Source organism: Actinoplanes sp. NPDC048988 (assembly GCF_043197815.1).
GTDB lineage: Bacteria > Actinomycetota > Actinomycetes > Mycobacteriales > Micromonosporaceae > Actinoplanes.
The window spans coordinates 116781-173036 of sequence record NZ_JBICTW010000013.1 but is presented as its reverse complement, the minus strand read 5'-3'; the positions used below and the strand labels follow the sequence as shown (position 1 = coordinate 173036).

Below are 56256 nucleotides of genomic sequence, written 5' to 3'. Positions count from 1 at the left end.
AGCACGAGCCGCACGTCGGAGTACTCCCACGTCGCGTACCCCAGGCCGTGCCCGAGCCAGAACGCCGGCGCGGCCGCCTTGCCCGCGTAGTAGCCGCGGTAGCCGATGAACGTGCCCTCGTCGTAGCGGAGCTCGCCGTCGACCGGCGTCACCGACCAGGCCGGCGACGCCCCGTCGGCCGCCGGGAACGAGGTGACCAGCCGGCCCGCCGGCTCGATGTCGCCCAGCAGCGCCGCCGCGATCGCGTGGCCGCCCTCCTGGCCCGGCAGCCCGGCCCACAGCACCGCGTCGACCCGGGGCAGCCACGGCATGAGCACCGGGGTGGCCGCGTTGACCACCACGACCGTGCGGCGGGCCGCGCCCGCGACCGCCTCGATCAGCGCGTCCTGCGCGCCGGGCAGGGCCAGGGTGGTCTTGTCGACCGACTCGGTCTCCTGCTCCTCGGTCAGCCCCACGACCACTACCGCGACGTCGGCCGCGGCCGCCGCCCGCACCGCGTCGTCGATCACGTCCACGGTTTCACGTGAAGCCATATTCCCGACAAGTCCGTACAGGCCCATGTCCTCGAAGGCGACAGTCGCCTCGAACAGCAGCGAACCGGGCGACTCCACCACGAACGTCCGCGCCGGGGGAGTGAGCACCTCCTCGCCGATCCCGCCACCGGAGACGCGCAGCGCGAACGGCTCCGCGACCGGCGTCGACCAGTCGCCGACGCCGAGCACGCCCAGCTCCACCGGCCCGGTCGCGGCGACCACGCCGGACAGGCGGGCCGAGGCGGCCGGCGCGGCGAAGTCGTCGTCCATCCCGATCATCGTCTTGGCCAGGGCGCAGTACCGGGTCTCGAGCTCGTTCCCGGTGGCGTCGTAGATCGTCACGTCGATGCCGGGCTGCCCGTTCGACGGCGCGGTCAGGAAGCCGTTGCGCGCCGGCACCGGCCGCGTCCGCACCTCCACCCCGTCGGTCACGCTCACCCGGTCACCGAGCAGTTCGCGCAGCCCTTCCCGCACGCTGACCTGGTGGGGCGGGTTCACCTGGGCCGAGCCGCCGCCCATGTCGATCGTCTCGACCGCGTGCCGGCCGATCAGCGCCACGCTCGACGACCGCTCCAGCGGCAGCGTGCCTCCGTCGTTCTTCAGCACCGTCATACCGGCCGCCGCGAGCCGGGTCAGCTGCTCCCGGCGCACGGCCGACGAGGGCGACGGAAGCGACGAGGGCCAGTCCCGCTGGTCGCCGAGCGCGCCCACGCGCGAGGCGAGCAGCAGCAGCCGGCCCAGATGATCGTCGATCACCGCCTCCTTGACCTCGCCCGCCTCGACCGCCGCCACCAGCGCGTCGCCCCACGGGCCGTCCGGGCCCGGCATGACCAGGTCGAGACCGCCGTTGGCGGCCGCCGCGGCCGTCTTGGTGGCGAACCAGTCCGACATGATCAGGCCCGGGTAGCCCCACTCGCCCTTCACGATCTCGTTGTTGACGTGCTGCTGCTCGGTGGCGGCCTGGCCGTTCACGTCGTTGTAGGCGCCCATGATCGACCAGGCGCCGCCGTCGGAGACCGCGATCTCGAACGGCAGCAGATACAGCTCGCGCAGCGTCGCCTCGTCGACCACGCTGTTTACCGTGTTGCGATCGGTCTCCGACTCGTTGGCCACCAGATGCTTGAGGCAGGCGGCGATCCCGCTGTCCTGCATGCCGCGCACGTACGCCGCGGCCAGCTTGCCGGTCAGGAGCGGATCTTCCGAGTACGCCTCGAACAGCCGCCCGCCGAGCGGACTGCGATGCAGGTTGATCGTCGGGCCGAGCACCACGTGGATCTGCTGGGCCATCGCCTCCTCGGCCAGGAGCTTTCCCACCTCGTAGGCCGAAGCCTCGTCCCACGCCGAGGCCAGCAGCGTCGCGTTGGGAAACAGGGAAACGACCCGCCCGCCCACGAACTTCAGGCCGCGGACGCCGGTCGGGCCGTCGGAGAAGCGCATCTCGCCGAGACCGATCGACGGCTCCGGCGCGAGCGAGAAAGCGGAGGCGCCGGTGAGCAGGCGAACCTTGGCCGGCAGATCGAGCGACGTGATGAGGGCGGCGAAGTCGAGCGTCATGGGCATATGGTTACACGTGTAAGTTAGATTGTCAGCATGACGGAATCGGCGACCCGACGGGTGACCAGCGCCGACGTCGCGCGCCTGGCCGGGGTCTCCCGGGCCACGGTCAGCTACGTCCTCAACGACACCCCCCGGCAGACCATCTCGGCCACTACCCGCGGCCGGGTCCTCGAGGCGGCCGCCCAGCTCGGCTACGCGCCCTCGGCCGCCGCCCGCACGCTGCGCACCGGCCGCTCCGACGTGGTGCTCTGCCTGCTGCCCGACTGGCCCATCGGCCCCGAAGTGGGCTCCCTGCTCGGCAACCTGTCGACCGCGCTGGCCCGCCACGGGCTCACCTTCGTCGTGCACCCCGGCAACCACAACGACCGCCCGATGGCCGACCTGTGGAAGGCGCTCACCCCCGCCGCGGTGATCGCCTTCACCGACTTCTCCGACACCGAACTGGCCGCCATGCGCTCGGCCGGGGTCGCGCCGATCGTCGCGCTCGCCCGCAGCCGCGCCCAGGGCCGCGCCGTCGCCGTGCCGCAGGAACTGGTGGGGCGCCGGCAGGCCGAACACCTGATCGCCGCCGGCCACACCCGCCTCGGCTACGCCTACCCCGACGACCAGCGGGTGCGCTTCTTCGCCGAACCACGGCTGGCCGGCGTCCGGGCGGCGGCCACCGCGCGCGGCCTGCCGGTGCCGACGGCGGCCACGGTCGCGCTGGACATCGGCAAAGCCGCCGAGGCCGTACGGGGCTGGCAGGCGACCGGAGTCACCGGCGTGTGCGCGTACAACGACGAGGTCGCGCTGGCCGTGCTCGCCGGCGTACGCCACCTGGGCCTGACCGCACCGGCCGACCTGGCGGTGATCGGCGTCGACGACATCCCGCCGGCCCGCCTGGCCGAACCGCCGTTGACCACGGTGATGACCGATCAGGTGGCGGTCGCCGCCCACCTGGCCGCGACGGTGGTGGCCGCGGTCAACGGGCGCGAAGGCCCCGCCCTGCCCGTGACCAGCATCGTGACAGTGGTCTCCCGGGAGTCCGCGTGACACAACCAACGCACAGCTGAGCCACATGGGTGGCTCAGCCGGCGAGCGAAGAGTGAGAGGTGCCCGACCACCTCCCGAAGGGGATGAGCCCCATGCTCGTTCAGCTGAACCGCCAGAGCGGACCCCGCGACTTCACCGCCACCGCGATCGACCTGCCGATCAACCCGGCCGGCCTCCCCGCGACCAGGGGCACGCTGCCGGTGGTGGCCGTGTTCGGGCCGGCCGGCCGCGTCGCCGGCCTCGCCGGCCACCTGCCGTCCGGCTGGTCCATCCGGCGCCCGGCCGACATCGACGACCTGGCCCCGGAGGAACTGGTGGTGTTCGCCGCGGCCACGGTCCGCGAGGTGGCCACGGCCCGCCGCGTCCTGCCGTCACGGACGACGATCGTCGCGCTGGTCGATCAGGACGCACCGGCCGAACTGGTCGCGGCGGTGCTGACGGCGGGCGCCGACGCCTGCGTACGGGGCGGGCAGCCGGCCATCCTGGCCAGCCACCTGGTGGCCTGCCGGCGCCGGCAGACGGCCGACCGCTGGGCCCGGCTGAACGTGCGGGAACGCCATTGAGCCGCTGGGCCGTCACCGCGTTCCGGCGGGCTGGGTCAGGCCGTGGGGGGTGGCTGACGGTGTCGCGGCTGGGGCGAGCACCTTGCACGTCTCCATGGCCTTCTTGACCGTGGCGTTGCTCGGGTCGAGGGTTGCCGGGTCGGCGACGCCGTTGTCCTTCAGGCAGTTCTGGTAAGCGGCGTTCCGGCCGTTGCTTCCCTGGTTGTTGTTTCCCTGGCCGTTGTTTCCCTGGCCGCCGCCGGGGCGGCCGGTCGGGCGGACCGAGGCGCACGCCTCCTGCGCCTTCTGCCACGTCGCGTCGTCGACGCCGTCGGGCTTCTGATTGAAGCCGCCGCCGCGGAAACCGCCGGCGCCCGCGCTGCCGGAAGGCCGGGGGAAGCCACTGCCGTCCGGGCGGGGGAAGCCGGAAGCGCCCTCGCGCGGGCCGCCCGAGGGCATCGCGATGGTCACGCCGTTCTTCGACATGCATTCGATGTACGCGGTGAACGCCGTGTTCCCGCCCCGCGCGTTCTGCCCGTTCGCCGACGCGTCGCCGGAGTCTCCGCCACCGCAGGCCGCGGTGAGGGCCACCGCCGCCGAAGCCACGACCAGCGCCGCCGCGCGGCGGGTCGCCTTCGAACCGAATGTCGGCACGATTCCTCTTTTCCTCGGCCATAAGGTCGCCAACACCCAAGCCGGTCCACCTCGCCGAAACGTCGATCCCAGCTCGGAGTTGCCTCGGAGGACCTGTCATTCACCTGTGCGCCGCCGGACGGTTCCGAGGCAACTCCGAGGTGGGACCGAGCGATCGGCGAGGACCGTTCGGAACACTTCCGGGCCATGGGTGAAGCACTGGCCGGTCGTCGGCGCTGGATCGGGGTCGCCGCGGCTGTCGTCGTGCTCGCGCTGACCGGGTACGGAGTCGTCCGGGCGCTGAGCGCCGACGCCGAACAGACGCCGAAGGCGGCCGCCACGGTGGCGGCCGATCGCGGCGCGGTGACCACCGAGGTCGCGACCACCGGGACGGTGCAGCCGGCACAGACACGAAGTCTCTCGTTCGCGGTGTCGGGCACTGTGGAAAGCGTGCCGGTGCGCGCCGGCACCACGGTCACCGCCGGGCAGGTTCTGGCGAAGGTCGACGACACCGACGCGGCCGAGGCCGTCTCCGACGCGAGGGACGCGCTCGACGACGCCGCGAACCAGCTGACGAAGGCCCGGGAGAGCGCGGCCGCGGCGACAAGCACGCGGGGCACGACGACTTGCGGCACGGACGTCGCCGCCGCGTACCGCACCGGAACCGCGACCCCGGCGCCCACCGCGACCACCCCCTCGCCGACGGCGACCGCGACCGGCTCGCCGAGCGCGACCCCGACCCGTACGGCCAGTCCCCAGCCGACCGCCTCCCGGACCACCGCGCCCACCACCGCGCCCACCAGGACGGCATCCCCCGGGCGAACCGGCGGCGCGCCGGCCGACGGCGGGAACGGCGGGGGCAACCCGGGCGGCGGGAACGGCGGCGGCAACACGGGCGGCGGGAACGGCGGCGGCAACACGGGCGGCGGAAACGGCGGCGGCACCACGAGCGGCACAAACTGCAGCAATTCGGGCGGCGGCGACACGGGTCAGCAGGGCGGGAGCCAGGGTGGAGCCCCGGTCGGCCAGCAGGGAGGCGGCTCCGACGCCATCCTCAGCGCCCAGCAACGCGTCACCCAGGCGACCACCACGCTCGAGAACGCCGAGGACGCCCTCGAAGGCGCGACCATCACCGCCCCCATCGCCGGCCGGATCATCAGCGTCGGCGGCAAGGTCGGCAGCCAGGTCAGCTCCGGAACCACCTTCGTCACCCTGGCCGACGTCTACGACATGCAGATCAGCGCCGGCTTCCCCGAGGCCGACGCCGACCGGCTCGCGGTCAAGCAGAAGGCCGTGATCACCCTGGCCGACCGGCCGGGCAAGGAGTTCAAGGCCACCGTCGTGCAGGCCGATCCGGTCGGCACCAGCGACGGCACGATGGTCCGGTACGGCGTCGTGCTCGCCTTCGACGACTCCCCGGAGGATCTGCTCGTCGGCCAGAGCGCCTCCGTCAAGGTCACCACCGGCGCCGAGGACGAGGTGCTGCGCGTTCCGAGCACCGCCGTTCACGACGTCGAGGGCACCCAGGGCACCGTGCTCAAGGGCGGCACCCGGGTCAAGGTGACCGTCGGCCTTCGCGGCGACCAGTACACCGAGGTCAGCGGCGGCCTGTCCGAGGGCGACGAGGTGGCGCGATCCTGGTGACGACGGGGAAAAGACAGCAGGCTCATAGGGAATTCAAAGACAGCGTTGATATCCCTTCCCAGTGCTGACTGAAACCCCGGCCCCGGCGCGTGTCGCCCGGGTGCTCGTCGTCGACGACGAGCCGAACATCTCCGCGCTGCTCAGCGCCACTCTGCGCCTGGTCGAGTTCGATGTGCGGGTGGCCGATTCGGGCCACAAGGCGCTGGTGGCGATCCAGGAGTTCGAGCCCGACCTGGTCGTGCTCGACGTGATGCTGCCCGACCTGGACGGCTTCGACGTGGCCCGGCGGCTGCGGGCCACCGGCTCACGGGTGCCGGTGCTCTTCCTGACCGCCCGGGACGCCGTCGAGGACCGCGTCCTGGGGCTGTCGGCCGGCGCCGACGACTACGTGACCAAGCCGTTCAGCCTGGAGGAGGTCGTGCTGCGCATCCGGGCCATCCTGCGCCGCAGCCAGCCCGGTCTCGAGGGCCCGGCCGAGTCGGGGGTGCTGCGCTACGCCGACCTGGAGATGAACGAGGACGCGCACGAGGTCCGCCGCGCGGGCCGGCTCATCGACCTCTCGCCGACCGAGTTCAACCTGCTCAAGTACCTGCTGATCAACGCCGGCCGGGTGGTCAGCAAGGCGCAGATCCTGGACCGGGTCTGGAAGTACGACTTCGGTGGGGACGGGCGGATCGTCGAGTCGTACGTCTACTACCTGCGCCGCAAGATCGACAAGACCGATCCGCCGCTGATCCACACGGTCCGCGGTGTGGGGTACGCGCTTCGTCTGCCCCGCGGCGAAGAATGAGATTGAGGCGCTGGGGGCACTGGACCCTGCGTTCGCGGCTGGTTCTGGTCGTCGGCGCGCTCGCCGCGGTCGCGCTGGTGCTCGCCAACGTCGCCGGGGTGCTGCTCATCCGGTCGTACCTGCACCAGCGGATCGACGATCAACTGCGCGGGATGACCCGGCCGTACGCGTCGGCGCCGCGCCCGGACGCCGGCTTCTTCCCCCGTAATCGCGTGCTGCGACTCGGCCCCGACCAGGTCGTCTACGTCTACGACGCCGACGGCACCCTCGACACGTCGCTCAGCTCGAGCGCCGACGCCAATCGGCCGGCCGTCGAGGCGTACGGCAAAGTCGTGGAAAGGCAGGCCGGTCGCCCCTTCACCGTCCCGGCCCGCGACGGCAGCGCCAACTGGCGGCTGATCGCGGTCGCCAACGCGGACACCGGCGGTGCGGCGGTGATGGGTCTGTCCCTGTCGGAGGTGCAGCAGACCACCGAGACGCTCGTGCTCATCGACGCCGGCGTCAGTCTGCTCGTGCTGGCCCTGCTCGGCCTCGGCGCGGCTTTCGTCGTCCGCCTCGGCCTGCGCCCGCTGACCGACATGGAACGCCTGGCCACCGACATCTCGGCCGGCAACCTGTCGGGCCGGGTCGCCGACACCGACCCGCACACCGAGCCCGGCCGGCTCGGTTCGGCGCTCAACTCGATGCTCAACCGGATCGAGGGCGAGGTCGACGCGCGTACGGCCTCCGAACGCAAGTTGCGGCAGTTCGTGGCCGACGCCTCGCACGAGCTGCGGACCCCGCTGACCTCGATCCGCGGGTTCGCCGAACTCTACCGGCGCGGCGGCGCCCCGCCCGGGCCGGCGCTGGACGAGACGATGAGCCGCATCGAGTCGGAGGCCGGCCGGATGGGCGTGCTGGTCGAGGACATGCTGATGCTGGCCCGGCTCGACCAGCGGCGTACGCCCAAGCGGAAGCCGGTCGACCTGCTGGAGATCGCCGCCGACACGATCCGCGACGCCCACGCCCGCGTGCCGGACCGCCCCGTGCGGCTGGCCGGTCTCGAGGACGACGACGACACGTTCGAGCCGGCCACCGTCCTCGGCGACGAGCACGGCCTGCGGCAGGTCGCCACCAACCTCGTGGCCAACGCGCTGCAGCACACACCGGGACAGGCCAGGGTCACGGTCCGGGTGGGGAGGGTGCCGGCTCGGCCGCCGGCTCACGGCAGTGTGCTTTCCGGGCCGATCGGGTACGAGGCCACGCCCCTCGCCGTGCTCGAAGTGACCGACGACGGGCCCGGCGTCCCGGCCGCGCACGCCGCCCGCGTCTTCGAGCGCCTCTACCGGGCGGACTCGAGCCGTACCCGGGGAAAGGGCGGGGGATCGGGCCTGGGCCTGTCCATCGTGGCCGCCATCGTCCACGGTCACGGAGGATGGGTCGAGTTGGAGGCCCCGAGCGAGGGCGGCGCGACCTTCCGGGTGTTGTTGCCCACCCGGCTTTAAGCTGGCTCCGAGGTTGCTCGCAAGCTCCTCCGAGGCCGCTTCGCCACAGTGTCCGGCATGCCAGCGCGCCTCAACCTGCGACGTCCCTCGGTGGCGGTAAACGCCGTCCTCGTCGTCGCCCTCGCCGCCGGAGGCTTCCGGGCGTACCAGACGCTCTCCGGACCGGACTCCACCCCGGCCGCCAACGCGTCGGCCCGCACGGTGGCGGTGCAGCAGGGCACGGTCACCAAGACCGTGACCGCGGACGGCACGCTCGAAAGCGGCAGCACCGCCAGCGCCAGCTTCGTCACCGGCGGCACGGTGACCGCGATCAACGTGAAGGTCGGTGACAAGGTGACCAAGGGCCAGATCCTGGCCAAGGTCGACCCGGCCGCCGCCCGGCGGACCCTGGCCGCGGCCAACGCCGACCTCGACGCCGCGCGGGACGCGCTCGACCGGGCCGAGGACGCCGGCTCCGACACCTCGTCGGCCGCCAACGAGGTCGAGCAGGCCCAGCTCGCCGTCGACGAGGCCGAGGCCGGTGTCACCGGCACGGTCCTCAAGGCGCCGATGGCGGGTACGGTCACCGCCGTCAACGGCACGCTCGGCAGCTCCTCCTCCGGCACCGGCTCGTCGTCGTCCCCGTCCTCCGGTACCGGCTCGTCGTCCCCGTCCTCCGGCGGCGGCCCACAGGGCGGCGGCGCCTCGTCCTCGTCGTCGAGCTCGTCGTCCTCCGCCGGCTTCATCGACCTCGCCGACCTGACCAAGCTCCAGGTCACCGCGTCGTTCGCCGAGGCCGACGCGACCAAGCTCAAGGAGAAGCAGGCGGCCGAGGTCACCTGGAACGCGCTGAACAACACCACCGCCACGGCCAAGGTGGCCGCCATCGACCCGTCGGCCACGACCTCCAACAACGTGGTGACGTACGGCGTGACCCTGACCCTGGACAAGGTGCCGGCCGGCGCCAAGGCGGGCCAGACCGTCTCGGTCGCGGTCACCACCGGCAGCGTCGCCAACGCGGTCTACGTCAACTCGGCCGCCGTCACCACCGTCGGCAACCGGCACACGGTCACCGTGGTCAGCGACGGCGCCGCCGAGACCCGGCCGGTCGAGATCGGCCTGGAGGGCGACAGCGCCACCCAGATCACCTCCGGGCTCACCGCGGGCGAGCAGGTCCAGCTCAAGACCACTTCCATCACGGGCGGCACCGGCACCATCGGCGGCGGTGGCTTCCCGGGCGGCGGCGGGCAGGGCGGCTTCCCCGGCGGCGGTGGCGGCAACTTCGGTGGCGGCGGCAACTTCGGCGGAGGCGGACGATGAGCCGCCCCGTCCTGGACGTCCGCGACCTCAAGAAGATCTACGGGCAGGGCGAGGCCACCGTGCACGCGCTGCGCGGGGTGTCGGTGACCGTCGAGCGCGGCGACTACGTGGCCATCATGGGCTCGTCCGGCTCCGGCAAGTCGACCCTGATGAACATCCTCGGCGCCCTCGACGTCCCGACCTCCGGCACCTACCTGCTGGACGGCGTGGATGTCAGCCGGCTGGGCGACCGGCAGCTGGCCCTGGCCCGGAACCGGCTCATCGGCTTCATCTTCCAGGCGTTCAACCTGATCCCCCGCACGTCCGCCGTGGCGAATGTCGAGCTTCCCTTGGCGTACGCCGGGGTCAAGCCGAAGGAACGCCGAAAGCGGGCCATGGCGGCGCTGGACGTCGTGGGGCTGGCCGACCGGGCCCGGCACGAGCCGAATCAGCTCTCCGGTGGCCAGCAGCAGCGCGTGGCGGTGGCCCGGGCACTGGTCACCGAGCCGGCCCTGCTGCTGGCCGACGAGCCGACCGGAAACCTGGACAGCCGCTCCACCGAGGACGTGCTCACCGTGTTCGACCAGCTCAGCTCGTCCGGGCGCACGATCGTCCTGATCACCCATGAGCCCGAGGTCGGCGACCGGGCGAAACGCCTGATCCGCCTGGTCGACGGCGACATCGTCACCGACGTACGGCAGTCGCCCATCAACCAGCCGCCGGTCGGCGTCCTTGCCGGGGGAAGGCACTCGTTGTGAGTTTTCACGAGGTCGTACGGTTCGCGCTGCGCGGGCTGTCGGCGAACAAGCTGCGCTCGGCGCTGACCATGCTCGGCATCCTGATCGGTGTGGCGGCGGTGATCCTGCTGGTCGCGGTCGGCAACGGCTCGGCCCAGGCGATCAGCGACCGGATCGAGGCGCTCGGCACCAACACCATCACCGTGATGAGCACCGGCCGGGGCGGGTCGAGCAGCACCGCGCTGACCAAGGACATGGCCGACGCCCTGGTCGACCCGGTGCTGGCGCCCGACGTGAAGTCGGTGTCGCCGGTGGTCAGCTCGTCGGCGACGGTCACCTACGAGGGCACCGATCACGACGTGAGCTCGTTCGTGGGCACCACCCCGGGCTGGTTCACCGCCTCGAACACGCCGGTCGGGACGGGCGCCGCCTTCACGGCCGACGACGAGGCGCAGGGCCGCCGGGTCGTGGTGATCGGGCAGACCGTGGCCGAGGAGCTGTTCCCCGGCACCGACCCGATCGACAAGCAGGTCACCGTCGGCGGCGCGCTGTTCACCGTGGTCGGCGTGCTGGCGGAGAAGAGCTCGACCGGCTTCCAGGACGCCAACGACACGGCGGTGGCGCCGCTGACCGCCGTACGGCAGGTCCTGACGGGTTATGGGTCCTTGAATTCGATCCTGGTCGAGGCGGCCGATCCGGGCAAGGTCGACGCCGTGCAGTCGGAGGTGTCGACGATCCTGAACCAGAAGCTGAACGTGACGTCGTCGACGACGCCCTATCGCATTCAGAACGCGTCCCAGCTGCTGGCGACCCAGACCGAGACGGCCGACACGTTCACCACGCTGCTCGGCGCCGTGGCCGCGATCAGCCTGCTCGTCGGCGGCATCGGCATCACCAACATCATGCTGGTCACGGTCACCGAGCGGACCCGCGAGATCGGCATCCGCAAGGCGCTGGGCGCCCCGCGCCGGGTCATCCTGACCCAGTTCCTGATCGAGGCGACGCTGCTGAGCGTCATCGGCGGCGCCCTGGGCGTGGCCGCGGCGCTGATCGGCAGCAGCTTCGAGATCGTCGGGGTCAAACCGGTGATCGTGCCCAGCTCCGTGGGGCTCGCCCTGGGCGTCTCCATCGCGATCGGACTGTTCTTCGGCGGCCTGCCGGCCAGCCGCGCCGCCCGGCTGCGTCCCATCGACGCGCTGCGCTACGAGTGAGGACCCGCTGTCATGACCATGAACGACGAGACCGCCGTGCTCTCCCTTCCGGAGAACCGCGACGACGATGACGGCTTCGCCACCGAACTGGCCAAGGCGGCGCCGAAGCGCTGGTGGAACAAAGGCACGATCGTGCTGGGCGCGGTGGTGCTGCTGGTCGGCGGCTTCGTGGGCGGCCTCCAGGCCCAGAAGCAGTGGGGCACCGCGGACACGCCAGGCGGCGGCAACCGGGCGGCGGCGTTCGGCGGCGGCCAGAACCGCGCCGGCTACGGCGCCGCGGGCGGCTTCCCCGGCGGCGGCCAGGGCTTCCCCGGCGCCCCGGGCAACGGCGCCCCGGGCAGCGGGAACTCCTCCTCTACCTCGGCCGCCTCTACCTCGGCCGCCTCTACCTCGGCCGCCTCTACCTCGGCCGCCTCTACCTCGGCCGCGACGACCGGCACGGTGAAACTGGTCAACGGCACCACGATCTACGTCGAGACGGCCGACGGGACGGTGGTGACCGTCAAGACCGACGGCAGGACGAAGGTCTCCACGGCCACGCCGGGCAAGGTCGCCGACGTCAAGGCCGGCCAGTCGGTCACCGTCCAGGGCGCGGCCGGCACCGACGGCGCGGTGACCGCCACCTCGGTCACGGCCTCGGCGAAGTGAACATGAAAAATATGTCCTGAGCAGTATGTATGTGACATTGTCAATACGTGCGAACCCATTGATGAGTCCCCTCCGTATTCCTAGGCTGAGTGCCAGCTGGGAGCGGAGGGGGTGGGCCTGTGCTGCCCGAGGGAACCGCCCTGCGAGGGCGCGATGAGCTCCTTGCCACGATCGAGAGCCGCCTCGCCGCGGGCGGCGGGGTCGCCCTGCACGGCCCGGCCGGCATCGGCAAGACGGCCCTGCTCGACGCGGTCGCGAACGCGGCGACCGCCCGAGGCGAGCTGGTGGTCCGGTTGCGGCCCGTACGGAGCGAGCATTCCCTGCCGTACGCCGGAATCTCCGACCTGGTCACCCAGCTCCCGGAGGAGGCGGCCGCCGGCCTGCCACCCGCCCAGCGCGCCGCCCTGGCCGCCCTGCGCCAGGGCCTACCCCCGCGAGCGGGCGCCCCCGCCCTGGCCCGCCGCCTGGTCCTGCCGCTGCTGCTGGCCCGCGCCGCCCGCCGCCGGCCCGTCCTGCTCATCCTCGACGACTGCCAGTGGCTCGACGCCGAGTCGGCCGAGCTGATCGCGTTCGCCATGCGCCGCCGCCCCGGCCCCCGCGTGCGCGCGATAGCCGCCCAGCGCCGCCCAGACGCCCCATCACCCAGACCAGAACCCGCACACCCCGGCATCAGACCCGCCCCGCCGGCGCAAGAACGCCCGAACACATCGCCCGCACGGTTGAGCCGTACCCACCCCGACATTTCGCCGGCAGCCCTGACCCGTGAACGCCGAGACATTTTGTCAGGAGCCCTGGCCCGCGAACGCCCGGACATTTCGCCGGGAGCCCTGGCTTACGAAGAGCCGGACATTTTGGCGGCAGCCCCGGCCTATGAGCAGCCGGACATTTCGTCGCCAGCCCTGGCTCATGAGCAGCCGGACAGTTCGCCGGGAACCCTGGCTCATGAGCAGCCGGACAGTTCGTCGCCAGCCCTGGCTCATGAGCAGCCGGACAGTTCGCCGGGAACCCTGGCTCATGAGCAGCCGGACAGTTCGCCGGCAGCCCTGGCTCATGAGCAGCCGGACAGTTCGCCGGCAGCCCTGGCTCATGAACGGCCGGACAGTTCGCCGGGAGCCCCGGCCTGTGAACACCGGGACATTTCGTCGGCAGTCCTGACTCGCGAACATCCGGACATATCGACCGAATGTTCGGACGGTGAGCACTCGGGCAATTCGCCCGCAGGGTCAATGCGAGAAGGTCCCGACATTTCCTCCGAACGACCGGGCCGTGGGCGCTCGGAAATTTCGCCGGCAAGGTTGAGCCGAGAGCGCCCGGACATTTTGCCCTCCCAGGTGGGGCGTGACCACCTCGACCTTTCGCCTGGGGAGCTGGAGCGGGAGCGCGCGGGCACTTCGCCTTCGACGGCGGGGCGGAAACGCCCGGCTGTTTCGCCGGCGAGGCTGGGCCGGGAGAACCCCGGCAATCCGCCCGCGCTGGGCGGGCGCGAGCAGCAAGACGACTTGCCTGCGCGGCCCGAGCATGAGCGGCTGGACGCTCGGGCCTCGGCGCGGGGAGTCGGCACTTCCGCCCTGCGCCCCGGGGAGGCTGGCACTTCGGCTCTACTGCGGTCGGAGGACGGGAGTTCGGCTCTCCTGCCTGGGGAGGCCGGCAATTCCGCCCTGCTGCCCGAGGAGGCTGGCACTTCGGCTCTGCTGCGTGGGAAGGCCGGCAATTCCGCCCTGCTGCCCGAGGAGGCTGAGAGTTCGGCTCTGCTGCCCGGGGAGGCCGATAGTTCCGCTCTGCTGCGTGGGGAAGCTGGCAGTTCCGCTCTGCCGCTCGGGGGTGGTGGTGCTTTGGTCGTGCCGGTGGGGGGAGCTGGAACTTCCGTGGTGCCGGGCGGGGGTGTGCGGCGGCTTGAAGGTGGTGGGCAGCGGCATCGGGCGGCGCGGCTCTGTCCGGCGCCCGTGCTGGAACTGGGGGTGCCGCCTCTGTCGGCTGACGATCTCACTGAGCTGCTTGAAGCTCGGGGGCTGCCCTGCCGGATCGCCAGCCGGATGCATGAGGCCAGTGCGGGGAATCCGTTTCTCGCGCTGACGCTCGGGGGTGCGGTGGCGCCGGGGCCGGCCTGGCGGCCGGCTCCTCTGCCCGAGGCGGCCCGGGAGATGCTGGGGGAGCGGCTGGCCGCGCTCGGGCCGGAAGTTCGGCGGACGCTTCTCACCGCCGCGCTGGCGGTCGAGTCTACTGTCACCGTGCTGCTTCGGGCGGGGCGGGACGACGCCGTACGGGATCTGCGGCATGCCGCCGGGGCCGGTGTGGTCCGGCTCGACGGGGAGGTTGTGCGGTTCACGCCGCCGCTGCTGGCCACCGTGCTCACCGAGGAGGCGGGTGCGGGGGAGCGGGTCGAGGTGCACACCGCTCTGGCCGCCGGGGCCGTGGATCCGGTCGAGGCGCTGCGGCACCGGGCGCTGCGCAGCGGACGGCCGGATGCCGCCGTCGCCCGCTCGCTGGCCGCCGCGGCCGACCGGTGTGCCGAACGGGGTGCCGGGCGCACCGCCGCCGAGCTCTACCTGCTGGCCGCCGACCGGTGCCCGCACACGCACTCCGCTCTGCGGCTGGACTGGCTGGTCGCCGCCGCTCGGACCGCCCTCACCTCGGGCGCCGCCGCGCTGGCCGGGCGGGCGGCCGAGGCGGTCCTCGCGGGCGGGGCGCCGGCCGGTCACCGGGTGCGGGCCCGGGTCGTGCTGCTCGACCTGGCCGGGCAGGGGCTGGCCGACATGGGGGAGACGTTCGCCGCCGCGCTGGCCGAGGCCGGTGACGATCCGGCCCTGCTGGCGCCGGTGCGGCTGCGGCTGACCTGGGCCGCCTTCCTCACCGGGGATCCGGACGCGGCCGAGTCCGAGGCGGGGCGGACCGTGGCCGCCGCCCGCGACGCCGGTGATCCGACCACCGAGGCGATGGCGTTGAGCATTCTCGCCCAGATCCAGCGGTTGCGCGGCGAGCCCGGCTGGCCGCGCACGCTGCGGCAGGCGCTCGCCCTGCCCGCCGCCCCGGCGCCGGACTGGCTGCACTACGGGCCGCGGTACATGGCGGCCCGGTTCGCGATGGTGGACGACCGGCTGGACGAGGCCCGCGACGAACTTCTGAAACTGCTCGTCGTGGCCGAGCAGGACCGCATCGGCGAGGCGCGGGTCGAGGTGCTGCGCAGCCTGTCCGAGGTGGCCACCCGGGCCGGGCGCTGCCGGGAGGCGCTGCGGTACGCGCACCGGGCGGTCCGCGCTGCGCAGCGGGCCGGGCTCAGCCCGGGGCCGACCTGGCACACGGCGGCGGTGGCCGAACTGGCCGGCGGCAGCCTGGCCGCGGCCACCGGCTTCGCCCGCCGGGGTGTGCGCGCGTCCGAACAGGAGGGTGACACCCTCTACCTGCGACGCAATCTGCACGCGCTCGGGCAGGCGGAGCTGCGCGCGGGGCAGACCCGGGCCGGTGTGGCCGCGCTGCTGCGGCTGCGCGAGCTGGAGGCCGAGTCGGGCGGGGCCGACCCGATGATCGTGCGGTGGCACGGCGACCTGGCCGGTGGGCTGGCCGCGCTCGGTGAGCACGCCGAGGCGGCCGCCATGCTGGCCGAGGCCCGCGCGGCCGCGCACCGGCTCGGCGACCATCCGGGGCTGAGCGGCTATCTGGACCGGGCCACCGCCGTCGTGCTGTCCGAGAGCGGGCAGGCCGAGTCGGCCGTACGGCTGTCGGCCGCGGCCGCCCAGCACTTCGCGCAGTTGCATCAGCCCATCGAGCAGGCGCACGCGCTGCTGGTGCAGGGCAGCGCGGAACGCCGGCGGCGCCGGTACGCCGCGGCCCGGGTCGCCATCGGCGCCGCGCTGGCGATCTTCCTGGCGGCCGACGCCAAGCCGTGGGCCGAGCAGACGGAGCGGGCTCTCGCCCGTACGGAAAGCAACTCCGCTCCTTTGGATCTTGGTTTGACCTCGACCGAGCTGCGGATCGCCGCCCTGGTGCGGGACGGGTCGAGCAACCGGGAGATCGCGAGCCGGCTGTTCCTGAGCGTCAAGACGGTCGAGGCGACGCTGACCCGCGTGTACCGCAAGCTGGGCGTGCGGTCCCGCACCCAGCTGTCCTCACGACTGCCCTCAGTGGCGGAGTTCACGTCAAACGTCTGACCAGGACTTTCAGTACGGAGAGTGACCGCCGCTACAGGATTCCAGTGGCCGCGGTCACTTCCGTATCGAACGTTTTACCTGCGTGATTTGGGTATGAAGCCCGCCTCGCGGATCGTTGTACAGGAAGGCGACGAGGCCTATCGCCATCACGATCCGTTAAGGAGTCGGCCATGCCGTTCACGACCAAGCTTCGCGACGTTCGCACCGTTCTGGCGAACCGCCGGACGATGCGGGTCGCCCACCGCAAGCTCGCCGATGAGCTCGCGTCCTTCCGTACGACCGCCGAGCGCGCCGAGCTCGACGAGCTCATCAGCCGCCACACCGCCGCCGAGACCGCGGAGATCCGCGCGATCCTGTACCGCCAGGACCTGCACCGTCAGCAGGCCGGCGACCGTCAGACCGCCGGCCTCGGCGGTTACCTCGGCTAGTTAGCGTTTGCGGTCCTCGGGGACCGCTGACTTGGCCCGGATGCTGCCCGCGTGGGCTTTGGCATCCGGGTCTTTTCGTGTCTTCATCAGGCTGGCCACCGTCGTGACGACCAGGATGACCAGGATGACGATGAGGGACACCGGCGTCGAGATCTCGGGCGCCGACTTGGTGACGTCCTCGTGGAGCCAGTGCAGCACGAGTTTGGCCCCGATGAAGGCCAGGATGAGCGACAGGCCGGTGGAGAGGTAGACCAGGCGGTCGAGCAGGCCCTTGACCAGGAAGAAGAGCGCGCGCAGGCCGAGCAGGGCGAACGCGTTGGCCACGAAGACGATGAACGCCTCGTCGGTCACGCCGAACACGGCCGGGATCGAGTCGAGCGCGAACAGCAGGTCGGAGCTGCCGATCGCGATCAGCACGATGAACATCGGGGTGACCACGCGCCGGCCGTCGACCCGGGTGATCATCTTGCCGCCGATGTAGTCGTCGGTGACCGGCAGGAAACGCTTGCTGGCCTTGACCAGCGCGTTGTCCTCGATGTCGGGGTCCTCGTCGCGATGCCGGAAGAGCTGGACCGCGGTGAAGATCAGGATCAGGCCGAAGATCAGGAACATGAACGAGAACAGCGACAGCAGCGTCGCGCCGAGCGCGATGAAGATGACCCGCAGCACCAGCGCGATGATGATGCCGAAGGTCAGGACCTCCTGCTGATATTTCTCGGGCACCGCGAAGGTGCTCATGATGATCACGAAGACGAAGAGGTTGTCGACCGACAGGCTCTTCTCGACGATGTATCCCGCGAAGTACTGAGCGCCGAAATCCCAGCCGGCGATCATGCCGAAAACCACACCGAAGGCGACCGCCACGGTGATGTAGAAGATCGACCACGCGGCGGCCTCGCGGAAGCCGACGGCGTGGGGGCGAAGGACGCCCAATGTCAGGTCGAGGGCGAGCAGGGCGACGATGACGCCGATCGTCAACGTCCAGCCGAGCGCGGTGACCTCAAGTGGCATGAGTGGGGAACCTCCGGGCGATAAGCGGGGCGGTTGCCGATCAATCGTCCCCGCTTACCCTGGGAGATTCCTGAATAACGCCAGATCCGGCCGCCTTTACGCGACCTGGAAAGATCGCTTGGCCAGGCCCATCCAGAAGCCGTCGATCGGCTGCTCGGGCGCCCGCTCCGGGTCGTCGGCCGCGCCGAGGGTCAGGAACATCGGCGCGAAGTGCTCGATGGTCGGGTGCGCCCACGGCATGCCGGGCGCGCGGTCGCGGAAATCGGCCAGCTCGTCGACGGCGCCCCGGGCCAGCGTCTCGGCGGCCCACGCGTCGAACTCGCGCGACCAGCCGGGCGCGGCCGCGTCCGGTCGCCAGTCGCGCAGGAACGGCAGGCCGTGGGTGGTGAAGCCGGAGCCGACGATCAGCACGCCCTCGTCACGCAGCGGAGCGAGCCGGCGGCCGATCTCGAGCAGCCGATCGGGTTCGAGGGTCGGCAGGGACATCTGCAGTACGGGGATGTCGGCGTCGGGATACATGACGGTCAGCGGCACGTACGCACCGTGATCGAGCCCGCGGTTGGTCCGGGCGACGGGCTCGGTGTCGGGCATCAGCTTCTCGACGCGCGCGGCCAGCTCCGGTGCGCCGGGCGCCGCGTACGTGACCTCGTAGTACTTCCGCTCGAAGCCGCCGAAGTCGTAGACCAGCGGCACCGGCTCGGTCGCGCCCAGCATGAGCGGCGCCGACTCCCAGTGGGCCGAGGCCATCAGGATCGCCTTCGGGCGGGGCAGGCCGGCGGTCAGCTCGTGGAGCTGGCTCACCCAGCGCGCGTCGTCGACCAGCGGCGGGGCGCCGTGGCTGAGGAACAGGGCGGGCATGCGGGCCATGATGACCTCCGTTGAAGGTTCAACTTTCCTGCCTCCACGATACGACGAATTACTTGTAGCGTCAACTAAAACGGATGACATTACCCTCAGTGTTCACGCGCCGTAGGGGCGACAATCCGTTATTGAGCAGGTGCAGAAAATAACCGGGGAGTTGATCTTGCCAACAGTCCACTTCGGCGTTCGTTAAATCCTCTTTACGGGCGTCGTCCCCCGGACGTGGAGTGCCTGGTAGATGACGACTTGGGTCCCGCCTCCGCGAGGAAAGCACATCGGACTGAAAATTAGTCTCATGAGGACATTGCGCCGAGTTGAGGGTGCTGGCATGCTACCCGATGTCGTGCTGGGGGGCGCTCACCGTAACGTTCGCGTCGAGCCACCGAAACTACTCTCGGTAGTCACCGCGCGAAGTTCACAGCTAGTCACCGCGCGACTAGGCGCGCGCGTGGAGAGGAGGCCCGGCAGTGGCGACTTCGCCGCAGCTACCCCTCGCCGATGATCTGTTTCTCACCGCCCACGACTCCGTCAAGGGCAAGTGCCTGCTCTCCCCGGCCACCCTCGGCCTCGGCATGGCCGCCGCCCTGATCGGCGAGCTGGTGCTCTGGCGCCGGCTCGATCTGGTCGACGGCAAGATCCAGATCATCGACGACCGCCCCACCGGGGACCCGGCGGCCACCGCCGTCCTCGACCAGTTGCTGCGCGAGGGCCACCACCGGGCCATCCGCGACTGGATCTCGTTCCTGGCCACCGGCATCGCCGTCGACCTGGTCGAGCGCCGCCTGTCCCGGGCCGGCCTGGTGCAGCGCCAGGAGAAACGCGGCCTGTTCGGCGCCAAGGTGTCGTTCGTGCCGAGCGATTCCATGATCGCCGGCTGGCCCGCCACCCGCATCCGCACCTTCATCGGCCGCGGCGAGATGCTCGACGTCCCCGACCTTGTCCTGGCCGGGCTCATCCTCGCCACCGGACTCGACCAGCACGTCTTCGTCACCCTCGACACCCGCGGCCGCACCCAGCTGTTCGACCAGCTCAAGCGCCGTCTCCCCGCGATGCTGCACGAGCTGGTGAGCCAGACCGAGGCCGCCGTCGGCGACGCCGTCATGGCCCGCCGAGCCTGACCTCCCGCGACCACCTTCCCCTTCCCAACCCCCTCATGGAGATACGCGTGTCCACCACGTCCACACAACCCCCTGAACAGAGCCAGCTGTCGAACGCACTGGCCCGCGACCGGCTCGGCGTCGCCGCGGTCGTCTTCTTCGTGATGTCCGCGGCCGCGCCGCTCACCGTCGTCGCCGGCGTGGTGCCGACCGGTCTCGCCGTCACCGGTCTGACCGGCATCTCCATCGCCTTCGTGGCGGTCGCCGTGGTGCTGGCCATCTTCGCGGTCGGCTACGTCGCTATGGCCCGCCACATCGCCAACGCCGGCGCGTTCTACGCCTACATCTCCCAGGGTCTCGGCCGTCCGCTCGGCGTCGGCGCCTCCTGGGTGGCCCTGCTCGCGTACAACATGTTCCAGATCGCGTCGTACGGCGGCTTCGGCGCCATCGCGGCCCCGCTGTTCTCCGACTGGTTCGGCCTCGACGTCAAGTGGTGGGTCCTCGCGCTGATCTGCTGGGCGCTGACCGCCGTCCTCGGCGTGCTCGACGTCGCCGTCAACGGCAAGGTCCTGGCCACGCTCCTGGTCGCCGAGATCGTCGTGGTGATCGCGTTCAGCTTCGCCGACATCTTCTCGCCGAACTTCTCGGCCTCCTCGGCCCCGCTGGACCCCGGCACGCTGGTCGGCGCCGGCTCGGGCGCGCTGCTGGTCATGGCCGTCACCGGCTTCGTCGGCTTCGAGCAGTCGGTGGTGTTCTCCGAGGAGTCGCGCGACCCGCGCCGCACGGTCTCCCGGGCCACGTACCTCTCGGTCGCCATCATCGCCGTGCTGTACGGCTTCGCCGCCTGGGCCATGATCTCGGCCGCCGGTGACGACGTGGTCGGCCGCGCCGCCAACGAGGGCCCCGACCTGTTCTTCAACGTCGCCTCCGACCAGCTCGGCGGGGCCGCCCTGCACATCGGGCACGCGCTGTTCCTGACCTCGCTGATCGCCGCGATGATCTCGTTCCACAACATCATCTCGCGCTACACGTTCTCGCTGGGCCGTGAGGGCGTGCTGCCCCGCGCGTTCGGCAAGACCGTGCCCGGCACCGGCGCGCCCAAGAACGGCTCGCTGGCCCAGTCGGCCCTCGGCCTGATCGCCATCGTCGTCTACGCCGTGAACGGCTGGGACCCGCTGGTCAACATGTTCTTCTGGGGCGGCACCGCCGGCGGCCTGGGCGTGCTGATCCTGGTCAGCATCACCTCGATCGCCGTCATCGGCTACTTCCTCAAGCACCCCGAGGGCGAGGACGTCTGGCACCGCATCGGCGCCCCGGTGATCAGCACCATCCTGCTGATCATCATGACCTACCTGGCGATCGACAACATCGCGACGCTGCTCGGCGTGGAGCCCGGCAGCGCGCCCGCCATCGTCGTACCGCTGTCGTTCGCCGTTCTGTTCGTCGCCGGCCTTCTCTGGGCGCTGATCCTGCGGTCCAGCAACCCCCAGGTCTACGCCGGCATCGGGCTCGGAGCCCGCAGCGCCACCGCAACGGGGGGCGGCGGGTTCTCCGCGGCCCTCGCCAGCACCGAGGAGAGCAAGTGAGCTACGGCACCATCCGTCCCGCCCGCGAGAACGAGATCGCCGACGTCGGTCTGCTGATCAGCCACTCGTTCTTCGAGCTGGACGCCAACCGGTACCTCGTGCCGTCGCTGGACGACCGGCTGCGGGTGATGGCCGACTTCTTCACGCTGCTGACCGAGTCCGCGGCCCGGGTCGACGTGATCGACAACCCGGACGGCGAGGGCCTGGTGGCTACGGCGGTGTGGTTCGACTACACCAAGGAGTCGGCCGGACCGGAGAACTACGAGGAGCGCCTGAAGACGCTGGCCGGTGACTACCACGACCGGTTCGTCGCGCTGGACGAGCTCTTCGAGAAGCACCACCCGCACGACCCGCACTGGCACCTGGCGTTCCTCGCGGTCCACCCCGACCACCAGCACCACGGTCTGGGCAGCCTGCTGATGAACCGCACGCACGACGAGCTCAAGGAGACCGGCGTGCCGGTCTACCTCGAGGCGACCAACCAGAACAACGTGCGGCTGTACCGCCGGACCGGCTACGTCGACATGGACCCGTTCGAGATGCTGCTGCCCGACGGCACGGCGTTCTACCGGATGTGGCACGCGGCCTGATCCGTCGCCGGCCTTCCGCTGTCTTCACCAGCGGAAGGCCGGCCCCCGGGTGACGCCGCCGGGAATCAGCGGGCGCTGGGTGTAGTGCCAGGACATGGCCACGACGACCTGGCGGTCGCCGTGCTCGGGCCGTAGGTCGGCCGGGCCGCAGGTGTGCCGCAGGGCGAAGTCCGTGAACATCAGACTTTTGCATCGGTACGGGCCGGCGACCACGTCATCGGTGTCCGCGTCCCGTACGGTCAGCTCGATGTCGGCCTGCACACCGGGCATCGCCTCCATCTGACCGGCCACCCGGACGGACCCGCCCAGGGCGTGGCACGGCTTGGCCAGCACCGGATGGCCCAGATCCCAGCTGTACTCGTCACCGCAGCGCCACGGCCCGAACTGTGCCTCGGCCCGGCCGGGCCCGACGGTCACCCCGACGCCGGTCGGCCCCACCGAGACCCGCGCGCCCGGTGGCCGCGCCGACGCCTCCGAGCTGGGGATCGCGTCGCTGCCTCCGCCGCCGCTCAGTTCGCCTTTCCCGGCGCTACCCGACATGAGACTGCCGGAGATCGGCGGGAGGCCGGCCGCGACCGGCGGTGGCTGTGGGGCTTTCACCGCGGCCTTCGGGGCACCCGCGGCCGCGCTCGGCATCGCCGACGGCGACGTGACGGCCGGAGCCGCGGTCACCCCCGAGCCGGGGGAGTCGAGCAGCTGCCACGCGTTGAAGCCGCCCACGCCGGACACGGCGACGGCCAGGCCGATCAGCGCGACCATCATCCCGGGCCGGCGCCACTTCCAGGTGCGCGGCCCGTTGCGCGGGCGCTTCCGGCCGCTCGGGGCCGGCCGGGACGACGGATGCGACACGGCGCGCAGACCCAGGCTCGCGGTGGCCGCGCCGTCGTGCTCCTGGGTCTGCCCGGCCAGGGCGGGAACGCCGGTCATCTCGCGGGCCAGCTCCCGCAGGGCGGAGACCAGCTCGGCGGCCGTCGGGCGGCGGGCCGGGTCCTTGGCCAGGCACCACGCGATCAGCTCCCACACCGGGGGCAGGACGCCCGGCGGGCACACCGGCTGCTCGTCGAGGTGCCCGCGCAGCACGGCCAGCGGCTCACCGGCGTACGGCGTCGAACCGGTTATCAGCTCGTAGAGGACGACGCCGACCGCGTACACATCGGACGCGGGGGAGGCCTCGCCCTGGATCGCCTCGGGCGCCATGTAGTGCGGGGTGCCGACGATGGCGTGCGGCGTGGTGAGCCCCGCGGCGTCGAGCACCCGGGCGATGCCGAAATCGGTCAGGCGCACCTCGAAACGGCCGGCGGCCTCCTGCAGCAGGATGTTGTCCGGCTTGACGTCGCGGTGCACCACGCCGAGCTCGTGGGCCTGGGTGAGCGCGGCGGCGACCTGCGCGAGCAGCTCGGCCGCGTCGGCCGGCGGCAGGGTGCCCATCGCCCGCACGTACTGCCGGAGGCTCCCGCCGGAGACATAGTCCATGACCAGCGCGAGCGAGCCGCCCACGCTGAACAGGTCGCGGACGCCGACGATGTTCTCGTGCCGCATCATCATCAGGATCGTGCGCTCCTGCACGAACCGGATGACCAGCTTCGGCTGCCGCAGAAGGCCTTCGTGCAACAGCTTGACCGCGACGTCGGCGCCCGTGGACCGGTCGATGCCACGCCAGACGGTGCCGGTGGCGCCGTGCCCGACGGGACAGACCAGGACGTACGAGTTGCCTACGCATCGCCCGCTGAGGTCGGCGGTGGCGGCTTCGCCTCCGATGAGTCCACCGGTTAGGGAGGGGGATGACTGCACCTGTGGTCGGATCCTTCCATCGAGCGCGTCCAACGTGGCCGAACCGCGACGATCGTCCAGATCGATGCCGGTACGGGCAACCACCCGGCGCCCGTTCTGTCACAGAAGGTCAGTCCGCGCCGGTGGCCGTCACCCCGCCCCGGCGAGTCTCGTTCTCCTCCCGCCACAGCGACGCGTCCCGCTACCGTGGCGGGCGACGAGTGGCACGGCGAGGCGGGGGCGAGCGTGGGCGAGACGGATCCGATCTGGCCGGCGGTGGACGAGGCCCGCCGCTGGCTCGACCTGAACAACGGCACGATGCCGCTGGAGCTGACCTGCCGCATCCTCAAGGTGACCGAGGAGGCCGGCGAGGCCGCCGCGGCCTGGATAGGCATGCTCGGCCAGAACCCTCGCAAGGGCGTCACCCACACCCGCGACGACGTGGCGGCCGAACTGGCCGACGTGGCCTTCACCGCCCTGGTCGCCATCGCCAGCCTCGACCTCGACCCTCACCGCGCGCTGGCGGACTGCGCCGGCAAGCTGCGCTCCCGCCTGAGCCCGCCGGACCCGCTCTCCTGGCCACCCCACCCGGCCTGACCTCACCGCCCGAAGGCGCGCAGCCGCAGCGAACCTGTTTCGGCTCGCGCAAGCGGCGGGTGGGCTGGATCTTGGGCAGTAGGGTGAGTTCGTGCCTGTTCCTCCCTACGTCGTTCGCATGCGTGCGCACGTCGGCCATGAACTGCTGTTTCTGCCCAGCGCCAGTGGCGTTGTCGTCGACGGCGACGGGCGGGTGCTGCTGGCTCGGCGGGTCGACAACGGGCGGTGGTCGGTGCCGGCCGGGACCGTCGATCCGGGTGAGCAGCCGGCCGAGGCGGCGCTGCGGGAGGTCTTCGAGGAGACCGGGATACGGGCGGAGATCGTCCGGCTCGCGGGGGTGGCCACCCATCCGGTGGTCTATCCGAACGGGGACCAGTGCGAGTTCCTGAACGTGTGGTTCCTGTGCCGGGCGCTGTCCACCGAGGCCACTGTGGCGGACGACGAGTCGCTGGAGGTGGGGTGGTTCGCGCCGGAGGCGCTGCCCCCGCTCGACGACTGGTCGAAGCTGCGTATCGAGGCCGCCCTGTCGGGGGACACCGCGGCCTGGTACGCCGCCCCGGGCGAGAAGCACGCGGCGCTGAACCAGCCGGACGCGCTCTGATCGTCGCCGCGCGGGGTTGACGCGAGCTTCGGTAAGTCGTAGCTTACGGTTCGTGGCGACTTACCGACCTGATGGGTGGGAGATCCTCGGAGATCCGACCCGGCGTGCCATCGTCGCCTGTCTGGCGGAGCGGCCCCGGGCCGTGGGCGAGCTGGCCGAACAGCTGCCGATCAGCCGGCCGGCGGTGTCCCAGCACCTGAAGGTGCTCAAGGAGGCCGGGCTCGTCGACGACGAGGCGGCCGGCACGCGGCGGGTGTACCGGCTCAACCCGGCGGGCGTGGCCGCTCTGCGCGATCAACTCGATGCCTTCTGGAGCCGGGCGCTCCGGGGTTATCAAGAGACCGTCGAGGAGGAGACGACATGACGGAGACTTCGGCACCCACGGTGGTGCGGCAGATCGTGGTCAAGGCGCCCGTCGAGCGGGCGTTCGAGGTGTTCACCCAGCGGTTCGGGGACTTCAAGCCGCGTGAGCACAATCTGATGAGTTCACCCATCGTCGAAACGGTGTTCGAGCCGAAGGTGGGCGGCACCATCTACGACCGCGCCGAGGACGGCACCGAGTGCCGGTGGGCGCGGATCCTCGCCTACGAGCCGCCGGCCCGGGTGGTGTTCAGCTGGGACATCGGGGTCCAGTGGACGATCGAGGAGGATCTGGCGAACGCGAGCGAGGTCGAGGTCCGGTTCATCGCCGAGGGCCCCGACCAGACGCGCGTCGAGCTGGAACACCGCCACATCGACCGGCACGGTCCCGGCTGGGAGTCGCTGCGCGACGCCGTCGGCCACTCCGAGGGCTGGCCGCTGTACCTCGCGCGCTACGAGGCGCTGTTCCAGTGAAAAGGGCTACTGACGAGTGTTCTTCTGGGTGTACTGGCTGATCTGGCTCAGGTTGTAGCGGGCGCTGTCCTCGGCCCGCTCCTCCCAGGCGAAGACGCAGACCGTGGCGATGCCGTCGAAATCGACCTCGTGCAGGGTGCGGAAGAAGGTGTCCCAGTCGACCTCGCCCTGGCCGATGTCCAAGTGCTGGTGGACGCGGGCCGTCGAGCCGGGCGGGTTGACGATGTAGCGCAGGCCGGACGAGCCGCGGAAGTCGAACGAGTCGGCTATGTGGACCTGGGTGAGCAGCGGACCCGCGTACCTCATGATCGCCTCAAGGTCTCCGCCCTGATGGAAGGTGTGCGGGGCGCAATAGAGGAACGACACGCGGTCCGAGTTGATGCCGCGGATCAGGTTGACGGCCGCGATGCCGTCCTCGACGAAGTCGTCCGGGTGGGGTTCGAGGACGAGCCGGACGCCCTCCCGTTCGAAGATCGGCAGCAGCTCCTCCATCGAGCGCCAGAACTGGGCCTCGCACTCGTCCGGCCGTGACGGGCGGCCGTTGAACTCGGAGTTCATCACGTCGACGCCGAGGTCCACGGTGATCTCGATGGCGCGCTTCCAATACCGTACGGCCGCCTGGCGTTCGTCCTCGGACGGGCCCGACCAGCGGTAGAGCGGCAGAACGGACGCCACCTCCACCTCGGCCGCGGCCAGCGCCCGCTTGAAGGCCGCCACCCCCGCCCCGTCCACCCGGGGGTGGACGAAGAACGGCAGGAAGTCGTCGCGCGGGGACATCTCGATGTGGTGGTAGCCGAGGTCGGCCACCACCCGGGGCAGGTCCAGCAGCGGCACCTGGCGCAGCATGTACGGGTCGAGGGCGATCTTCACGCCGCCACCTCTACGCCGTACAGCTTCGGGCGTTCGGCCAGCGCCACCGGCACCCGCGAGCCGGTTCGCAGGGCGGCCACGCCCGCGTCCGACACGGCCGCCGCCGCGTAGCCGTCCCAGGCGCTCGGGCCGACCGGCCCGCCGCCCGCCGCCAGGGAGTCGATCCATTCCTGGAACTCCACGTCGTACGCCCGCAGGAAGCGCTCCCGCCAGTCGGCCGGCACCGGATCCGCCGCGACACCGCCGTGCCGGATCGTGACCAGCGAGGCGTTGCCCAGCGCGGCCGTGCCGTTCTCGCCGACCACCTCCCCGCGGATGTCGTAGCCGTACCGGATGTTCACCGAGATCTCCACGTCGACCAGGACGCCGCCCGCCATCTCCATCACCACGAACAGCGGATCCTGCAGGTCCCCGCCGTTGCCGCTGCGCCGGGGAACCAGGACGCGGATGGCCGCCACCTCGTCCTCGAACAGCCAGCGCACCATGTCGATCTCGTGCACGGCGGTGTCGGTGATCGCCATCTCCTTCGCGTAGAACGACGGCACGCTGGCGTTGCGATGGGCGCAGTGCATCATCAGTGGCCGGCCGATCGCGGCGAGGGAGGCCTTCAGCGCCCGGTATTCCGCGTCATAGCGGCGCATGTACCCGACTTGCACCAAGCGGCGGCCCGAGGCCACTTCGGCGTCGACGATGCGGAGGCAGGCCTCCTGCGTGGTCGCGAGGGGCTTCTCGCAGAACACCGGTTTGCCCGCCGCGATCGCGGCCAGAACGTATTCCTCGTGGGTGGGGCCCCACGAGCAGACCACCATCGCGTCCACATCAGCCGAGTTGATCACCGAGGATCCGGAAGCGTGGACCTGGGCGCCGATGCGCGCGCCGACCGACGCGGCCACCGCGGTGTCGACGTCCGTCACCGCGGTCACCTGGACGCCGGCCAGCACCGTCGTCATCCGGCGGATGTGGTCCTGGCCGATCATGCCAGTGCCGATGACTCCAACCTTCAGCATGAATGCCCCTCAGCGCTTCAGCTCGTGCGACAGCTCGGCCAGCTCGTCGCCGCCGGCCATCTGCTGGGTCAGCTCGTCGAGGCCGACCTGTTTGCGGGTCTTGTCCAGCGTCGTCGCGCCCAGCTTGAGGATCACGAAGTGGTCGCCGACCATGTACGCGTGATGCGGGTTGTGGGTGATGAACACGACGCCCAGTCCCGCGTCACGGGCCGCCGCCACGTACTTCAGGACCACGCCGGACTGCTTGACGCCCAGCGCCGCCGTCGGCTCGTCGAGGATCAGCACCCGCGCCCCGAAGTAGACCGCCCGGGCGATCGCCACGCACTGGCGCTGGCCGCCGGAGAGCGTGCCGATCGGCTGGTTGATGTCCTTGACGACGATGCCCATCTTGCGCAGCTCGGCGTCGGCGATCTCACGCATCTGCCTGACCTTCAGCCCGGCCAGCGGATAGCGGCCCGCGGTCAGCTCGGAGCCGAGGAAGAAGTTGCGCCACACCTCCATCAGCCCGACCACCGCCAGGTCCTGGTACACCGTGGCGATGCCGTGCGACAGGGCCTCGCGCGGTGAGCCGAAGTTGACCTCTTTGCCGTCGACGCGCAGGCTGCCCTCGTTGTGCGGGTGCAGGCCCGAGATGATTTTGATCAGGGTGGACTTGCCGGCGCCGTTGTCGCCGAGCACGCAGGTGACCTCGCCCGCGTTGACCCGCAGGTTGATGCCGCGCAGGGCCCGGATGGCGCCGTACGACTTGCCGACGCCCTCCATCTCGACGAGCGGCTCGCCGCGGTGCAGGCCTCTGTCGGCGTGGTCGGCCAGGGTATCGGTCATCGCTCAGCCGACCTTCCTTCTGGTGGACATCCGTTTCACGTACAGGTTGACCAGCACCGCCAGCAGCAGCATCACGCCGAGGAAGGCCTTGAACCAGTTCGGGTCCCAGCCCGCGTAGATGATGCCGAGGCTGGTCATACCGAAGATGAAGGCGCCGATGGCGACGCCTATCGCGTTGCCGTAGCCGCCGGTGAGCAGCGTGCCGCCGACGACCGCGGCGATGATGTAGAGGAACTCGTTGCCGACGCCGCCGCCGGCCTGGAGCGTGTTGAACCGGAAGAGCTGGTGCATCCCGACGAACCAGCCCAGGAACGACACCACCATGAAAAGCCCGATTTTGGTACGGACCACCGGCACGCCGACGGCCCGGGCGCTGTCCGCGTTCCCGCCCACCGCGAAGATCCAGTTGCCGACGCGGGTCCGCTGCAGCGTCCACGCGGCGAGCGCGACGAAGAAGATCCACCAGAGCACCGACGTCCAGATCGTCACCGACCCGATCTTGAAGCTGGACGCGAAGATCGTGCCGAGCGAGTCGAAGCCGTCGATGTTGCTGATGTCCGGGGTGGAGACCGTCTCGGTGACCAGTTTGGTCACGCCCAGGTTGGCTCCCTGGAGCACGAAGAAGGTGCCCAGGGTGATGAGGAAGCTGGGAATGCCGGTCTTCATCACGAGATAGCCGTTGATGAAGCCGATCAGCAGGCAGAACACCAGCGACAGGGCCGCGCCGAGCCACAGGTTGACCCCGTAGTACCAGCAGAACATCGAGCTGAACAGGCCGGCCGTGTAGACGATGACGCCGGAGGAGAGGTCGAACTCCCCGCCGATCATCAGCAGGCCGACGCCGACCGCGACGATGCCGATCACCGACGACTGGTACAGGACGGTGAAGAACGACTCGGCCGACCGGAACGACGGCGCCAGGATCAGGAAGAAGATGAAGATGATGATCGCCGCGACCAGGGCGCCGATCTCGGGCCGGGCCAGGAGCCGGCTGACCAGGGCCGGCCGGACCCGTTCGGCCGAATGGGAGGAGGGCGCCGGAGCGACTGTCTGAGTCATGACGGTACCTCCTCTACCGCGTGTTGTTCTTGGTGAACGGCAGGATCTTGTCGATGTTCGCCGAGTCCACGAAGGACGGACCGGTCAGCACGGCCTTGCCGCCGCCGATGTCGTTGCCGTTCTTGAGGTTCAGATAGAGCGAGGTGACGGCCATGTAGCCCTGCACGTACGGCTGCTGGTCGATCGAGAAGAGGATGTTGCCGCTCTTGATCTCGGTCGCGGCCTGCTCGTTGAGGTCGAAGGTGACCAGCTTGGCCTGGCTGCCGGACTGCTGGCGGGCCTTGATGGCGTCGAGCGCCTGCGGGGCGCCGAGCGTGACGATGGCGTCGATCGACTTGTCCTGGGCCAGCTTGGCCTGCAGGGTCGAGGTCACGGCCGCGTCATCGGCCCCGTTGACCTGGATGTTCTCGGTGCCGGGGACGGAGCTCTTCACACCCGCGCAGCGCGCCTCGAGGGCGACCGAGCCGGTCTGCTGGATGACGCAGAGCGGGTGCTTGGTGCCCTGCTCGGCCAGCCTCTTGCCGGCCTCGGTGCCGGCCAGGGTCTCGTCCGAGCCGAAGTACATCAGGGCGCCGAGCCGCTGGTAGTCGTTGATGCCGGAGTTGAAGCCGACCACCGGGATCTTGGCGTCGGTGGCCGCCTTGACCGCGCCGGCCAGGGCGTCCGGCGTGACCAGGGTGGTGGCGATGCCGTTGACCTTGGAGTCGACCGCGTTCTGGATCAGGACGGCCTGCTTGGGCGCCTCGGGGTCGTTGGAGTATTTCAGCGTGATCCCGGTGTCCTTGGCCGCCTGGTTGGCGCCGTTCTTGACCTTGTCCCAGAACGTGTCGCCCGGCGTCTCGTGCGTGATGAAGGCGATCGTGTAACCGGAGCTCCCGGCGGCGTTGCCGCCGCTGGTATCCGTCTCGTCGGTCTTCTCGCGTCCGCCGCCGCTGCACGCGGTGGCGGCGAGGACCACGGCCGCGCCGAGGGCGGCGATCCGGAAGGTACGGGTCCGAGCGGTCATATCTTCTCTCCTGAGGGACGGGATGTGAGGCCACGGCTGTTCAGGTAGGCGCGGGTCCGCTGGGCGATCGGCAGCGGGACGTCGAAGTCGACCGGGTACATGTCCTGCTCGACGACCACGAAGATCTCGGCGTCGAGCTCGCCGAGCGCGTCGAGCACGGAGGGGACGTCCGGCTCGCCGGCCGGGGGTTCGACGCTCGCGCCCATGGCGACGGCCTGGCCGAAGGCGAGGTCTTCGGCCACGGCCCGCCGGGCGATGGCGGGGTCCATCTGTTTGATGTGGACGTAGCCCACCCGTTCGGGATATTTCCGGATCAGGCCGGGGACGTCGGCCCGGCGGTACGCGAGATGCCCGGTGTCCAGGCACAGCGAGACGAAGCGGGGATCGGTCTCGTCGAGGAAACGTTCGGTCTGCTGCTGCGTCTCCACCTGGTAGTCCGCATGCGGGTGGAAGCGCATGTGCACCCCGTACTCCTCGAGCAGCACGCGCCCGAGGGTGTTGGTGTTCCTGATCAGAGCGGCCCAGGCGTCCTCGCCGAGGGTCGCGGGCTCGAGATAGGCGCCCGTTTTGTCGTCCCGGTAGCCAGGCACTGGGACGAAAACGACATTTTGCGCACCGACGGCCGAGGCCAACGAGGCCACCTTGCGGGTCTCCTCGAGAACGGAGTCGAAGTCCTTGTGCGGCCCACCGGCGCCCGCGACCGTTCCGCCGGCACACGACAATCCGCGCGACTCGAGCTCGTCGCGCAACTGCGACGGATCGGTGGGCAAGTATCCGTACGGGCCGAGCTCCAGCCACCGATATCCCGCCGCGACCATCTCGTCGAGGAACCGGTCCCACGGCGTCTGCTGAGGATCGTCGGCGAACCACACGCCCCACGAGTCGGGGCAGCTGCCGAGTTGCAGGTGTCGGATTTCCATGGATATCAGCTCGCAGTCGGGAAGTGGAGGGACGCGTCGGAGGTGGCGGACACGTGCGGCCAGCGGGAGGTGACGACCTTGCCGCGGGTGTAGAACGAGACGCCCTCGGGACCGTGGATGTGCTTGTCGCCGAACAGGGACGCCTTCCACCCGCCGAAGGAGTAATAGGCCATCGGCACCGGGATGGGCACGTTGATGCCGATCATCCCGACCCGGACCCCGCGCTGGAACCGCCGCGCCGCCTCGCCGCTGCTGGTGAAGATCGCGGTGCCGTTGCCGTACGGATTGCTGTTGATCAGGTCGATGGCCGCGTCGACGGTGTCCGCGCGGACCACCGACAGCACCGGCCCGAAGATCTCCTCGGTGTAGACGTCCATCGACGGCACCACCTGGTCGAGCACAGTCGGCCCGACGAAGAACCCGTCCTCGTACCCGGGAACCCGAAGCCCGCGCCCGTCCACCGTGACCTTCGCGCCCTGGCGTTCGCCGCTGTCGATCAGCCCTTCGATCCGCTGCTTCGCCGCCGCCGTCACCACCGGGCCCATCTCCGACTTCGGATCGCGCCCGGAACCGACCACCACGTCGCCCGCCTTGCGGGTCACCAGGTCGACCAGCGCGTCGCCGGCCGCGCCGACGGCCACCGCGGCCGAGATCGCCATGCACCGCTCGCCGGCCGAGCCGAACGCCGCCGCCGTCAGGTGACCGGCCGCGAAGTCGAGGTCGGCGTCGGGCAGGATGATCGCGTGGTTCTTGGCCCCGCCGAGCGCCTGCACCCGCTTGCCGTGCGAGTTGGCCTGCTCGTGGATGTAGCGGGCGATCGGGGTGGACCCGACGAACGACACCGCCGCCACGTCCGCGTGGTGCAGCAGCGCGTCGACCGCCACCTTGTCGCCGTGCACGACGTTGAAGACGCCGTCCGGCAGCCCGGCCTGCTTGAGCAGCCCCGCGATGTAGTTGGAGGCCGACGGGTCGCGCTCGCTCGGTTTGAGCACGAACGTGTTGCCGCAGGCGATCGCCACCGGGTACATCCACATCGGCACCATGGCCGGGAAGTTGAACGGCGTGATCCCGGCGCAGACGCCGAGCGGCTCCCGGAAGCTGAACACGTCGACGCCGGTCGAGGCCTGGTCGGAGTACGAGCCCTTGAGCAGTTCGGGGATGCCGCAGGCGAACTCGATCACCTCGAGCCCGCGCTGCACCTCGCCGGCCGCGTCCGAGAGCACCTTGCCGTGCTCGTCCGAGACGATCTCCGCGATCTGCTTGACGTTCGCGTTGACCAGCTCACGGAAGTTGAACATGATCTTCGTGCGTTTGCTCAGCGAGGCCTGGCTCCAGGTCTGGAACGCGATGCGGGCGGCCGTGACCGCGGCGTCCACGTCGGCCTCGGAGGCCAGCACCACCTCGTGCTGCTGACGGCCGGTGGCCGGGTTGTAGACGCGGCCGCGCCGGTCGCCGGACCCGGCGGTGAACTCGCCGTCGATCCAGTGCTCGATGGTTGCCATGGCGTTCTCCTAGAGGTATTGCCGTTGGTCACGTTTCGCGGCGTCGTAGGTCTCCCGCGCCGCCCGGGTGCTCCGCAGGGACGAGACCTCCGGCACGGGCACGTCCCACCACGACTCGGAGGACGGCACCGGGGACAGCGGATCGGTCTCGATGTGCACGACGGTCAGCCGGTCGGAATCGCGGGCCCGCTTGAGCCCGTCGCGCAGGTCGGCGATGGTGCGGCAGCGGATCACGGCGGCGCCCAGGCTCTCCGCGTTCACCGCGAGATCGACCGGCAGGCGGCCGCCGTCGTAGTCCTGACCGGCGCCGCGGAACTGGTAGCTCGTGCCGAACCGCTGCGAGCCGAGCGACTCCGAGAGGGCGCCGATCGAGGCGAAGCCGTGGTTCTGCACCAGGACCAGGATCAGCTTGATGCCCTCGGCCACGGCGGTGACGATCTCCTGCGCCATCATCAGGTACGAGCCGTCACCGACCAGCGCGTAGACCTCGCGCGACGGGTCGGCCAGCTTGATGCCGAGCGCCCCGGCGATCTCGAAGCCCATGCACGAGTAGCCGTACTCGACGTGGTACTGCTTCGGGTCGCCGGCCCGCCACAGCAGTTGCAGGTCACCGGGCATGCTTCCGGCCGCCTGCACCACGACGTCGCGTGTTCCGCACACCTCGTTCACGGCCCCGATGACCTCGCTCTGGGCGGGCAGGGGTCCATGTCCGAGGTGGTACGCCCTGCCGACCGTCTCCTGCCACAGCGCGACATCGGCGCGGAAGTCGTCCGGGAACCGCCGCCCGTCCAGGGCTGCCAGCAGTTCCGACAGGCCGGCCCGGGCGTCGGCCACCACCGGGTACGCCGATTCCTTGTGCGCGTCGAACGACGCCACGTTGATGTTCACGAACTTCACGGACGGATGCTGAAAGGCCGTACGGGAAGCGGTCGTGAAGTCGCTGTATCGCGTGCCGACACCGATGATCACGTCGGCCTCGCGGGCCAGCCGGTTCGCCACCGGGGTGCCGGTCGAGCCGACGCCGCCCACCGACTGGGGATGGTCCCAGCTCAGCGCGCCCTTGCCGGCCTGCGTGTCGGCCACCGGGATGCCGGTCTCGCGGGCGAACTGGTCGAGCTCGGCCGACGCCTCGGAGTAGACGGCGCCGCCACCGGCGATGATCAGCGGACGCCTGGCCTCGCGGATCACCTCGGCCGCCCGTGCCACGAACGCCGGCTCGGCCAGCGGCCGGGCCACGTGCCAGACCCGCTTGGCGAACAACGCGTCGGGGAAGTCGTACGCCTCGGCCTGGACGTCCTGGGGAAGGCAGAGGGTGACCGCGCCGGTCTCCGCCGGGTCGGTCAGAACCCGCATCGCGGCCAGCAGGGCCGACGGCAGCTGCTCGGGCCGCCAGATCCGGTCGAAGAAACGGGACAGCGGCCGGAAGGCGTCGTTCACCGACACGTCGTAGCCGCGCGGATCCTCCAGTTCCTGCAGCACCGGTGACGCGGCCCGGGTGGCGAAGACATCGGAGGGCAGCAGCAGGACCGGCAGCCGGTTGACGGTGGCCAGGGCGGCCCCGGTCAGCATGTTCGTCGAGCCGGGCCCGATGGACGCCGTACAGGCCAACGTGGACAGCCGGTTCTTCATCCGGGCGTAGCCGGCCGCGGTGTGCACCATCGCCTGCTCGTTACGAGCGAGCCGGTACGGAAGATCGGCCTCACCGGTGCGCTGCGCCTGAAGAAGGGCCTGGCCGATCCCGGCCACGTTGCCGTGCCCGAAGATGCCCAGGCAGCCGGCGATCGTGCGCTGCTCGGCGCCGTCGCGCTCGGTCCACTGGTTGGCCAGGAACCGCACCACGGCCTGCCCTACGGTGAGTCTCACAGACGCGTCCTTTCGGTGTGGGTGGTCATGGGCAACCGCGGGTCGACGGGGACACCGGTCCACGAGGAGCGCACCCAGCCGTGCGCCGGGTCGTCGCGCACCAGCCACTCGCGGGCGCCGGGACCGGCCATCACGTTGAGGTAGTAGAGGTCGTAGCCGGGGGCGGCCATCGACGGGCCGTGCCAGCCGTACGGGATGAGCACGACGTCGCCCGAGCGCACCTCGGCGCACACGTCGATCGGGCGGTCGGGATGCCCGTACACCCGCTGGAAGCCGCACCCCGACGTGCCCGCCGGCGACGCCGCGACCTCGAAGTAGTAGATCTCCTCGAGGCTCGACTCGCCCTCGCCGGCCTCGTCGTGCTTGTGCGGCGGGTACGACGACCAGTTGCCGCCCGGGGTGAGCACTTCGCAGGCGATCAAGCGGTCGGCCTCGAAGTCCTCCGGGGTGCAGAAGTTGTTGACCTGCCGGCTGGCCTGCCCGGCCCCGCGCATCTCGACTTTCACGTCCTGAGCCGCGCCGTAGCGGAACGGCAGCCGCCTGCTCGCCCGCGCCGCCGGCAGCGCGAACCGGCCGCCGTTGGGGGCGCGCACGGTCACCGTGGAGTCGCGCGGCACGTACGCGAAGTCGGTGACCCGGGAGAAGACCGAGCGCCGCCCGGTCAGCGTCATCCGCTCGTCGTCACATGTCACGTCGCAGCCGCCGGACAGCGGCAGGACCAGCATCTCGTCCGGCCCGGTGACGAACTTGGCCCGCGAGCCCACCGGCAGGTCGAGCACCCGCAGCCCGCTGTACCGCCAGCCCGCGTTCTCCGGCGTCACGACCAGGTCGAACGGCTTGTCGGCGGTGCTGCCCCGCCGCATCAGCGGATTGACGCGCGCGCTCATAACAGTCCCACCGCTCGGTCGACCGCGTCGGCCACGGACCCGCTCGCCGGGTAGAGCAGCGACCGCCCGATCACCAGCCCCTGCACGGTCGGCAGTTCAAGAGCTTTCCGCCAGGCCGTGTACGCGGCCTCGCCCTCACCGCCGAGGATGAGCGCGGGCAGCGTCGTCGCGGCCATCACCCGCTCCATGTCGTCGACGACCGGTACCTTGAGCCACGTGTAGGCCGAGGTGGTCCCGAGCCCGGCCGCGACGGTCACCGCCCGGATCATGGCCTCGGCGGTCAGCTCGTTGCGGACGCGGCCGTCGACGCGGTGCGAGATGAACGGCTCGACCATCGCCATCTTGCGCCGGGCGGCCAGCGCGCCGATCGCGGTGCCGCACGCTTGCAGAGTGGCCACCGTGCCGGGATCGGTGGGGTCGATGCGCAGCAGCATCTTGCCGCCCTCGTAGCCGGCGGCCGCGATGGCGCCCGCGTCGTAGGCGGTGAACCGGTCGTCGATCTCGAAGCTGGTGCCGGCGAGGCCGCCGCGGTTCATCGAGCCGATGACGACCTTGTCGTCGAGCGCGCCGAGCAGCAGAAGGTCCTCGAGGATGTCGGGGGTGCCGAGGACACCGTTGACGCCGGGCCGGCTCAGCGCGGTGCCAAGCCGGTCGAGCAGGTCGGCCCGGTTGGCCATGGCCAGGGGGTCGTCGCCGGCCCGCAGCGCCCCTCGCGCCGGATGGTCGGCCGCGATGATCATCAGCTTGCCGTGCGGCCCGAACAACCCGGCCGGCCGGCGGCGCGAGGACGCGGCGGCGGCGATGGCGGCCGGGCGCCGGGTCCGGATGTCGAGGAGGCCGTCCAGGTCAGGCATGCCGTGCTCCTTCGATCAGGGCCCGCACCTCGTGTTCGGTGGGCATGGCGTCGGCGCAGGACAGTCGCGAGGCGACGATGGCTCCGGCGGCGTTGGCGAAGCGCATCGTCGCCTCGAGCTCCCACCCGGCGAGGAGTCCGTGGCAGAGGGCGCCCCCGAAGGCGTCACCGGCGCCGAGCCCGTTGACCACCTCGACCGGCACGGGCGGCACCTCCACTTGCTCGCCGCCGCGTGACGCCACCACCCCGGCCGGCCCCTGCTTGATCACGGCGAGGTCGACGCCCGCCTCGTGCAGCGCGGCGGCCGCCTCGGCCGGTTTCCGCACGCCGACCGCGGTCTCCGCCTCGTCGAGGTTGCCCACGGCGACCGTCACGTAGGGCAGCGCCTCCGCGTACCACCGCCGGGCCTGCTCGCGTGTGGACCAGAACATGGGCCGGTAATCGAGGTCGAACACCGTGATGCCCGACTTCTCGCGATGTTTGAGGGCGGTCAGTGTGGCGGTGCGGCTGGGCTCCTGCGACAGGCCGGTTCCGGTGATCCAGAAGATCCTGGCGTTCCTGATCGCCTCGAGATCCAGTTCGGACGGATGGATCTCCAGGTCGGGCGCCTTCGGGAAGCGGTAGAAGTAGAGCGGGAAGTCGTCGGGCGGGAAGATCTCGCAGAACGTCACCGGCGTCGGCAGCGCCGCCACCGGGGTGACGAACCGGTCGTCGACCCCGAAGCCGCGCAGCGCGTCGTGCAGGAACTCGCCGAAGGGATCGTCGCCGGTGCGCGTGATGACCGCGGCCCGGCGGCCGTAGCGGGCGGCGGCGACGGCCACGTTGGACGCGCTGCCGCCGAGGAACTTGGCGAAGGTGCGCACTTCACGCAGCGAGACGCCGGCCTGTTCGGGATACAGGTCGACGCCGATACGTCCCATCGTCAGTACCTCGTCCGCGGGCATGCGCGAGCCTCCGGGTGCGATCTCCGGCGAATGATCAGATTTCGGGCACGATGAGGCGTGCCGTGTGCCGTGCTTGAATCCGGCGCGTTGATCGAGATGATCGCCGTCGGTAACCGCTCGGCGACGCTAGGTTTGCTGCCTTCGATGTAATAGCTTGGAGCGGTCTACGTCAATACTTTGTCATGACAAACTGATGATCCGAGGGGGAGCAGTGACATCGGACCTGTCGCCGCCGTTTCGACCGGTCGAGGTGGACCGCACGAGCCCGGTGCCGCTGTATTTCCAGGTGGCGACCCGTTTGCAGGAGCTGATCGAGAAGGGCGACATCGGCGTCGGCGCCCGCATCGAGAACGAGGTGGACCTGGCCGAACGCCTCGGCGTCTCCCGCCCGACGACGCGGCGCGCCATCCAGTACCTGGTCGAGCGCGGCATGCTGGTGCGCAAGCGCGGCGTCGGCACGCAGGTCGTCCACCCCAAGGTCCGCCGCCCGGTCGAGCTCTCCAGCCTGTACGACGACCTGGTCGCCGGCGACCGTTCCCCCCGCACCGAGGTGCTCGAGCTGCGCACCATGCCGGCCCCCGACCCGATCGCCGCCGCGCTGGAGGTGGCGCCCGGCAGCGAGGTCACCTGGATCGAGCGCCTGCGCTACGCCGGCGGCGAACCGCTGGCCCTGATGCACAACGCCATCCCGGTCGACGTCCTCCGCCTGACCCGCGAAGCCCTGGCCACCCACGGCCTGTACGAACTGCTGCGCCGAGCCGGCCTCACCCCCCGGATAGCCACCCAGGTGATCGGCGCCCGGTCCGCCACGGCGGCCGAGGCCCGGGTCCTCTCGGAGAAGCGAGGAGCTTCCCTGCTGACCATGACCCGCACGGCATGGGACGCGGGCGGCCGCGCCCTCGAATACGGCAGCCACGTCTACCGGGCCAGCCGCTACAGCTTCGAACTCAACCTCTCCGCCGGCTGATCGCGGTCAGACGCCGGCTTTGCGGGCGGCGGACAGGAGGCTCTCGGCGGCTTGGCGTAGGCCCTCGATCTGGTCCAGTTCGGTGTCCTCGTGTTCGATGTTGACGGCCATGTCGGGGTCCACGGCGTGCAGGGCTTGGAGGAACGGCACCCAGAAGTCGTCGCCGTGGCCGCGGCCCACGGCGACGAACTGCCAGGACGGGCTTTGCGGCCACTGGTTCAAGGTGTTGGCGCCGCCCAGGTTGAGCGGGTTGTTCTCGGCCGGCGTACGGGTGAACCGGTCGTCGAGGACGCCGTACAGCTTCACGTTGTCGCCGTTGATGCGCGTGTCCTTGGCGGCGGCGTGGAAGACCAGATCACCGAGATGGCGGACGGCGGCGACCGGGTCGATGCCCTGCCAGAACAGGTGGCTCGGGTCCATCTCGGCGCCGACGTGGGTCGCGCCGGTCTGCTCGACCAGGCGGATCAGGGTGGGCGGGTTGAAGACCAGGTTGTGCGGGTGCATCTCGATGCAGACCTTCACGTCGGCGTCGGCCGCCCGGGCCTGGATGTCGCGCCAGAACGGGATCGCCACCTCCCGCCACTGACGGTCGAGGACGTCGAGATATTGGCTGTCCCACGGGTTGACCACCCAGTTGGCCACCGTGGCGCCGGGCTCGCCGCCGGGCAGGCCCGACATGGTCACCACCCGTTTGACGCCCAGTTCGGCGGCGAGTTCGATGGTGCGGTGCAGGTCGGCCGCGTGCTTCGGGCCGACCGCCGGGTCGGGGTTGAGCGGGTTGCCGTTGACGTTCAGGCCGGTCAGCGTGATGCCCGCCTGCCGGTAGCGGCCCAGGTAGTCCTCCCGGGCGCCGGCGCTGGCCAGCAGATCGCCGATGGGGATGTGGGGCGCGGCGATGAACCCGCCGGTGTTGATCTCGGCGCTGGTCAGGCCCAGCTCGCCGAGGATCTTCAGGGTCTCGTCGAGGGAACGGTCGTGCAGGCAGGCGGTGTAGGCGCCGAGTCGCATGGGGGACTCCTCAGAGCTGGACGGGTTTGTCGGCGGCCGAGACGACCGCCTCGAGGACGCGCAGGTTGTGCAGGCCGTGGGCCAGGTCGGGGCAGGGCGGCAGGCCCTCGGCGCCGGTGATCTGGTCGAGGAAGGCGCGGGCCTGGTAGACGAAGAAGTCGTTCTGCCCGTGACCGACGGTGGGGAAGTCCATGGGCAGGCCCCGGGCCGCGTACGGATGCCAGGGGCCGACGAAGACCGTACGGGCGCCGTTGATCGAGGTTTCGGCACTGCCGTCGACGACGGTGAACTCGGCCGGCCTGGTCATCTCGAACGAGGCGGAGCCGTTCTGGCAGAACAGGTCGACCCGCAGCGAGTTGGCGTGACCGTACGCCACCCGCGACAGCGAGAAGGTGCCGACCGCGCCGCTCGCGTAGGACGTGGTGAAGGTGCAGACGTCCTCGTTCTCCACGTCGACGAGCTCGTCGCTCACCTCGACGCCGCCGGCGTGGCCGACCGCGACGCCGAGCGGCCGGGGCCGCTGGGTGACCAGGGTGGCCATCGTCGTGCCCCGCACCCCGGCGGTCGGGCCGCAGAAGAACTCGGCCAGGTCGGTCAGGTGGCTGCCGATGTCGGCCAGCACGCCGGAGCCGGGGCCGCCCTGGTAGCGCCAGCTCATCGGCCGGGCCGGGTCGAAGCCGTAGTCGCACCAGTAGTTGCCGACGAAGTGGCGTACGGGCCCGAGCCGGCCCTCGACCTCTCTCTTGATGGCGTTGAGCGCGGGGGAGCGGCGGAACGTGAAGCCGACCGCGCCGACCCGGCCCGGCGCCGCCGCGGCGGCCGCGACCATCGCCTCGCCGTCGCGGACGGTGGGGGCTAGCGGTTTCTCACAGAGGACGTGCTTGCCGGCGGCCAGGGCCGCCTCGACGACCTCGCGATGCAGGCTGTTGGCCACGGCGACGCTGACCGCGTCGACGTCGGGGGCCTCGACGACGGCGCGCCAGTCGGTCTCGGCCCGCTCGTAGCCGTAGCGCCGGGCGGCGTCGGCCGCGAACGGCTCGTGCAGGTCGGCGATGGCGACCAGCCGGGGCGCGGGCAGGCCGGTGCCGAAGACGGTGGCGGCGTTGCGATAGGCGTTGGCGTGCGCGCGGCCGACCATGCCGGCCCCGATCACCGCCACGCCGAGGGGCGGGTGTGTCATCAGGAAGACCTCGCTTTAAAGCGCTTTAAGAATTCCTGTACCATCCATGTTGATCTCGATCGATGTCAAGGGGGCCGGGAAGTGGATCAGCGACCGCGTCTGGCGGACGTGGCGGCCCGGGTCGGGGTCTCGCCCGCTTCGGTGTCTCTTGTGCTGCGTGGCGCGCCCGGCCCGAGCGCCGAGACGCGCGAGCGGGTGCTCGCCGCCGCGGCCGAGCTGGGCTACCGCGCCGACCGCACGGCCAGCCTCCTGGCCCGCCGCCGGCGCCACCTGCTCGGCGTCATGCTCGACGTGCGCAACCCGTTCCACGCCGAGCTGGTCGAGGAACTGCACGTCGAGGCCGACAGCGCCGGCTACGAGATGGTGCTGTCCACGCTGACGCGCACCCGCGACGAGGACAGCGCGATCGAGACCCTGCTGGACTTCCGCTGCGAGGCGTTGATCCTGCTCGGCACCGACCTGTCCACCGACTCCCTGGACCGGCTGGCCGCCCAGGTGCCGTGCGTCGTCGTCGGCCGCATGGCCCCCGACGCCCCGGTCGACGTGGTCCGCCCGGCCGACGACGCCGGCGCCGACGCGGCCCTCAACCATCTGATCGGTCTCGGACATTCGCGCATCGCGTTCGTCGACGGCGGGTCCGGTGTCGTCGCCGAGGCCCGGCGCCGCGGCTATCGCCGGGCCATGCGCCGGGCCAAGCTTCCGGCGCGGGTGCTGCCGGGAGACCACACCGAAGAAGGTGGCGTACGGGCGGGGAAGGCACTCGTCGCCTCGGCCGACCGGCCGACCGCCGTCTTCGCCTCCAACGACCGCCTGGCCGTGGGCGTCATGGACGCCCTGCTCCGCGCGGGGGTCGACGTGCCGAGCGAGATCTCCGTGGTCGGCTACGACGACAGTTCGCTGGCCCGGCTCGCCCACATCGATCTGACCTCGGTCAACCAGGACGCGCCGGCCCAGGCTCGCGGCGCCGTGCGGGCCGCCGTCTCCCGGCTCGACGGCGGCCGTACGCGATGCTCCGAGCTCGTCCTGGCCCCGCGCCTGGTCGTGCGGGGAACCACGGCGCCGCCGGTCAGCCGCACGTGAGCAGGCCGGCGCGCTCCTTGGTCCGCAGCACGTGGCGGGCCGCGTCGTCCACCCGTACCCGGAAATCCTGGTCTTTTTCGGCCCGGTCGATGAGGGCGGCCGACATCGGCTTGGCGTCCGACGGGACGATCGTCAGCACCATGTCGCCGCCGGCGGCCACGAAGCGTACGGCTCGCTGTCCCGGCGGAAGCGTGCTGGCCGCCACCGCCGCGCCGAGGTCATCGGAGATGACGAGGCCCTGGAAGCCGAGCCTCTCGCGGAGCAGGCCGGTGACGATCGGCTTGGAGTAGGCCGCGATGGAGTCCTTGTCGAGCTTGGGATAGGACGCCGACGAGATCATCACGGCGGCCGACCCCGCGCCGATGCCGGCGGCGAAGGGCTGGAGGTACGGATCGTTCACCGTGGCGGTGGCGTCGACGGCCTGAGTCGACGTGTCGGTGTTGGCCCGCACCCGGCCGAGGCCGGGGAAGTGCTTGAGGGTGGTGAAGACGCCGGCGTCCTGCGACGCGGGCACCACGGTCGTGACGGCCGCGGCGACCTTGGCCGGATCCGAGCCGTACTGCCGCCGGAAGGCGCCGATGGGCGGATTCGCCTTGCCGACGTCGGCGGGCACGGTGTCGGCGACCGGGGCCAGGTTGAGGTTGACGCCGATCGCCGCGAGCCGGCGGGCGCTGTCCTGCGTCGTGGCGCGCAGCGTGGCGACCGGGCCGGCGCCGAGGCGTTCGGCGGAGGGCAGGATGGGGAAGTCCGGGCCCTTGAGCGTCTGTACGCTGCCGCCCTCCTGATCGAGGGCGACCAGCAGCGGCAGCGTCGCCTTCGATTGGACGTTCGCGATGTCGCCGCGCAACTCGGCGGCGGCGTGCGTGCTGCGCCCGCGCAGGAAGATCCCGCCGAGACGATATTGCCGTACGGCGCCGGCGTAGCCGGTCGGCGTGTCGACCGGCAGGCCGACCATGAGCAGCTGGCCCGCGCGCCCGGCCAGATCGAGACTGTCCAGCGTCCTTGTGACGCAGTCCTTGGGCTGCTCCGTGGGCGTCGTTGTCGGCGTCGGCGTCGGCGTCGGCGTCGGCGTCGTCGTCGTTGTCGGCGGCGCTGCGCTCGTGCTCGCCGGGGCTGCTGCCGGTTTCTCCGTTCCGCAGGCGGTCAGGATCAAGAGCGCCGCGGCCGTGGTGGCGGCCCGGCTGTGCCAGCTGTGTTTCATCGGCGCTCACGCTATCGCGCGGGCGCGTCATTCCGTACGCAGCCCTTCCCCGGTACGCAGTCCCTCGAAGGCGATGGTGGTCAGTGCGCCGGCGATCGCCTCGGCGCCACCGGAGCGCGGCCGGTACCACTCGGTCAGCGAGTTGACCATGCCCAGGATCAGGCGGGCGACGGTCGCCGGGTCGATGTCCGGCCGTACCCCGCCCTCGGCCTGAGCCTGTTTGACCAGGTCGGTGACGATCGTGTCGAAGTCGCGCCGGCGGGCCAGCGCGTGCTGCTCGGCCTCGGTGTTGCCGCGCACCCGCAGCAGCACCGTCACGTATTCGAAGCGCTCGGCCAGCACCAGCACGCTGCGCCGGACCAGGCGCTCCAGCCGCTCGGGCGCGGGCAGGTCGAGCGCACGCACCTCGTCGGCCGCCTCGAACAACCCGTCCAGCGCCCGGTCCATCGCCATCTGGAGCAGCTGCTCCTTGCCGCTGATGTGGTGGTAGACGCTGGATTTCGTGATGCCCAGCGACTCGGCGATGTCGAACATGCTGGTGGCGTCGTAGCCGCGCTCGTTGAACAGCCGCACCGCCGCGGCGAGCACGGCATCCTGGTCATGACCGGGACGTCCGCGCCGTCGCGGGGCCGCGGGCCGGGTCATCTCAGTGCCATCCTGTCTCCCGGGGGTTGATTACCGGCCGTTCGGTCGGTAAATATGAGCACAGCCGAACGCAATGGAGCGACGATGACAACCCCCACCGAGTTGTACGAGACGCATTCCGACCTGCTGGATCAAGCGATCCGCGCCGCCTCCGCGCGCGACTACTGGTCCGCATTCCCCGAGTCTCCCAGCAAATCCGTGTACGGCGAGCAGGCCGCTCCCGACGGCGAGCGCGCGTTCCGCGCCCTGCTCGGCAAGCCGTTCCCGATCGAGGTGCCCGGCGCCGACGGCACTGTCTCCACCGAGCGCTCACCCTACGGCGTCCAGCTCGGCGTCAGCTATCCCAAGGCCGACCCGCTCGCGGTGATCGCCGCCGCCCGCGCCGCCACCCCGGCCTGGCGCGCCGTCGGCCCCCAGGGCCGCGCCGGCGTCGCCGTCGAGATCATCAAGCGGATCAACGCGCGCAGCTTCGAGATGGCCCACGCGGTGCAGCACACCACCGGCCAGGCCTTCGTCATGGCGTTCCAGGCCGGCGGCCCGCACGCGCAGGACCGCGCCCTCGAGGCGGTGGCCGTCGCGCTCGCCGCGAGCACCCGCATCCCGGTCACCTCCGAGTGGGCCAAGCCCCAGCGCGGCGGCGACCCGCTGCGGCTCGTCAAGACCAGTACGCCCGTCGGCCGCGGTGTCGGCCTGGTCATCGGCTGCACCACGTTCCCCACCTGGAACAGCTATCCCGGCCTGTTCGCCAGCCTGGTCACCGGCAACCCGGTGATCGTGAAACCGCACCCGGGCGCCGTCCTCCCGCTCGCCATCACCGTGCAGATCTGCCGCGAGGTGCTGTCCGAGGCCGGGCTGAGCCCCGACCTGGTCACCCTCGCCGTCGAGGAGCCCGGCGACGGCATCGCGGCCACCCTGGCCACCCACCCCGACGTGCGGATCGTCGACTTCACCGGTTCCAGCGAGTTCGGCAACTGGCTCGAGGCGAACGCGCGCCAGGCGGTCGTCTACACCGAGAAATCGGGCCTCAACACGGTCATCGTCGACTCCACCGACGACTACAAGGGCCTGCTGCGCAACCTCGCCTTCTCGCTCTCGCTCTACAGCGGCCAGATGTGCACCACCCCGCAGAACATCCTGGTCCCGCAGGGCGGCGTGATGACCGACGCCGGCCGGCGCAGCGTCGAGGAGTTCGGCGCCGACCTGTCGGCCGCGCTCGACAAGCTCCTGGGCGATCCGGCCCGGGCGGCCGGCACGCTCGGCGCGATCGTGAACGACGGTGTGCTGACCCGGCTCACCGAGGCCGGCGGCGCCGCCACCGTGGTCCACCCGTCGGCCGAGGTGGCCGACGAGCACCACCCCGGCGCCACCATCCGGACCCCGGTGGTCGTGCGGCTCGACGCGGCTGACGACAAGACGTACACGCGCGAGTGGTTCGGCCCGGTCTCGTTCGTGATCGCCACCGAGTCCACGGCGCACAGCCTGCAGATCTTCACCGAGACCGTGCGCGCGCACGGCGCACTCACGGCGATGGTCCACTCGACCTCGCCCGACGTGCTCGCCGCGGCCCGTGAGGCGGCGCTCGACGCGGGCGTGCACCTGGCCGAAAACCTCACCGGCGGCGTCTTCGTCAACCAGACGGCCGCGTTCAGCGATCTGCACGGCAGCGGCGCCAACCCGGCCGCCACCGCCTCGCTGTCCGACGACTACTTCGTCAGCGGCCGCTTCTTCACCGTCCAGTCCCGCCACCACCTGCCGGCAGCGGAAAAGGCCACGGCGGGCACCGATGCCTGAGGCCTATCTCGTCGGCGGTGTGCGCACCCCGCAGGGCAAGTACGGTGGGGCGCTCGCCGGTGTCCGCCCCGACGACCTCGCCGGTCTGGTCGTCCGCGAGGCGGCCGGCCGGGCCGGGGTGCCCGCCGAGGCGGTCGACGAGGTGGTGCTCGGCGCGGCCAACCAGGCCGGTGAGGACAACCGCAACGTCGCTCGCATGGCGGCGCTGCTGGCCGGTCTGCCCGACACCGTGCCGGGCTACACGGTCAACCGGCTCTGCGCGAGCGGCCTGACCGCCGTCGTCTCGGCGGCGAACACGATCCGGGCCGGCGAGGCCGACCTGATCGTCGCTGGCGGCGTCGAGTCGATGACCCGCGCGCCCTGGGTGATGGAGAAACCGGGTACCCCGTGGGCGCGTCCCGGCCAGGTCTTCGACACCTCCCTGGGCTGGCGTTTCACCAACCCGGTGTTCGCCCAGCGGGACCGCGTGACCCTCAGCATGGGTGAGACGGCCGAGGAGGTCGCCGCCCTCGACGGGATCACCCGCGCCGAGAGCGACGCCTTCGCGCTGCGCAGCCACGAGCGGGCGATCGCCGCGATCGACGCGGGCCGGTTCGACGGCGAGATCGTCCCGGTCGGCGACGTGTGGGCCGACGAGATCCCGCGCCGCGGCTCCACACTGGAAAAGCTCGGCAAGCTCCGGCCCGTCTTCCGCGGCGACGGTGTCGTCACCGCCGCGTCGTCGTCCCCGCTCAGCGACGGCGCCGCGGCCCTCGTCGTGGCCAGCGGCGAAGCCGTCGAGCGGTACGGTCTGACGCCCCGCGCCCGGATCGTCACCTCGGCCAGCGCCGGCGTCGCGCCCCACCTGATGGGTCTCGGCCCCGTGCCGGCCACGGAGAAGGCGCTGGCCCGGGCCGGCTGGGGCGTCGGCGACCTCGACGCCGTCGAGCTGAACGAGGCGTTCGCCGTCCAGGCCCTCGCGGTCATCCGGCGGCTCAAGCTCGACGACGAGCGGGTGAACGCCGACGGCGGCGCCATCGCGCTGGGCCACCCGCTCGGCTGCTCGGGCGCCCGCCTCACCGTGACCCTGCTGGGCCGGATGGAGCGGGAGAACGCCCGCCGCGGTCTGGCGACCCTCTGCGTCGGCGTCGGCCAGGGTGTCGCGATGCTCCTGGAGCGCCCGTGAGCACCCTCGTCGTGGAAGAGCTGGACGACCGGGTCGTCGTGACGCTGCGCCGGCCCGAGGCCCGCAACGCCATCAACGCCGCCATGATCGGCGAGTTGCACGAGGTCTGCGCGTCGCTCGAGGAGCGGCCGCGGCTGCTGCTGCTGACCGGCGGCGGCGGAACGTTCGCGGCCGGGGCCGACATCGGCGAGCTGCGGCGGCGCGGCCGGGAGCAGGCGCTGCAGGGCATCAACAGCCGGCTCTTCGACCGGATCGCCCGGCTGCCGCTGCCGACCGTCGCCGCCGTCGACGGGTACGCCCTGGGCGGCGGCGCCGAGCTGGCGTACGCGTGCGACATCCGGCTGGCCTCGCCGTCCGCGGTGTTCGGCAACCCGGAGCCGGGGCTCGGCATCCTGGCCGCGGCCGGCGCCTGCTGGCGGCTGCGCGAGCTGGCCGGCGCCTCCGTGGCCAAGCAGGTCCTGCTCGCCGGGCGCCGGCTCGACGCCGACGACGCCCTGCGGTTCGGCCTGGTGGCCGAGGTGGTGCCGGCCGGTGACCTGCTCAAGCGGGCGCACTCGGTGCTCGACCGGATGGCCCGGTCCGGGCAGCTCGCGCTGCGGCTGACCAAGCTCGTGGCCGACGGCGGCGGGCATCCGCTCACCGACGACCTGGCCCAGGCGATCCTCTTCGAGTCGGACGAGAAGGCCCAGCGCATGGACGCGTTTCTGGCGGGAGGCCGCTCATGACCGGCTCCGTCCCGAAAATCGTCGGCGTCGTCGGTGGCGGCCGCATGGGGGCCGGCATAGCCCAGGTCTTCGCCGTCGCCGGGGCGGCGGTCGGCCTGGTCGAGCGCGACCCGGTGGCGGCCGCGGCCGCCCGGGACCGGGTCGCCGTGAGCCTGCTCCGGGCATCGGAGAAAGGCCTGCTGACCGAGTCGGTCGACGCCGTTCTGAGCCGGGTGGTGCTGCTCGACGACGTGGCCGGCCTCCACGCCGACGCCGAGCTCGTCGTCGAGGCCGTCCCCGAGGACGCCGCCCTGAAGGTGCGCGTGCTGGCCGCGGTCGAGGACGCCGTCGGCGAACACGCCGTGCTGGCCAGCAACACCAGCTCGCTGTCGATCGCCGGGCTGGCCGAGGGGCTGGACCGCCCCGAGCGGTTCCTCGGCATGCATTTCTTCAACCCCGTGCCGGCCAGCAAGCTGGTCGAGGTCGTGGTGGGCCCGGCGACCAGCGACGCCGCGCGCGACGCGACCCGGTCCTGGGTGGCCGGGCTCGGCAAGGCCGAGGTCGTGGTCCGCGACTCGCCCGGCTTCGCCACCAGCCGGCTCGGCGTGCTGCTCGGGCTCGAGGCGATCCGGATGCTCGAGGAGGGCGTCGCCGACGCGGCGTCCATCGACCGCGCCATGGAGCTGGGCTACCGCCACCCGATGGGCCCGCTGCGCTCCACCGACCTGGTCGGCCTCGACGTGCGCCTGGCCATCGCCGAACACCTGCACCGGGAACTGGGCGAGCGGTTCGCGCCGCCGCGGCTGCTGCGCGACAAGGTCGCCGCCGGCGAGCTCGGCCGCAAGAGCGGGCAGGGCTTCTTCACCTGGGAGGTGTCATGACCGAGGAACAGGCTTTCACCGAGATCATCGACAGGGATCAGCGGGTCGAGCCCCGCGACTGGATGCCCGAGGGCTACCGCAAGACGATGATCCGGCAGATCGCTCAGCACGCCCACTCCGAGATCATCGGCATGCAGCCCGAGGGCGCCTGGATCACCCGCGCGCCGTCGCTGCGCCGCAAGGCGATCCTGCTGGCCAAGGTGCAGGACGAGGCCGGGCACGGCCTGTACCTCTACTCCGCGGCCGAGACCCTCGGCGCCGACCGCGGCGACCTCACCCGGCGGCTGATCGAGGGCCGGCAGAAGTACTCGTCGATCTTCAACTATCCGACGCTCACGTTCGCCGACGTCGGCGTGATCGGCTGGCTCGTCGACGGCGCGGCCATCTGCAACCAGGTGCCGCTGTGCCGTAGCTCGTACGGGCCGTACGCGCGGGCGATGATCCGGATCTGCAAGGAGGAGTCCTTCCACCAGCGGCAGGGCTACGAGTTGCTGATGACGATGATGCGCGGCACCGAGACCCAGCGGGAGATGGTGCGCGACGCCGTCGACAGGTGGTGGTGGCCGTCGCTGATGATGTTCGGCCCACCCGACGCCGACTCGCCGAACACCGCGCAGTCGATGGCCTGGAAGATCAAGCGGCACACGAACGACGAGCTGCGGCAGCGGTTCGTCGACATGACCGTGCCGCAGGCCGAGGCGCTGGGCGTCACGCTGCCCGACCCCGACCTGCGCTGGAATGCCGAGCGGGAGCACTACGACTTCGGCGAGATCGACTGGTCGGAGCTCAAGCGGGTGATCTCCGGTGACGGGCCGATGAACGCCGAGCGGATCGCGCGCCGGCGGCAGGCCGACGAGGACGGCGCCTGGGTGCGGGAAGCGGCCGCGGCACACGCGGCCAAGCGGACGGAGGTGCGGGTATGAGCGAGATCCGGCACGAGTGGCCGCTGTTCGAGGTGTTCGTCCGGGCCAAGCGGGGCCTCAATCATGTGCACGTCGGTTCCCTGCGGGCGGCCGACCACACGATGGCGCTGCACCACGCGCGTGACCTCTACACGCGGCGCAACGAGGGCGTCAGCATCTGGGTGGTGCGCTCCGAGGACGTAGTGGCGTCCGGCCCCGACGACAAGGACGCGTTCTTCGCGCCCAGCGGCGACAAGGCGTACCGCCACCCGACGTACTACTCCATCCCCGACTCCGTGCCGCACATCTGAGGCTGCCATGTCCTTCGACGACGCCTACCAGGCCCTCACCGATCACGACGACGACGCCCGCTGGGCGTACGGGACGGGCTTCGCCGACCCGCTCGCCGGCGTGCCCTCCGACTTTCCCGACGGGGTCGACCGCGGCGATCTGGCCGCCTACTGCCTGATGCTCGGCGACGACGCGCTCGTCCTGTCCCACCGGCTGCAACAGTGGATCACCCGGGCCCCCGAGATCGAGGACGAGCTGGCCGTCGCCAACATCGGACTCGACCTGCTGGGCCAGGCCCGGCTGCTGCTCACCCGTGCCGGCCAGGCCGAGGGCGCCGGGCGGGACGAGGACCGGCTGGCCTACCTGCGTGACCCGGCCGACTTCCGCAACGTGCGGCTGGCCGAGCGGGCCGACGCCGACTTCGCGGAGCTGGTGGCCCGGCTCCTGGTGTTCTCGACGTGGCGGCTGGCGCTGTTCGACCGATTGGCCGGCACCGGCGATCCGGTGCTGGCCGCGATCGCCGCCAAGGGCGTGAAGGAGATCAGCTACCACCGCGAGTACGCGGCGGGCTGGGTGGTCCGCCTCGGCGACGGCACCGAGCTGTCCCACGCCCGCATGCAGGCCGCGATCGACGTGGTGCTGCCGCTGTGCGGCGAGCTGTTCGTGGCCCACCCGGTCGAGCTGCGCCTGGCCGAACTGGACGTGGCGGCCGACCCGGCCGGCCTGCGGGCCGAGTTCGACGCGGTCGTCGCCGAGGTTTTGCGCGTGGCGACCCTCGCGCCGGCGGCGATCCCGGCCGCGGGCTCCCCCGAGGGCCGCGCCGGCGTGCACGGTGACGAGCTGACCGAGATCCTCGGCGAACTGCAGGGGCTGGCGCGGGCCACGCCGGGCGGTGTCTGGTGAGCGCCGCCGACATCGCCGCCACCGTCACCGACCCCGAGCTGCCCATGCTGACCCTGGCCGAACTGGGCATCATCCGCGACGTCGAGGAGAGCGCGGACGGGGTGGTCGTCACGATCACCCCCACGTACTCGGGGTGCCCGGCGATGGAGGCGATCCGGGCCGACCTGATCGCGGCGCTGCGCGGCGGCGGCTTCGAGCGGGCCGAGGTCCGCACGGTGCTGGCGCCGGCCTGGACCACTGACTGGATCTCCGAGTCCGGGCGGGCGAAGCTCGCCGAGGCCGGCATCGTCCCGCCCGGCCCGGCGCCCCGGCGGCGGCCCGGTCCCGTGCCGTTGACGCTCGGCGTCCGCGACGACGGGGTCGCCTGCCCCCGGTGCGGGGAACCGCGCACCGAGCTGATCACGGCGTTCAGCGCCACCGCGTGCCGCGAGCTGCGGCGGTGCCCGGCCTGCCGCGAACCGTTCGAGCACGTCAAAGCGATCTGAGCGGGGGAGACTGATGGTGGTTCGGGAGTTCTACCCGCTGCGGGTCGCGCAGGTCGAGCGGCTCTGCGACGACGCCGTCGCGGTGACCTTCGACGTGCCGGCGAAGCTGGCGGGGACCTACCGGTTCCGGCCCGGGCAGTCGCTGACCGTGCGGCGGCCGGGTGACGAGCGCGACGAGCGCCGGTCCTACTCGATCTGCGCCCCGGCCGGGGACAAGCCCCGGATCGGCGTGCGCGAGGTGCCCGGCGGCCTGGTCTCCGGGTGGCTGGTGCGGCAGGTGCGGGTGGGCGACGCGGTCGAGGTGGCGCCGCCGTCCGGCACCTTCACGCCCGACGTGGAGGCCGGCGGCCGGCACGTCATGATCGCGGCCGGCTCGGGGATCACGCCGGTGCTGTCGATCGCCACGTCGCTGCTGCGCCATCCGGAAGCCCAGGTCGCCGTGCTGTACGGCAACCGGCGGGCCGACACCGTGATGTTCGCCGAAGAGCTCGCCGACCTGAAGGACCGCCATCCGTCGCGGCTCGAGCTCGTCCATCTGCTGTCCCGGGAGGCCCGCGAGGCCGACCTGCTCAGCGGGCGCCTCGACGCGGACAAGCTGCGCCAGCTGCTGCCGATGCTGCTCGACGTGCCGGCGGTCGACCACTGGTGGCTGTGCGGCCCGTTCGGCATGGTGACCGACGCGATCCAGGTTCTCGGCGAGGCCGGAGTGCCGCCGGAGCGGATCCATCGCGAACTGTTCTGGGTGGACGAGGCGCCCCCGGAGCCGGTGCGCGAGGACGCCGCGACCGCCGCAGCCGGCAGCTGCGACGTGACGGTGCTGCTCGACGGCCGGTCGACCACCGTGACCGTGGCGGCGGGCGACACCGTCCTCGAGGGCGCGCAGCGGTCACGGCCCGACCTGCCGTTCGCCTGCAAGGGCGGCGTCTGCGGCACGTGCCGGGCCCGGGTCGTCGAGGGCGACGTCAAGATGCGCCGCAACTTCGCCCTGGAACCGGCCGAGCTCGACGCCGGCTTCGTCCTCACCTGCCAGTCCGTCCCCACCTCGCCCAAGGTCACCGTCACCTTCGACGACTGATCCTCAGAGAAAGGAGTGGGTGATCCGCTCGGATTCCCGGCGAGCCGGCAGCGCGGCGGGATCGAGGTTGGCGCAGAGAACGATGGACGCCCCGGCGACCATCGGAGTCAGGAGCCAGATCAAAGGCTGCTCCTGGGTGGCCGCGTTGATCAGGACCCGGTCACCCGGGCCGATGCCACGCTGCGCGGCCAGGTCGGCGGCCACCGCCGCGTAGGCGCCGTAGGTGGTTCCGTCGGTGGTGGCGGGCGCGTCCTCCGCCGGGGTGATCGTGGGCGGGGCGGCGCCCAGATGCGGGTGGACGGCGGTGGGGTAGTCGCGGTAGCCCCTCGGCGCCTCGGGGGAGGGGGTACCGGACGGGGTCAGCGAAAGGACGAACTGGTCGGTTCCGATCGGAACGTCGTCGAGCCAGCTGTCCACACGGCGGCGGTGCACAAAGGTGACGTCCAGCGGGGCGCCGGCGGGGGAGAGGCCGGCGGTGGCCCAGTCACGGTAGGAGACCGCTATCCCGGCCGACCAGGCGCCGAGCAGCACCGCGGCGGTCTGCCAGTGCGGCGGCAGCAGCACGGCGGCGGTGCTGCGGGGGCCATGCCCGCACTCGTCGGTGAGCAGCGCCGCGGTCGCGGCGGCCCAGGTGCCGAGCTCGGTCGCGGTGAGCGCGGTGCGTTCGCCGGTGGCGTCGTCGTAGTACGTGATCAGCTGATCGTGCCCGGTCATGCACCGAGCCTAGGCGGCCAGGTCCAAACGCAGCTCGCGCGCCTCAGCGGCGTACCTCGCCAGAAGGTGCACCGTTCGTGGACCGGCTACCCCATCCGGGTCAAGGCCGGTGCGGGCCTGAAAGACACGCACCGCCTCGACGAGTTCGGCATCGCCGACGTCGGCCCGGGTCAGACCAATTTCGGTCAACAGGTCGCGCAGGCAGGCGGGCTCCAGCGGCGGCGGGGTCGCGGTCCAGCCCACCAGCCCACCGACGGCGGTACCGACCAGGCTGAGCATTCCTCGTGCGGACATCTCGTTACCTCCTGCTGAAGTGGGGATGACTCCAGCATCGGGCGGACACCTGTGTCCGACATCGGACCCGCGTCGATCAAACCTGAACCCGACTGCGACTTTCGGCCGATACGCGTCTGCCACCGCGAGATGCCCCTACGGGCACGCAGTGTTGCTGGCCAGCGCGAACAGCAGCTTCGCCTGCGCCCCCGGCACCCCCTGCCGCTGGAACTCCCGAACAACAGCCGGCGCCCGCTTCCCGGCGGCGAGCCCCCGGCAGGCCTGCTCCCCGAACGCGGCCACCTCCTCGTCACGCCGATCAAGCGCGACCTCGGGGAGCTCACGCTGCACGGCGGCCACAAACGCCCGCAGATCCCCGCGAGGGGCCGGGCTGCTCTTGCGAGTCTCGCTGGGCGCGGCCCGCGTGGGCCGCAGGCTGGGTGCCGCGGCCTGCGGTTCGGCGGTTTCCGTTCCCGGTACGCCGGTGCCAACCGCCGCCGAAGGAATGTCCGTGACGGGCGTCGCCTGAGGAGAGGTCCCCGCCGAGGAACACCCAGCAAGCGCAGCGACGAGAGCCGCAGCAGCCACGCCGCTCCGGCTCCGCCGCCCGGCGGCCGAGGTCCCGCCCGCCGGGCCGCCGTCCACCCGAGCGCCGCTCCGGAGAACGCTGCTCCTTGGGCGGGCCGGGTTGCTGTCGCTCGGCGCGTGGAGGTGGCGGCTCATCGGGGCTTGGGGTGGGCGATGGCGGGACTCATCGGCGGCCAGACCGGCATTTCGGGGCCCGAAGTGATCGTCGGGCCGAAGGGCTTGCGTTCGGCTTTTGTCGGGCCGAACGGGGACGAGGCCGTAAGCCGGCGCGAGGCTTCCACGGCTCCCTCTTCGGGGGACGAGACGGGCGCAACTGGAACAAAAAGCACCCGACGACCGTAGGCGGCCCGGACTCGTACACCGGCCGCCGCGCCCACCGACGGGCGGTAACCGGACCCGGACGGGTGACCCCCGCGCGTACAGCGAACCCACAGACGGCTCACCGGTGGCCGACAACTAGCGGAGTCACGGTAGGTGCATCAGCCAACGAAGCGAGGCGCCGCCATGACCGATCTGATGAACCGGCCCACCGACTACTACAGCCGGGACGACGACGTGACACCCCCGCCGCCGCCGTTCGTGCCGCCGGTGGCGCCGCCGCCCGGCGGTGGGAGCCGCTGGCCGCGCCGGATCGCCGGTGGGGCCGCGCTGATCGCGCTCGTCGCCGGGGCCGGCACGGCCGGTGGGGTGGTCGCCGAGCGCTACCTCATCGACCGCGACTCGACGGCCGCCGCCACCGCCACGACCGCCAGCAGCACCACGGTCACCGAAGACCAGGACCTCGCGGCGATCGTCAAGCAGGTGCAGCCCAGCATCGTCACCGTCATGGTCGACGGCACCCGGGAGTCGTCGCTCGGCTCGGGAGTCGTACTCAGCTCGACCGGTCTGGTCCTGACCAACAACCACGTGATCTCGTCCGAGGGCACGGTGAGCGTCCGGCTGTCCAACGGCACCACAGTGCCGGCCCGCGTCGTGGCCACCGACACCGCGCACGACCTGGCTCTGGTGCAGGCGACCGGGCTCACCGGGCTCACCCCGGCCACGTTCGGCACCGACGACAGCGTCGCCGTGGGTGACACCGTCCTGGCCTTCGGGGCGCCGCTCGGCCTGGAGAACACCGTGACCTCCGGCATCGTCTCCGCGACCGACCGCAGCATCAACACCGGCACCGAGCAGCTGACCGGGCTTCTCCAGACCGACGCCGCGATCAACGAGGGCAACTCGGGCGGCGCGCTCGTCGACTTGTCCGGCCACGTCGTCGGCATCAACGTCGCCATCGCCACCGCCGGCGACTCGTCCACCGGCAGCATCGGCGTCGGGTTCGCCATCCCGGCCGGCACCGTCACCAGCGTCGTCAAGCAGCTCGAAAGCCAGATCAGCTGACCACATCCCGCCGCCGTTCAGCAGCAGTTGCCGAGGCCATGGCGGCCGTGGGGTAGCCCTTGCAGCAGCCGCCACTGCCCAGGTTGGGAACCCGAGGCGCGCGTCTCCGTGTCGTATCGGAAAGCACGCCGTTCGGCTCCTGGATCTCCATCAGGGTGATGGCCGTCGTGTACCCCTGGTGGCACCTCGTTGCGGGCCACCGCCGCCGGCAGGTGCGGCCCGGGGACGAGGCTGCGCAGGGCCTCGCGCTGTGCCAGCAGATCGCCGGGCTGGTGCGCGACGCCTCGTGGAGCACGGCCGCGGAAACCGGGCACGGTGTCGGCGCCGCCCGAGGGGTCGCGAGGCGAGCGTTCCCACGAGCGGCTCGGAGGGTTTCCGAGGCCGCGGCGGCGAGATCCTGTGAGCGGTGGCCGTGGCCCTGGTCGAGGCGGTCGGTTCGGCGATGACAGTGCGGCCGGATTGGCGGTGACGGTGGCGGCCGGCTTGGCGGTCGTGGCCGCCGCGGCGGCGACTAGGTGGGCGCGGTGGAGGTGGTGGCAGGGCGCGGATGACCGGATCAGCGCGGCGGCTCAGGCAGGCCGGCCGCGAGCTGACGCAGGGCGCCGATGAGCATCGCTTTCATGTCGGGCAGCCGCCCGCCGACGGCCACGAAGTGTTTGAAGGTCACGGTGTTGACGGCCATGACGGCGGCGGCGACCAGCTTCGGGTACAGGTCGGCCTCAGGATCGGTCCCGGTCCGCGCGGCGACCGCGGCGGCCAGCGCGGTCTCGGCGACGGCCGAGGCCCGCAAAGTCTCGGCTTGGATGGCCGGCACGGCGGTCATCAGACGCAGCCCGGCCGCCCAGGCCTCAGCGTCCCGCGGCGGCCGGTCCGCCATCTCCGCCGTCTGTTTGAACTGCTCGACGGTCTGCTTGAACTGCGCCATCACCGCCTGGTTGATCCCCTCCCACAGCGGCTCACCGGCGGGCCGCTCCCGCAGAGCCTCGACCACCTGAAGGCACCGGTCGAGATGACGGGAGGCCACAGCCTCGGCCTTGCTGGAGAAGTAGTTGTTGAACGTCCGCGGCGACACCCCCGCCTCGGTGGCGATGTCCTCCACGAGCACACCGTCATACCCGCGCTCCACAATCAGGCGAATAGCGGCCCAGCTCAGCGCGGTCCGCGTAGCCAGTTTCTTGCGTTCCCGCAGACCCACACCCCAACGATAGCCACGCTTGCGCGCCCGGCAAACATGCGCGCCCCGCAACCTTCACCCCCGAGCGGCTCGGTCCAGGCGGTCCGGTCACGCTTCCTTCAGAGGTACGAGTCGTCTCCAGCCCCGAACCCCACGCCAGCGACCCGCCTGCAACACCGGGCCGTAACGCCGGTCTCGCGCGTGATGGGTGGTTGCGCTGACCCCAAACCCAACCGCGCAGCGCTCGACCGCGCAGCGTCCGACCGGGCAGCGTCCGACCAGGCAGCTCCGACCGGGCAGCGTCCGACTGGGCAGCGTCCGACCGGGCAGCGCCCGGCCGCGCGGCCGAACCGCGCAGCGCCCAACCGAGCAGCCCCGGCCGCACAGCCCCGGCCGCGCAGCCCAACCGCACAGCCCCGGCCGCGCAGCCCAACCGCACAGCCCCGGCCGCGCAGCCCAACCGCACAGCCCCGGCCGCGCAGCCCAACCGCACAGCCCCGG

The 56256-nt window shown here is 71.5% G+C and carries 54 protein-coding genes (1 of these 54 cut by a window edge); 30 read left to right on the top strand and 24 right to left on the bottom strand.

Annotated elements, in window-relative coordinates; genetic code table 11:
- On the bottom strand, positions 1-2087 hold the 5' portion of the coding sequence (locus tag ACGFJ7_RS32755) for a beta-glucosidase (protein WP_392645607.1). Its footprint begins 289 nt before the window's first position; 2087 of the gene's 2376 nt are visible here — the first part of the coding sequence; it begins with the start codon at positions 2085-2087; its stop codon lies off the left edge, out of view.
- 36 nt (positions 2088-2123) lie between these two features.
- Here ACGFJ7_RS32755 and ACGFJ7_RS32750 point away from each other — a divergent pair, with 36 nt between their 5' ends.
- On the top strand, positions 2124-3122 hold the full coding sequence (locus ACGFJ7_RS32750) for a LacI family DNA-binding transcriptional regulator (RefSeq protein ID WP_360253502.1): 999 nt from the start codon (positions 2124-2126) through the stop codon (positions 3120-3122).
- 92 nt (positions 3123-3214) lie between these two features.
- Positions 3215-3685 (top strand): hypothetical protein, encoded by a 471-nt coding sequence (locus ACGFJ7_RS32745; protein ID WP_392645606.1) that lies wholly within the window; start codon positions 3215-3217, stop codon positions 3683-3685.
- A gap of 12 nt (positions 3686-3697) precedes the next feature.
- Here the strand turns inward: ACGFJ7_RS32745 and ACGFJ7_RS32740 are convergent, their stop codons facing one another.
- On the bottom strand, positions 3698-4318 hold the full coding sequence (locus ACGFJ7_RS32740) for a hypothetical protein (RefSeq protein ID WP_392645605.1): 621 nt from the start codon (positions 4316-4318) through the stop codon (positions 3698-3700).
- A gap of 186 nt (positions 4319-4504) precedes the next feature.
- Between ACGFJ7_RS32740 and ACGFJ7_RS32735 the strand changes: the two genes are divergently transcribed.
- From ACGFJ7_RS32735 to ACGFJ7_RS32695, 9 genes are all read left to right on the top strand, one after another.
- Positions 4505-5941, top strand: a complete 1437-nt coding sequence (locus ACGFJ7_RS32735; RefSeq protein WP_392645603.1) for an efflux RND transporter periplasmic adaptor subunit — start codon at positions 4505-4507, stop codon at positions 5939-5941.
- Positions 5942-6005: 64 nt separating this feature from the next.
- Entirely contained in the window at positions 6006-6731 is a 726-nt protein-coding gene (locus ACGFJ7_RS32730; RefSeq protein WP_392645716.1) for a response regulator transcription factor, read from the top strand.
- The gene (locus ACGFJ7_RS32725; RefSeq protein ID WP_392645602.1) at positions 6728-8215 is read left to right on the top strand and encodes a sensor histidine kinase; all 1488 of its coding nucleotides are present in this window, start codon (positions 6728-6730) and stop codon (positions 8213-8215) included. Before ACGFJ7_RS32730 ends, ACGFJ7_RS32725 begins: the two co-directional genes overlap by 4 nt.
- A gap of 57 nt (positions 8216-8272) precedes the next feature.
- On the top strand, positions 8273-9514 hold the full coding sequence (locus ACGFJ7_RS32720; RefSeq protein WP_392645600.1) for an efflux RND transporter periplasmic adaptor subunit: 1242 nt from the start codon (positions 8273-8275) through the stop codon (positions 9512-9514).
- Complete coding sequence (locus ACGFJ7_RS32715; RefSeq protein ID WP_360253490.1) at positions 9511-10251, top strand: ABC transporter ATP-binding protein; 741 nt, start codon at positions 9511-9513, stop codon at positions 10249-10251. Before ACGFJ7_RS32720 ends, ACGFJ7_RS32715 begins: the two co-directional genes overlap by 4 nt.
- The gene (locus ACGFJ7_RS32710) at positions 10248-11441 is read left to right on the top strand and encodes an ABC transporter permease (RefSeq protein ID WP_392645598.1); all 1194 of its coding nucleotides are present in this window, start codon (positions 10248-10250) and stop codon (positions 11439-11441) included. Before ACGFJ7_RS32715 ends, ACGFJ7_RS32710 begins: the two co-directional genes overlap by 4 nt.
- Before the next feature lie 12 nt (positions 11442-11453).
- Entirely contained in the window at positions 11454-12089 is a 636-nt protein-coding gene (locus tag ACGFJ7_RS32705; RefSeq protein WP_392645597.1) for a hypothetical protein, read from the top strand.
- Between the two features lie 119 nt (positions 12090-12208).
- Positions 12209-16234, top strand: a complete 4026-nt coding sequence (locus ACGFJ7_RS32700; RefSeq protein ID WP_392645596.1) for an AAA family ATPase — start codon at positions 12209-12211, stop codon at positions 16232-16234.
- Between the two features lie 170 nt (positions 16235-16404).
- Positions 16405-16662, top strand: coding sequence for a hypothetical protein (locus ACGFJ7_RS32695; RefSeq protein WP_360253484.1), 258 nt, complete (start codon positions 16405-16407; stop codon positions 16660-16662).
- Here ACGFJ7_RS32695 and ACGFJ7_RS32690 read toward each other — a convergent pair whose 3' ends face one another.
- Both ACGFJ7_RS32690 and ACGFJ7_RS32685 read right to left on the bottom strand, forming a co-directional pair.
- On the bottom strand, positions 16663-17673 hold the full coding sequence (locus tag ACGFJ7_RS32690; protein WP_360253482.1) for a TerC family protein: 1011 nt from the start codon (positions 17671-17673) through the stop codon (positions 16663-16665).
- 96 nt (positions 17674-17769) lie between these two features.
- Complete coding sequence (locus ACGFJ7_RS32685; RefSeq protein ID WP_360253480.1) at positions 17770-18540, bottom strand: class III extradiol ring-cleavage dioxygenase; 771 nt, start codon at positions 18538-18540, stop codon at positions 17770-17772.
- A 461-nt stretch (positions 18541-19001) separates the two neighbouring features.
- Between ACGFJ7_RS32685 and ACGFJ7_RS32680 the strand changes: the two genes are divergently transcribed.
- The 3 genes from ACGFJ7_RS32680 to ACGFJ7_RS32670 are packed head-to-tail and all read left to right on the top strand — an operon-like array spanning position 19002 to position 21807.
- On the top strand, positions 19002-19652 hold the full coding sequence (locus ACGFJ7_RS32680; RefSeq protein ID WP_360253478.1) for a GPP34 family phosphoprotein: 651 nt from the start codon (positions 19002-19004) through the stop codon (positions 19650-19652).
- 47 nt (positions 19653-19699) lie between these two features.
- Positions 19700-21217, top strand: a complete 1518-nt coding sequence (locus tag ACGFJ7_RS32675) for an APC family permease (RefSeq protein WP_392645594.1) — start codon at positions 19700-19702, stop codon at positions 21215-21217.
- A complete protein-coding gene (locus tag ACGFJ7_RS32670; protein WP_360253474.1) occupies positions 21214-21807 on the top strand; it encodes a GNAT family N-acetyltransferase in 594 nt (197 codons plus the stop codon). Before ACGFJ7_RS32675 ends, ACGFJ7_RS32670 begins: the two co-directional genes overlap by 4 nt.
- Positions 21808-21831: 24 nt before the next feature.
- Here ACGFJ7_RS32670 and ACGFJ7_RS32665 read toward each other — a convergent pair whose 3' ends face one another.
- Positions 21832-23598 (bottom strand): serine/threonine-protein kinase, encoded by a 1767-nt coding sequence (locus ACGFJ7_RS32665; protein WP_392645592.1) that lies wholly within the window; start codon positions 23596-23598, stop codon positions 21832-21834.
- Positions 23599-23895: 297 nt separating this feature from the next.
- Here ACGFJ7_RS32665 and ACGFJ7_RS32660 point away from each other — a divergent pair, with 297 nt between their 5' ends.
- The 4 genes from ACGFJ7_RS32660 (at position 23896) to ACGFJ7_RS32645 (ending at position 25609) form a co-directional block, all read left to right on the top strand.
- Complete coding sequence (locus ACGFJ7_RS32660; protein WP_360254020.1) at positions 23896-24174, top strand: hypothetical protein; 279 nt, start codon at positions 23896-23898, stop codon at positions 24172-24174.
- 91 nt (positions 24175-24265) lie between these two features.
- Positions 24266-24775, top strand: a complete 510-nt coding sequence (locus tag ACGFJ7_RS32655) for an NUDIX domain-containing protein (protein WP_392645590.1) — start codon at positions 24266-24268, stop codon at positions 24773-24775.
- Positions 24776-24827: 52 nt separating this feature from the next.
- Complete coding sequence (locus ACGFJ7_RS32650) at positions 24828-25139, top strand: metalloregulator ArsR/SmtB family transcription factor (protein ID WP_360253468.1); 312 nt, start codon at positions 24828-24830, stop codon at positions 25137-25139.
- Positions 25136-25609 carry an SRPBCC family protein gene (locus tag ACGFJ7_RS32645; protein WP_360253466.1) on the top strand — a complete coding sequence of 158 codons (474 nt, stop codon included), beginning with the start codon at positions 25136-25138 and terminating at the stop codon, positions 25607-25609. The genes ACGFJ7_RS32650 and ACGFJ7_RS32645 overlap by 4 nt, the downstream gene beginning before the upstream one ends.
- Before the next feature lie 6 nt (positions 25610-25615).
- Here the strand turns inward: ACGFJ7_RS32645 and ACGFJ7_RS32640 are convergent, their stop codons facing one another.
- From ACGFJ7_RS32640 to iolC, 11 genes are read right to left on the bottom strand one after another with little or no spacing between them, the layout of a single operon-like run.
- Entirely contained in the window at positions 25616-26479 is an 864-nt protein-coding gene (locus ACGFJ7_RS32640; protein WP_360253464.1) for a sugar phosphate isomerase/epimerase, read from the bottom strand.
- A complete protein-coding gene (locus tag ACGFJ7_RS32635; RefSeq protein ID WP_392645588.1) occupies positions 26476-27486 on the bottom strand; it encodes a Gfo/Idh/MocA family oxidoreductase in 1011 nt (336 codons plus the stop codon). The genes ACGFJ7_RS32640 and ACGFJ7_RS32635 overlap by 4 nt, the downstream gene beginning before the upstream one ends.
- A 9-nt stretch (positions 27487-27495) precedes the next feature.
- A complete protein-coding gene (locus ACGFJ7_RS32630) occupies positions 27496-28311 on the bottom strand; it encodes an ATP-binding cassette domain-containing protein (protein ID WP_360253460.1) in 816 nt (271 codons plus the stop codon).
- A 3-nt stretch (positions 28312-28314) separates the two neighbouring features.
- Positions 28315-29370 carry an ABC transporter permease gene (locus ACGFJ7_RS32625; protein ID WP_360253458.1) on the bottom strand — a complete coding sequence of 352 codons (1056 nt, stop codon included), beginning with the start codon at positions 29368-29370 and terminating at the stop codon, positions 28315-28317.
- Between the two features lie 13 nt (positions 29371-29383).
- Positions 29384-30376 (bottom strand): sugar ABC transporter substrate-binding protein, encoded by a 993-nt coding sequence (locus ACGFJ7_RS32620; RefSeq protein ID WP_360253456.1) that lies wholly within the window; start codon positions 30374-30376, stop codon positions 29384-29386.
- The gene (locus ACGFJ7_RS32615) at positions 30373-31296 is read right to left on the bottom strand and encodes a TIM barrel protein (protein WP_360253454.1); all 924 of its coding nucleotides are present in this window, start codon (positions 31294-31296) and stop codon (positions 30373-30375) included. Before ACGFJ7_RS32615 ends, ACGFJ7_RS32620 begins: the two co-directional genes overlap by 4 nt.
- A gap of 5 nt (positions 31297-31301) precedes the next feature.
- A complete protein-coding gene (locus tag ACGFJ7_RS32610) occupies positions 31302-32798 on the bottom strand; it encodes a CoA-acylating methylmalonate-semialdehyde dehydrogenase (protein ID WP_392645585.1) in 1497 nt (498 codons plus the stop codon).
- Positions 32799-32807: 9 nt separating this feature from the next.
- Complete coding sequence (iolD, locus tag ACGFJ7_RS32605; protein ID WP_392645583.1) at positions 32808-34661, bottom strand: 3D-(3,5/4)-trihydroxycyclohexane-1,2-dione acylhydrolase (decyclizing); 1854 nt, start codon at positions 34659-34661, stop codon at positions 32808-32810.
- On the bottom strand, positions 34658-35548 hold the full coding sequence (gene iolB, locus ACGFJ7_RS32600; RefSeq protein WP_392645581.1) for a 5-deoxy-glucuronate isomerase: 891 nt from the start codon (positions 35546-35548) through the stop codon (positions 34658-34660). The genes iolD and iolB overlap by 4 nt, the downstream gene beginning before the upstream one ends.
- Positions 35545-36402: an aldolase gene (locus ACGFJ7_RS32595; RefSeq protein WP_360253446.1), complete on the bottom strand. Its 858-nt coding sequence runs from the start codon at positions 36400-36402 to the stop codon at positions 35545-35547. The genes iolB and ACGFJ7_RS32595 overlap by 4 nt, the downstream gene beginning before the upstream one ends.
- Complete coding sequence (iolC, locus tag ACGFJ7_RS32590) at positions 36395-37321, bottom strand: 5-dehydro-2-deoxygluconokinase (protein ID WP_392645579.1); 927 nt, start codon at positions 37319-37321, stop codon at positions 36395-36397. Before iolC ends, ACGFJ7_RS32595 begins: the two co-directional genes overlap by 8 nt.
- 235 nt (positions 37322-37556) lie before the next feature.
- Here iolC and ACGFJ7_RS32585 point away from each other — a divergent pair, with 235 nt between their 5' ends.
- On the top strand, positions 37557-38312 hold the full coding sequence (locus ACGFJ7_RS32585; RefSeq protein ID WP_360253442.1) for a GntR family transcriptional regulator: 756 nt from the start codon (positions 37557-37559) through the stop codon (positions 38310-38312).
- A 6-nt stretch (positions 38313-38318) separates the two neighbouring features.
- On the opposite strand, the gene ACGFJ7_RS32580 is transcribed toward ACGFJ7_RS32585, so the two are convergent.
- Both ACGFJ7_RS32580 and ACGFJ7_RS32575 read right to left on the bottom strand, forming a co-directional pair.
- Positions 38319-39320, bottom strand: a complete 1002-nt coding sequence (locus ACGFJ7_RS32580) for a sugar phosphate isomerase/epimerase (protein WP_360253440.1) — start codon at positions 39318-39320, stop codon at positions 38319-38321.
- A gap of 10 nt (positions 39321-39330) precedes the next feature.
- Positions 39331-40500 (bottom strand): Gfo/Idh/MocA family protein, encoded by a 1170-nt coding sequence (locus tag ACGFJ7_RS32575; protein ID WP_392645576.1) that lies wholly within the window; start codon positions 40498-40500, stop codon positions 39331-39333.
- A gap of 81 nt (positions 40501-40581) precedes the next feature.
- Here ACGFJ7_RS32575 and ACGFJ7_RS32570 point away from each other — a divergent pair, with 81 nt between their 5' ends.
- The gene (locus ACGFJ7_RS32570) at positions 40582-41580 is read left to right on the top strand and encodes a LacI family DNA-binding transcriptional regulator (RefSeq protein WP_360253436.1); all 999 of its coding nucleotides are present in this window, start codon (positions 40582-40584) and stop codon (positions 41578-41580) included.
- On the opposite strand, the gene ACGFJ7_RS32565 is transcribed toward ACGFJ7_RS32570, so the two are convergent.
- Positions 41567-42781 carry a glycoside hydrolase family 3 N-terminal domain-containing protein gene (locus ACGFJ7_RS32565; RefSeq protein WP_392645575.1) on the bottom strand — a complete coding sequence of 405 codons (1215 nt, stop codon included), beginning with the start codon at positions 42779-42781 and terminating at the stop codon, positions 41567-41569. The two genes, ACGFJ7_RS32570 and ACGFJ7_RS32565, sit on opposite strands and share 14 nt — an antisense overlap.
- A gap of 27 nt (positions 42782-42808) precedes the next feature.
- Positions 42809-43426, bottom strand: coding sequence for a TetR/AcrR family transcriptional regulator (locus tag ACGFJ7_RS32560; RefSeq protein ID WP_360253432.1), 618 nt, complete (start codon positions 43424-43426; stop codon positions 42809-42811).
- Positions 43427-43510: 84 nt separating this feature from the next.
- Here ACGFJ7_RS32560 and paaN point away from each other — a divergent pair, with 84 nt between their 5' ends.
- From paaN to paaE, 9 genes are read left to right on the top strand one after another with little or no spacing between them, the layout of a single operon-like run.
- Positions 43511-45217 (top strand): phenylacetic acid degradation protein PaaN, encoded by a 1707-nt coding sequence (gene paaN, locus ACGFJ7_RS32555; RefSeq protein ID WP_392645573.1) that lies wholly within the window; start codon positions 43511-43513, stop codon positions 45215-45217.
- Positions 45210-46382 carry a thiolase family protein gene (locus ACGFJ7_RS32550; protein WP_392645571.1) on the top strand — a complete coding sequence of 391 codons (1173 nt, stop codon included), beginning with the start codon at positions 45210-45212 and terminating at the stop codon, positions 46380-46382. Before paaN ends, ACGFJ7_RS32550 begins: the two co-directional genes overlap by 8 nt.
- Positions 46379-47107: an enoyl-CoA hydratase/isomerase family protein gene (locus ACGFJ7_RS32545; RefSeq protein WP_392645569.1), complete on the top strand. Its 729-nt coding sequence runs from the start codon at positions 46379-46381 to the stop codon at positions 47105-47107. Before ACGFJ7_RS32550 ends, ACGFJ7_RS32545 begins: the two co-directional genes overlap by 4 nt.
- A complete protein-coding gene (locus ACGFJ7_RS32540) occupies positions 47104-47967 on the top strand; it encodes a 3-hydroxyacyl-CoA dehydrogenase family protein (protein ID WP_360253424.1) in 864 nt (287 codons plus the stop codon). Before ACGFJ7_RS32545 ends, ACGFJ7_RS32540 begins: the two co-directional genes overlap by 4 nt.
- Entirely contained in the window at positions 47964-48890 is a 927-nt protein-coding gene (gene paaA, locus ACGFJ7_RS32535) for a 1,2-phenylacetyl-CoA epoxidase subunit PaaA (protein WP_392645567.1), read from the top strand. The genes ACGFJ7_RS32540 and paaA overlap by 4 nt, the downstream gene beginning before the upstream one ends.
- Positions 48887-49180, top strand: coding sequence for a 1,2-phenylacetyl-CoA epoxidase subunit PaaB (gene paaB / locus ACGFJ7_RS32530; protein ID WP_360253420.1), 294 nt, complete (start codon positions 48887-48889; stop codon positions 49178-49180). The genes paaA and paaB overlap by 4 nt, the downstream gene beginning before the upstream one ends.
- A gap of 7 nt (positions 49181-49187) precedes the next feature.
- Positions 49188-50063 (top strand): 1,2-phenylacetyl-CoA epoxidase subunit PaaC, encoded by an 876-nt coding sequence (gene paaC, locus ACGFJ7_RS32525; protein ID WP_360253418.1) that lies wholly within the window; start codon positions 49188-49190, stop codon positions 50061-50063.
- A complete protein-coding gene (gene paaD, locus ACGFJ7_RS32520; RefSeq protein WP_392645714.1) occupies positions 50057-50548 on the top strand; it encodes a 1,2-phenylacetyl-CoA epoxidase subunit PaaD in 492 nt (163 codons plus the stop codon). The genes paaC and paaD overlap by 7 nt, the downstream gene beginning before the upstream one ends.
- Before the next feature lie 13 nt (positions 50549-50561).
- Entirely contained in the window at positions 50562-51623 is a 1062-nt protein-coding gene (gene paaE / locus ACGFJ7_RS32515; protein ID WP_360253414.1) for a 1,2-phenylacetyl-CoA epoxidase subunit PaaE, read from the top strand.
- 3 nt (positions 51624-51626) lie between these two features.
- Here the strand turns inward: paaE and ACGFJ7_RS32510 are convergent, their stop codons facing one another.
- The 3 genes from ACGFJ7_RS32510 to ACGFJ7_RS32500 all read right to left on the bottom strand — a co-directional run bounded on the left by ACGFJ7_RS32510 (position 51627) and on the right by ACGFJ7_RS32500 (position 52961).
- Positions 51627-52337, bottom strand: coding sequence for a TIGR03089 family protein (locus tag ACGFJ7_RS32510; protein WP_360253412.1), 711 nt, complete (start codon positions 52335-52337; stop codon positions 51627-51629).
- A gap of 9 nt (positions 52338-52346) precedes the next feature.
- On the bottom strand, positions 52347-52631 hold the full coding sequence (locus ACGFJ7_RS32505) for a peptidoglycan-binding protein (RefSeq protein WP_360253410.1): 285 nt from the start codon (positions 52629-52631) through the stop codon (positions 52347-52349).
- Positions 52632-52766: 135 nt separating this feature from the next.
- Positions 52767-52961: a DUF732 domain-containing protein gene (locus ACGFJ7_RS32500; RefSeq protein ID WP_360253408.1), complete on the bottom strand. Its 195-nt coding sequence runs from the start codon at positions 52959-52961 to the stop codon at positions 52767-52769.
- A gap of 741 nt (positions 52962-53702) precedes the next feature.
- Here ACGFJ7_RS32500 and ACGFJ7_RS32495 point away from each other — a divergent pair.
- A complete protein-coding gene (locus tag ACGFJ7_RS32495) occupies positions 53703-54581 on the top strand; it encodes a trypsin-like peptidase domain-containing protein (RefSeq protein ID WP_360253406.1) in 879 nt (292 codons plus the stop codon).
- Positions 54582-55137: 556 nt separating this feature from the next.
- Here the strand turns inward: ACGFJ7_RS32495 and ACGFJ7_RS32490 are convergent.
- Positions 55138-55776, bottom strand: a complete 639-nt coding sequence (locus ACGFJ7_RS32490; protein ID WP_392645564.1) for a TetR family transcriptional regulator — start codon at positions 55774-55776, stop codon at positions 55138-55140.
- Between the last annotated feature and the right edge of the window lie 480 nt (positions 55777-56256).

Bases quoted from the DNA above. Each gene is read 5' to 3' on its own strand.
- ACGFJ7_RS32750 (WP_360253502.1), top strand. From the start codon at position 2,124: ATGACGGAATCGGCGACCCGACGGGTGACCAGCGCCGACGTCGCGCGC.
- ACGFJ7_RS32745 (WP_392645606.1), top strand. From the start codon at position 3,215: ATGCTCGTTCAGCTGAACCGCCAGAGCGGACCCCGCGACTTCACCGCC.
- ACGFJ7_RS32735 (WP_392645603.1), top strand. From the start codon at position 4,505: ATGGGTGAAGCACTGGCCGGTCGTCGGCGCTGGATCGGGGTCGCCGCG.
- ACGFJ7_RS32725 (WP_392645602.1), top strand. From the start codon at position 6,728: ATGAGATTGAGGCGCTGGGGGCACTGGACCCTGCGTTCGCGGCTGGTT.
- ACGFJ7_RS32720 (WP_392645600.1), top strand. From the start codon at position 8,273: ATGCCAGCGCGCCTCAACCTGCGACGTCCCTCGGTGGCGGTAAACGCC.
- ACGFJ7_RS32715 (WP_360253490.1), top strand. From the start codon at position 9,511: ATGAGCCGCCCCGTCCTGGACGTCCGCGACCTCAAGAAGATCTACGGG.
- ACGFJ7_RS32705 (WP_392645597.1), top strand. From the start codon at position 11,454: ATGACCATGAACGACGAGACCGCCGTGCTCTCCCTTCCGGAGAACCGC.
- ACGFJ7_RS32695 (WP_360253484.1), top strand. From the start codon at position 16,405: ATGCCGTTCACGACCAAGCTTCGCGACGTTCGCACCGTTCTGGCGAAC.
- ACGFJ7_RS32690 (WP_360253482.1), bottom strand. From the start codon at position 17,673: ATGCCACTTGAGGTCACCGCGCTCGGCTGGACGTTGACGATCGGCGTC.
- ACGFJ7_RS32685 (WP_360253480.1), bottom strand. From the start codon at position 18,540: ATGGCCCGCATGCCCGCCCTGTTCCTCAGCCACGGCGCCCCGCCGCTG.
- ACGFJ7_RS32660 (WP_360254020.1), top strand. From the start codon at position 23,896: ATGCCGCTGGAGCTGACCTGCCGCATCCTCAAGGTGACCGAGGAGGCC.
- ACGFJ7_RS32645 (WP_360253466.1), top strand. From the start codon at position 25,136: ATGACGGAGACTTCGGCACCCACGGTGGTGCGGCAGATCGTGGTCAAG.
- ACGFJ7_RS32635 (WP_392645588.1), bottom strand. From the start codon at position 27,486: ATGCTGAAGGTTGGAGTCATCGGCACTGGCATGATCGGCCAGGACCAC.
- ACGFJ7_RS32630 (WP_360253460.1), bottom strand. From the start codon at position 28,311: ATGACCGATACCCTGGCCGACCACGCCGACAGAGGCCTGCACCGCGGC.
- ACGFJ7_RS32625 (WP_360253458.1), bottom strand. From the start codon at position 29,370: ATGACTCAGACAGTCGCTCCGGCGCCCTCCTCCCATTCGGCCGAACGG.
- ACGFJ7_RS32620 (WP_360253456.1), bottom strand. From the start codon at position 30,376: ATGACCGCTCGGACCCGTACCTTCCGGATCGCCGCCCTCGGCGCGGCC.
- ACGFJ7_RS32615 (WP_360253454.1), bottom strand. From the start codon at position 31,296: ATGGAAATCCGACACCTGCAACTCGGCAGCTGCCCCGACTCGTGGGGC.
- ACGFJ7_RS32610 (WP_392645585.1), bottom strand. From the start codon at position 32,798: ATGGCAACCATCGAGCACTGGATCGACGGCGAGTTCACCGCCGGGTCC.
- iolB (WP_392645581.1), bottom strand. From the start codon at position 35,548: ATGAGCGCGCGCGTCAATCCGCTGATGCGGCGGGGCAGCACCGCCGAC.
- ACGFJ7_RS32595 (WP_360253446.1), bottom strand. From the start codon at position 36,402: ATGCCTGACCTGGACGGCCTCCTCGACATCCGGACCCGGCGCCCGGCC.
- iolC (WP_392645579.1), bottom strand. From the start codon at position 37,321: ATGGGACGTATCGGCGTCGACCTGTATCCCGAACAGGCCGGCGTCTCG.
- ACGFJ7_RS32580 (WP_360253440.1), bottom strand. From the start codon at position 39,320: ATGCGACTCGGCGCCTACACCGCCTGCCTGCACGACCGTTCCCTCGAC.
- ACGFJ7_RS32575 (WP_392645576.1), bottom strand. From the start codon at position 40,500: ATGACACACCCGCCCCTCGGCGTGGCGGTGATCGGGGCCGGCATGGTC.
- ACGFJ7_RS32565 (WP_392645575.1), bottom strand. From the start codon at position 42,781: ATGAAACACAGCTGGCACAGCCGGGCCGCCACCACGGCCGCGGCGCTC.
- ACGFJ7_RS32560 (WP_360253432.1), bottom strand. From the start codon at position 43,426: ATGACCCGGCCCGCGGCCCCGCGACGGCGCGGACGTCCCGGTCATGAC.
- paaN (WP_392645573.1), top strand. From the start codon at position 43,511: ATGACAACCCCCACCGAGTTGTACGAGACGCATTCCGACCTGCTGGAT.
- ACGFJ7_RS32550 (WP_392645571.1), top strand. From the start codon at position 45,210: ATGCCTGAGGCCTATCTCGTCGGCGGTGTGCGCACCCCGCAGGGCAAG.
- ACGFJ7_RS32540 (WP_360253424.1), top strand. From the start codon at position 47,104: ATGACCGGCTCCGTCCCGAAAATCGTCGGCGTCGTCGGTGGCGGCCGC.
- paaA (WP_392645567.1), top strand. From the start codon at position 47,964: ATGACCGAGGAACAGGCTTTCACCGAGATCATCGACAGGGATCAGCGG.
- paaB (WP_360253420.1), top strand. From the start codon at position 48,887: ATGAGCGAGATCCGGCACGAGTGGCCGCTGTTCGAGGTGTTCGTCCGG.
- paaC (WP_360253418.1), top strand. From the start codon at position 49,188: ATGTCCTTCGACGACGCCTACCAGGCCCTCACCGATCACGACGACGAC.
- paaE (WP_360253414.1), top strand. From the start codon at position 50,562: ATGGTGGTTCGGGAGTTCTACCCGCTGCGGGTCGCGCAGGTCGAGCGG.
- ACGFJ7_RS32510 (WP_360253412.1), bottom strand. From the start codon at position 52,337: ATGACCGGGCACGATCAGCTGATCACGTACTACGACGACGCCACCGGC.
- ACGFJ7_RS32505 (WP_360253410.1), bottom strand. From the start codon at position 52,631: ATGTCCGCACGAGGAATGCTCAGCCTGGTCGGTACCGCCGTCGGTGGG.
- ACGFJ7_RS32495 (WP_360253406.1), top strand. From the start codon at position 53,703: ATGACCGATCTGATGAACCGGCCCACCGACTACTACAGCCGGGACGAC.